General features: G+C 65.6%; 52 protein-coding genes and 1 pseudogene (1 of these 53 cut by a window edge). 36 read left to right on the top strand and 17 right to left on the bottom strand.

Annotated features, from left to right (window positions below):
• Together DDE75_RS16180 and DDE75_RS16175 are read right to left on the bottom strand one after the other, a co-directional pair.
• Positions 1-955, bottom strand: the 5' portion of a protein-coding gene (locus tag DDE75_RS16180) for a nitrite/sulfite reductase (protein WP_108503406.1). Its footprint begins 704 nt before the window's first position; only the first 955 of its 1659 coding nucleotides appear in the window; the start codon lies at positions 953-955; its stop codon lies off the left edge, out of view.
• A complete protein-coding gene (locus tag DDE75_RS16175) occupies positions 948-1280 on the bottom strand; it encodes a DUF2849 domain-containing protein (protein WP_108503405.1) in 333 nt (110 codons plus the stop codon). Before DDE75_RS16175 ends, DDE75_RS16180 begins: the two co-directional genes overlap by 8 nt.
• Positions 1281-1418: 138 nt before the next feature.
• Between DDE75_RS16175 and DDE75_RS16170 the strand changes: the two genes are divergently transcribed.
• On the top strand, positions 1419-1904 hold the full coding sequence (locus DDE75_RS16170) for an Lrp/AsnC family transcriptional regulator (protein WP_108503433.1): 486 nt from the start codon (positions 1419-1421) through the stop codon (positions 1902-1904).
• A gap of 2 nt (positions 1905-1906) precedes the next feature.
• Positions 1907-2257, top strand: coding sequence for an arsenate reductase (glutaredoxin) (gene arsC, locus DDE75_RS16165; protein WP_108503404.1), 351 nt, complete (start codon positions 1907-1909; stop codon positions 2255-2257).
• On the opposite strand, the gene DDE75_RS16160 is transcribed toward arsC, so the two are convergent.
• The 3 genes from DDE75_RS16160 to iscR all read right to left on the bottom strand — a co-directional run bounded on the left by DDE75_RS16160 (position 2254) and on the right by iscR (position 5273).
• Positions 2254-2748: a hypothetical protein gene (locus DDE75_RS16160; protein ID WP_108503403.1), complete on the bottom strand. Its 495-nt coding sequence runs from the start codon at positions 2746-2748 to the stop codon at positions 2254-2256. The two genes, arsC and DDE75_RS16160, sit on opposite strands and share 4 nt — an antisense overlap.
• The gene (locus DDE75_RS16155; RefSeq protein ID WP_162799073.1) at positions 2742-4667 is read right to left on the bottom strand and encodes a YadA-like family protein; all 1926 of its coding nucleotides are present in this window, start codon (positions 4665-4667) and stop codon (positions 2742-2744) included. Before DDE75_RS16155 ends, DDE75_RS16160 begins: the two co-directional genes overlap by 7 nt.
• 147 nt (positions 4668-4814) lie before the next feature.
• Complete coding sequence (gene iscR / locus DDE75_RS16150; protein WP_108503401.1) at positions 4815-5273, bottom strand: Fe-S cluster assembly transcriptional regulator IscR; 459 nt, start codon at positions 5271-5273, stop codon at positions 4815-4817.
• A gap of 179 nt (positions 5274-5452) precedes the next feature.
• On the opposite strand from iscR, the gene DDE75_RS16145 reads away from it, so the two are divergent.
• Together DDE75_RS16145 and DDE75_RS16140 are read left to right on the top strand one after the other, a co-directional pair.
• Positions 5453-6115 (top strand): alpha/beta hydrolase, encoded by a 663-nt coding sequence (locus DDE75_RS16145; protein WP_108503400.1) that lies wholly within the window; start codon positions 5453-5455, stop codon positions 6113-6115.
• A 9-nt stretch (positions 6116-6124) separates the two neighbouring features.
• On the top strand, positions 6125-7258 hold the full coding sequence (locus DDE75_RS16140) for an HD domain-containing protein (RefSeq protein WP_108503399.1): 1134 nt from the start codon (positions 6125-6127) through the stop codon (positions 7256-7258).
• Positions 7259-7298: 40 nt separating this feature from the next.
• On the opposite strand, the gene DDE75_RS16135 is transcribed toward DDE75_RS16140, so the two are convergent.
• On the bottom strand, positions 7299-8438 hold the full coding sequence (locus DDE75_RS16135) for a Hint domain-containing protein (protein ID WP_245894780.1): 1140 nt from the start codon (positions 8436-8438) through the stop codon (positions 7299-7301).
• 205 nt (positions 8439-8643) lie between these two features.
• On the opposite strand from DDE75_RS16135, the gene DDE75_RS16130 reads away from it, so the two are divergent.
• The 7 genes and pseudogenes from DDE75_RS16130 to DDE75_RS16100 all read left to right on the top strand — a co-directional run bounded on the left by DDE75_RS16130 (position 8644) and on the right by DDE75_RS16100 (position 18581).
• A complete protein-coding gene (locus tag DDE75_RS16130) occupies positions 8644-9855 on the top strand; it encodes an NADP-dependent isocitrate dehydrogenase (protein WP_108503398.1) in 1212 nt (403 codons plus the stop codon).
• A 125-nt stretch (positions 9856-9980) separates the two neighbouring features.
• A complete protein-coding gene (purQ, locus tag DDE75_RS16125) occupies positions 9981-10649 on the top strand; it encodes a phosphoribosylformylglycinamidine synthase subunit PurQ (protein ID WP_108503397.1) in 669 nt (222 codons plus the stop codon).
• Between the two features lie 140 nt (positions 10650-10789).
• Positions 10790-12505, top strand: coding sequence for a sensor histidine kinase (locus tag DDE75_RS16120; protein ID WP_170310967.1), 1716 nt, complete (start codon positions 10790-10792; stop codon positions 12503-12505).
• Positions 12506-12527: 22 nt separating this feature from the next.
• Positions 12528-13853, top strand: coding sequence for a sigma-54-dependent transcriptional regulator (locus tag DDE75_RS16115; RefSeq protein ID WP_108503396.1), 1326 nt, complete (start codon positions 12528-12530; stop codon positions 13851-13853).
• A 31-nt stretch (positions 13854-13884) separates the two neighbouring features.
• The gene (gene metZ, locus DDE75_RS16110) at positions 13885-15069 is read left to right on the top strand and encodes an O-succinylhomoserine sulfhydrylase (protein ID WP_108503395.1); all 1185 of its coding nucleotides are present in this window, start codon (positions 13885-13887) and stop codon (positions 15067-15069) included.
• 92 nt (positions 15070-15161) lie between these two features.
• Positions 15162-16148, top strand: a pseudogene (gene folE2, locus DDE75_RS16105) (GTP cyclohydrolase FolE2); the annotation flags it as partial.
• Positions 16149-16214: 66 nt separating this feature from the next.
• Positions 16215-18581: an ATP-dependent helicase gene (locus DDE75_RS16100; protein WP_108503394.1), complete on the top strand. Its 2367-nt coding sequence runs from the start codon at positions 16215-16217 to the stop codon at positions 18579-18581.
• Here the strand turns inward: DDE75_RS16100 and DDE75_RS16095 are convergent.
• Positions 18578-19390 carry an EcsC family protein gene (locus DDE75_RS16095; RefSeq protein ID WP_162799072.1) on the bottom strand — a complete coding sequence of 271 codons (813 nt, stop codon included), beginning with the start codon at positions 19388-19390 and terminating at the stop codon, positions 18578-18580. The two genes, DDE75_RS16100 and DDE75_RS16095, sit on opposite strands and share 4 nt — an antisense overlap.
• 146 nt (positions 19391-19536) lie before the next feature.
• Between DDE75_RS16095 and DDE75_RS16090 the strand changes: the two genes are divergently transcribed.
• From DDE75_RS16090 to DDE75_RS16075, 4 genes are read left to right on the top strand one after another with little or no spacing between them, the layout of a single operon-like run.
• Positions 19537-19815 carry a hypothetical protein gene (locus DDE75_RS16090; RefSeq protein ID WP_108503429.1) on the top strand — a complete coding sequence of 93 codons (279 nt, stop codon included), beginning with the start codon at positions 19537-19539 and terminating at the stop codon, positions 19813-19815.
• Positions 19816-19828: 13 nt separating this feature from the next.
• Complete coding sequence (locus DDE75_RS16085) at positions 19829-20410, top strand: DUF1523 family protein (protein WP_108503392.1); 582 nt, start codon at positions 19829-19831, stop codon at positions 20408-20410.
• A complete protein-coding gene (gene deoC / locus DDE75_RS16080; RefSeq protein ID WP_108503391.1) occupies positions 20407-21351 on the top strand; it encodes a deoxyribose-phosphate aldolase in 945 nt (314 codons plus the stop codon). Before DDE75_RS16085 ends, deoC begins: the two co-directional genes overlap by 4 nt.
• Positions 21352-21360: 9 nt before the next feature.
• Positions 21361-23697: an aldehyde dehydrogenase family protein gene (locus DDE75_RS16075; RefSeq protein ID WP_108503390.1), complete on the top strand. Its 2337-nt coding sequence runs from the start codon at positions 21361-21363 to the stop codon at positions 23695-23697.
• 33 nt (positions 23698-23730) lie between these two features.
• On the opposite strand, the gene DDE75_RS16070 is transcribed toward DDE75_RS16075, so the two are convergent.
• The 3 genes from DDE75_RS16070 to DDE75_RS16060 all read right to left on the bottom strand — a co-directional run bounded on the left by DDE75_RS16070 (position 23731) and on the right by DDE75_RS16060 (position 27482).
• Positions 23731-24693 carry an ABC transporter permease gene (locus DDE75_RS16070; RefSeq protein WP_108503389.1) on the bottom strand — a complete coding sequence of 321 codons (963 nt, stop codon included), beginning with the start codon at positions 24691-24693 and terminating at the stop codon, positions 23731-23733.
• Positions 24686-25693, bottom strand: coding sequence for an ABC transporter permease (locus DDE75_RS16065; protein ID WP_108503388.1), 1008 nt, complete (start codon positions 25691-25693; stop codon positions 24686-24688). The genes DDE75_RS16070 and DDE75_RS16065 overlap by 8 nt, the downstream gene beginning before the upstream one ends.
• An 85-nt stretch (positions 25694-25778) precedes the next feature.
• A complete protein-coding gene (locus DDE75_RS16060) occupies positions 25779-27482 on the bottom strand; it encodes a peptide ABC transporter substrate-binding protein (protein WP_108503387.1) in 1704 nt (567 codons plus the stop codon).
• Positions 27483-27737: 255 nt separating this feature from the next.
• Here DDE75_RS16060 and DDE75_RS16055 point away from each other — a divergent pair, with 255 nt between their 5' ends.
• The 3 genes from DDE75_RS16055 to purU all read left to right on the top strand — a co-directional run bounded on the left by DDE75_RS16055 (position 27738) and on the right by purU (position 31825).
• The gene (locus DDE75_RS16055; RefSeq protein ID WP_108503386.1) at positions 27738-29570 is read left to right on the top strand and encodes an ABC transporter ATP-binding protein; all 1833 of its coding nucleotides are present in this window, start codon (positions 27738-27740) and stop codon (positions 29568-29570) included.
• Positions 29571-29636: 66 nt separating this feature from the next.
• Positions 29637-30803 carry a M20 aminoacylase family protein gene (locus tag DDE75_RS16050; RefSeq protein WP_108503428.1) on the top strand — a complete coding sequence of 389 codons (1167 nt, stop codon included), beginning with the start codon at positions 29637-29639 and terminating at the stop codon, positions 30801-30803.
• A gap of 137 nt (positions 30804-30940) precedes the next feature.
• Positions 30941-31825, top strand: a complete 885-nt coding sequence (purU, locus tag DDE75_RS16045; RefSeq protein WP_108503427.1) for a formyltetrahydrofolate deformylase — start codon at positions 30941-30943, stop codon at positions 31823-31825.
• On the opposite strand, the gene DDE75_RS16040 is transcribed toward purU, so the two are convergent.
• The 5 genes from DDE75_RS16040 to DDE75_RS16020 form a co-directional block, all read right to left on the bottom strand.
• Positions 31801-32910, bottom strand: a complete 1110-nt coding sequence (locus tag DDE75_RS16040) for a glycosyltransferase family 8 protein (RefSeq protein WP_162799071.1) — start codon at positions 32908-32910, stop codon at positions 31801-31803. The genes purU and DDE75_RS16040 overlap by 25 nt on opposite strands.
• Before the next feature lie 191 nt (positions 32911-33101).
• Complete coding sequence (locus DDE75_RS16035) at positions 33102-34178, bottom strand: BMP family ABC transporter substrate-binding protein (RefSeq protein ID WP_108503384.1); 1077 nt, start codon at positions 34176-34178, stop codon at positions 33102-33104.
• Between the two features lie 37 nt (positions 34179-34215).
• Positions 34216-35103 carry an ABC transporter permease gene (locus DDE75_RS16030; protein ID WP_108503383.1) on the bottom strand — a complete coding sequence of 296 codons (888 nt, stop codon included), beginning with the start codon at positions 35101-35103 and terminating at the stop codon, positions 34216-34218.
• Positions 35100-36176 (bottom strand): ABC transporter permease, encoded by a 1077-nt coding sequence (locus tag DDE75_RS16025; RefSeq protein ID WP_108503382.1) that lies wholly within the window; start codon positions 36174-36176, stop codon positions 35100-35102. The genes DDE75_RS16030 and DDE75_RS16025 overlap by 4 nt, the downstream gene beginning before the upstream one ends.
• Complete coding sequence (locus DDE75_RS16020; RefSeq protein ID WP_245894779.1) at positions 36173-37693, bottom strand: ABC transporter ATP-binding protein; 1521 nt, start codon at positions 37691-37693, stop codon at positions 36173-36175. Before DDE75_RS16020 ends, DDE75_RS16025 begins: the two co-directional genes overlap by 4 nt.
• Before the next feature lie 95 nt (positions 37694-37788).
• On the opposite strand from DDE75_RS16020, the gene dnaE reads away from it, so the two are divergent.
• The 15 genes from dnaE (at position 37789) to ftsH (ending at position 54823) form a co-directional block, all read left to right on the top strand.
• The gene (dnaE, locus tag DDE75_RS16015; RefSeq protein WP_108503381.1) at positions 37789-41259 is read left to right on the top strand and encodes a DNA polymerase III subunit alpha; all 3471 of its coding nucleotides are present in this window, start codon (positions 37789-37791) and stop codon (positions 41257-41259) included.
• A gap of 53 nt (positions 41260-41312) precedes the next feature.
• The gene (ruvC, locus tag DDE75_RS16010) at positions 41313-41822 is read left to right on the top strand and encodes a crossover junction endodeoxyribonuclease RuvC (RefSeq protein ID WP_108503380.1); all 510 of its coding nucleotides are present in this window, start codon (positions 41313-41315) and stop codon (positions 41820-41822) included.
• Positions 41819-42538 (top strand): Holliday junction branch migration protein RuvA, encoded by a 720-nt coding sequence (gene ruvA / locus DDE75_RS16005; protein ID WP_108503379.1) that lies wholly within the window; start codon positions 41819-41821, stop codon positions 42536-42538. Before ruvC ends, ruvA begins: the two co-directional genes overlap by 4 nt.
• Positions 42539-42555: 17 nt before the next feature.
• Positions 42556-43461 carry a M48 family metalloprotease gene (locus DDE75_RS16000; RefSeq protein ID WP_108503378.1) on the top strand — a complete coding sequence of 302 codons (906 nt, stop codon included), beginning with the start codon at positions 42556-42558 and terminating at the stop codon, positions 43459-43461.
• On the top strand, positions 43461-44492 hold the full coding sequence (ruvB, locus tag DDE75_RS15995; RefSeq protein ID WP_108503377.1) for a Holliday junction branch migration DNA helicase RuvB: 1032 nt from the start codon (positions 43461-43463) through the stop codon (positions 44490-44492). The genes DDE75_RS16000 and ruvB overlap by 1 nt, the downstream gene beginning before the upstream one ends.
• 42 nt (positions 44493-44534) lie before the next feature.
• Positions 44535-44927, top strand: coding sequence for a tol-pal system-associated acyl-CoA thioesterase (gene ybgC, locus DDE75_RS15990; RefSeq protein ID WP_108503376.1), 393 nt, complete (start codon positions 44535-44537; stop codon positions 44925-44927).
• Complete coding sequence (locus DDE75_RS15985; protein WP_108503375.1) at positions 44924-45646, top strand: sulfotransferase-like domain-containing protein; 723 nt, start codon at positions 44924-44926, stop codon at positions 45644-45646. Before ybgC ends, DDE75_RS15985 begins: the two co-directional genes overlap by 4 nt.
• Positions 45647-45762: 116 nt before the next feature.
• Complete coding sequence (tolQ, locus tag DDE75_RS15980) at positions 45763-46455, top strand: protein TolQ (RefSeq protein ID WP_072298435.1); 693 nt, start codon at positions 45763-45765, stop codon at positions 46453-46455.
• 3 nt (positions 46456-46458) lie between these two features.
• Complete coding sequence (gene tolR / locus DDE75_RS15975; protein ID WP_108503374.1) at positions 46459-46908, top strand: protein TolR; 450 nt, start codon at positions 46459-46461, stop codon at positions 46906-46908.
• A gap of 3 nt (positions 46909-46911) precedes the next feature.
• Positions 46912-48804 (top strand): hypothetical protein, encoded by a 1893-nt coding sequence (locus DDE75_RS15970; RefSeq protein WP_108503373.1) that lies wholly within the window; start codon positions 46912-46914, stop codon positions 48802-48804.
• A gap of 60 nt (positions 48805-48864) precedes the next feature.
• A complete protein-coding gene (gene tolB / locus DDE75_RS15965) occupies positions 48865-50193 on the top strand; it encodes a Tol-Pal system beta propeller repeat protein TolB (RefSeq protein WP_108503372.1) in 1329 nt (442 codons plus the stop codon).
• Between the two features lie 10 nt (positions 50194-50203).
• Positions 50204-50740 (top strand): peptidoglycan-associated lipoprotein Pal, encoded by a 537-nt coding sequence (pal, locus tag DDE75_RS15960; protein ID WP_108503425.1) that lies wholly within the window; start codon positions 50204-50206, stop codon positions 50738-50740.
• Positions 50737-51642 carry a tol-pal system YbgF family protein gene (locus tag DDE75_RS15955; RefSeq protein ID WP_245894778.1) on the top strand — a complete coding sequence of 302 codons (906 nt, stop codon included), beginning with the start codon at positions 50737-50739 and terminating at the stop codon, positions 51640-51642. The genes pal and DDE75_RS15955 overlap by 4 nt, the downstream gene beginning before the upstream one ends.
• Before the next feature lie 7 nt (positions 51643-51649).
• The gene (tilS, locus tag DDE75_RS15950) at positions 51650-52876 is read left to right on the top strand and encodes a tRNA lysidine(34) synthetase TilS (protein WP_108503371.1); all 1227 of its coding nucleotides are present in this window, start codon (positions 51650-51652) and stop codon (positions 52874-52876) included.
• A gap of 57 nt (positions 52877-52933) precedes the next feature.
• The gene (ftsH, locus tag DDE75_RS15945; RefSeq protein WP_108503370.1) at positions 52934-54823 is read left to right on the top strand and encodes an ATP-dependent zinc metalloprotease FtsH; all 1890 of its coding nucleotides are present in this window, start codon (positions 52934-52936) and stop codon (positions 54821-54823) included.
• Positions 54824-54880: 57 nt separating this feature from the next.
• On the opposite strand, the gene DDE75_RS15940 is transcribed toward ftsH, so the two are convergent.
• Complete coding sequence (locus DDE75_RS15940; protein ID WP_245894777.1) at positions 54881-55294, bottom strand: organic hydroperoxide resistance protein; 414 nt, start codon at positions 55292-55294, stop codon at positions 54881-54883.
• Positions 55295-55406: 112 nt separating this feature from the next.
• Between DDE75_RS15940 and DDE75_RS15935 the strand changes: the two genes are divergently transcribed.
• From DDE75_RS15935 to folD, 3 genes are read left to right on the top strand one after another with little or no spacing between them, the layout of a single operon-like run.
• On the top strand, positions 55407-55853 hold the full coding sequence (locus DDE75_RS15935) for a MarR family winged helix-turn-helix transcriptional regulator (RefSeq protein WP_108503368.1): 447 nt from the start codon (positions 55407-55409) through the stop codon (positions 55851-55853).
• A gap of 49 nt (positions 55854-55902) precedes the next feature.
• Positions 55903-56205: a chorismate mutase gene (locus tag DDE75_RS15930; protein WP_108503423.1), complete on the top strand. Its 303-nt coding sequence runs from the start codon at positions 55903-55905 to the stop codon at positions 56203-56205.
• Positions 56202-57077, top strand: a complete 876-nt coding sequence (gene folD, locus DDE75_RS15925; RefSeq protein WP_108503367.1) for a bifunctional methylenetetrahydrofolate dehydrogenase/methenyltetrahydrofolate cyclohydrolase FolD — start codon at positions 56202-56204, stop codon at positions 57075-57077. The genes DDE75_RS15930 and folD overlap by 4 nt, the downstream gene beginning before the upstream one ends.
• Here folD and DDE75_RS15920 read toward each other — a convergent pair.
• Positions 57074-57670 carry a hypothetical protein gene (locus tag DDE75_RS15920; RefSeq protein WP_245894776.1) on the bottom strand — a complete coding sequence of 199 codons (597 nt, stop codon included), beginning with the start codon at positions 57668-57670 and terminating at the stop codon, positions 57074-57076. The genes folD and DDE75_RS15920 overlap by 4 nt on opposite strands.
• Between the last annotated feature and the right edge of the window lies 1 nt (position 57671).

The raw sequence follows: 57671 nt of genomic DNA, 5'->3' as shown, positions 1-57671 counted from the left end.
TCCAGCTGCGGAAACCGGGGTTGGCCTGACGCTCGGCCTCGAAGCCGTCGGTGGCGGCGTTGCGGAAGGCGGGCGCGCGGAAGCGGTCCTTGAAGATGGCCAGCGCCTCGCGGTCGGCGCCGTGGAAATCACGACGGCGGGCCAGGAATTCTTCCTCGATCTCGGCGCGCATGACGTCCATGCCGCGCTCCATCACGGTGATCTTGATGCGGGCCTTGTACTTGTTGTCGCGGCGACCGGCCAGGTTGTAGGTGGCAATGATCGCCTCGACGTAAGGAAGCAGGTCCTCCTCGGGCAGGAAGTCGCGGACCACCTGGCCCAGCACCGGCGTCCGGCCAAGACCGCCACCGATCCAGACCTCGAAGCCGGTCTTGCCGTCCTGTTCCTTCAGGCGCAGGCCGATGTCATGGGCGGCAATGACCGCACGGTCCTTGGCACCGCTGGAGATGGCGATCTTGAACTTGCGCGGCAGGAACTGGAATTCGGCGTGGTCGGTCGACCAGCTGCGCAGCAGTTCCGCATAGGGGCGCGGATCGGCGGTTTCGTCGAAGGCCGCGCCTGCGAAGGCATCGGTGGTGACATTGCGGATCGTGTTGCCGCTGGTCTGGATGGCATGCATCCCGACCTTGGCCAATTCGTCCAGCATGTCCGGGATGTCCACCAGCTTGGGCCAGTTGTACTGGATGTTCTGGCGGGTGGTCCAATGCCCGTAACCCTTGTCGTATTTTTCGGCCAGCAGCGCCAGCGTGCGCATCTGGTCGGGGTTGATCGTGCCGTAGGGCACGGCCACCCGCAGCATATAGGCATGCAGCTGCAGATAGACGCCGTTCATCAGGCGCAGGGGGCGGAACTCTTCCTCGGTCAGGCTGCCGTCAAGGCGACGGGCGACCTGTTCGCGGAACTGCTGGGCGCGGTGCTGGACATAGTCGATCTCGACGGGGCGGACATCAAACATTGCTGGCCTCGGCTTGCTGTTCGGCCTGTATGCCGTGGAAATAGTTGGAAGGCCCGCGCTGGCGGAACGCTTCGCGGAAATGGACGGGCTCGGGTCCGTTCGGGCCGCGCTTGGCCTCGACGATATAGGGGCCGACGACGCGGTCCGCCTGGCCGATGGCCTGCAGCAGCGCCAGTTCGGCGATGGCCTCGTCCTCATAGAGCGTCGCCTTGCGCGGATCGGGCGTCCAGCCGTCTTCGCACATCCAGACGTTGAAGCCTTCGCGCAGATCGTTGGCGGTGATGACACCGGGCTTGTTTGCCGTCGGGGTGAAGGCTTTGCTCATGACTCGGACCTTTCTGATACTGGTCTCTATATAGAATTTTGTTCTGGATTCTTGCGAGGGGGCACGCGAAATAAGGATGACCTGACCGGAGCGAAAAGAATGTCGGAACCTGTTTCCACAGAAAGCGGCGCAACGCAAATTTCCGTCCGTCTGGACGAGGTGGACCGCAAAATCCTGTTCCAGCTGCAGCAGGATGCCAGCCTGTCGCTGGACCAGATCGCCGAGCGTGTGGGCGCATCCAAGACCCCCGTCTGGAACCGCATCCGCAAGCTGCGCGAGGCGGGCGTGATCCGCAAGCAGGTCGCCATCCTCGACCCCGAGGCACTGGGCCTCGAGGCCTGCTTCTTCGTCCTGGTCCGCACCAGCGAACACGACAAGGAATGGGCGGGCCGTTTCCTGAAGGCCTTGCGCGACCGCCCCGAGGTGGTCGAGGCGCACAGATTGGCTGGTGACATCGACTATATCCTCAAGGTGCAGGTGCGTAACGCGCGCGCCTACGATCGGTTCTATCAGTCGCTGATTTCCGAGGTGAAGATCCACAACGTCACGGCGCTTTTGTCGATGGAGGAGATCAAGGCCTCCAGCGCGCTGCCCATCCCCGACCTGCCGCAGAAGGGGGCATGACGATGACCTATACCATCTGGCACAAGCCGACCTGCTCGACGTCACGCTTCGTGCTGAACGCGCTGCGCGAGGCGGGGGTCGAAGTGACCGTGCGCGATTACATCAAGGACGCGCCCTCGGTCGCGGAACTGGAACAGGCGCTGGCTTTGCTAGGCATCGGCCCCCGGGGACTGCTGCGCCGCAAGGGCACGCCCCATGACGAGTTGGGGCTGTCGGACCCGTCGCTGGACGATGCCACGCTGATCGCGGCCATGGCGGAACACCCGATCCTGATCGAGCGTCCGGTGATCTTAGGTAGTGAAGGGGCCGTGGTCTGCCGCCCCAAGGAGCGTATCTTCGATTTCCTGCCCTAGGGCTTTTCGATGGCGTCGAAAGCCCCGACCGAGATGCCCAGCAGCAGCCAGCGACGCCCCTCCAGCCCGAAGACCAGGTCGAAGCTGACGTGGCGCGGTTCCAGCGGGAAATAGCCGGTCAGGCGCAATTCGCGGGCGCTCTGGCTCAGCTGGGTATCGACCATTACCGGATCGGTGGTCATCACCGGCAGCAGGTCCAGACGCTCGGCCCGGACATCGGTGAAGAGCCCCGCCAAGCGCGTGGGATCATTGGCCTGTGCAAATTCCGGCGCGGCATAGTCCCGCAGCACGGTGTAATTGCCCGTCCAGTTGCCGTGGTTCACCGCCGCCAGCACATCGCGGATCAGGGCGGTGGCATAGCTTGGCTCGACCAGGTTGGTCTGGGCGGGGGCGTCCTGTGCAGAAGCGCCGGCACCCGAAAGTGCCAGCGCCAGGCTCAGGGACGCTGCACGCAGCAGCGCCCCCGGTTTCGATATGCGGCTGCTTACCACGCGTAGGTCACGCCGATACGACCGCCGACCTGGTTGCGGTCGAAGCCATAGGTGACGCCTGCGTCGAACTGGGTGTTGGCGTCAAAGCGATACCCCATCGAGGCTGCCATCGCCGTTGCCCCGTCGAAGGCACCAAGGCTGGTCGAGACCGCGAAGGTCTTGTCCTCGGGGACATAGGGCGTGCTGAGCGCCATGGCCATCGCGATACCTTCCTTGTTGTCCTCGATCGAGGATCCAAGCGAACGCACCCGGCTGTCAAGCTGCGACATCTGCGTGCCGATGGAACGATCCACCGCCAGATTGCCCTGTGCGTCCGAGGTCACGATGCCCACCGGACCCGATTGCGCCGCCGTGCTGGCCGTGGAAGCGATGCCTGCCGCGCGATAGGTGTTCTGCGCATTGCCCAGCACGAATTCATTCGCGCGGGTAGCCGATGCGCCAGCACCGATAGCGACCGAATTGTCGGCGGCGGCAGATGCCTGATCACCCATGGCGATCGAGCCTGCACCCAGGGCCATCGCAGCCTCGCCCACTGCGGTCGAACGAACGCCGGTGGCCTGCGCCAGGTGACCGAAGGCCTGCGCGCGTTCGGCACCTGCGACCGACTGCCAGCCGATGGCCGTCGCGCCGGGACCGGTCGCGACGGATTCGCCGCCGACAGCGGTGGTCGAATTGCCGTTGGCCGCAGCGGTATCACCAATGGCCAGCGCGTCGATGCCGTTGGCAATGGATTCGTTGCCGATAGCGGTGGACATATCGCTCTGCGCATCGGCGTTTTCGCCGATGGCCAGCGAACGGACGCCTTGCGCGGTCGCAAGGTGACCGAAAGCCTGGGCGCGTTCGGCGGTCGCCATGGACTGCCAGCCGATGGCCGATGCGCCAGGGCCGGTCGCGACGGATTCGCCGCCGACAGCGGTGGTCGAATTGCCGTTGGCCGCAGCGGTATCACCGATGGCCAGCGCGTCGATGCCGTTGGCGATGCTCTCATTGCCGATGGCGGTCGAGAGGTCGCTTTGCGCATCGGCGTTCTCACCGATGGCCAGCGAGCGGACGCCCTGCGCGGTGGCAAGGTGACCGAAGGCTTGGGCGCGTTCAGCGGTCGCCATGGACTGCCAGCCGATGGCCGAGGCGCCGGGGCCGGTCGCGACGCTTTCACCGCCGACTGCGGTCGTCGAGGGACCGTTGGCCGCAGCGGTGTCGCCGATGGCCAGCGCATCGGTGCCGTTTGCAACGGTTTCATTGCCGATGGCGGTCGAGAGGTCGCTTTGTGCATCGGCGTTTTCGCCGATTGCCAGAGAACGGACGCCTTGTGCGGTGGCAAGGTGACCGAAGGCCTGAGCGCGTTCAGCGGTTGCCATGGACTGCCAGCCGATGGCCGATGCGCCGGGGCCGGTCGCAACGGATTCGCCGCCGACTGCCGTGGTTGAGGGGCCGTTTGCCGCAGCGGTGTCGCCGATGGCTAGCGCGTCGGTGCCGTTGGCAACGGTTTCATTGCCGATGGCGGTCGAGAGGTCGCTTTGCGCATCGGCGTTTTCACCGATGGCCAGCGAACGGACGCCCTGCGCGGTGGCAAGATGGCCGAAGGCCTGAGCGCGTTCAGCGGTTGCCATGGACTGCCAGCCGATGGCCGATGCGCCGGGTCCGGTCGCGACGGTTTCGCCACCGACAGCCGTGGTCGAAGGGCCGGTCGCCATGGCGACGCCGCCGATGGCCACGCCGTCGACCGAAGTGGCATCGGTCATCGCGCCGTCGCCGATGGCGACCGAGAAATCGCCATCCGCGGTCGAGTTCACGCCGCATTCGACGGAATTGCTGCCTGCGCCGGTGTTGCAATCGGCGGTGGCATCCGCCCGGGCCAGGCCCGCTCCGCCCATCAGCGCGACAAAGGCGACGCTGCTGTAAAGTGATGCGATCTTCATGGAATGTCCTGTGATGGCTGGCATGACGCTCTCCTCAACCGTTGTGCGCAGGGGTCCGAATGCGACCTCTGGAACGGATGACTCGGCGTCGGGCCTGCCGGATGCAGGACGGATCAAAAAAACTTCATCGCCCCGTGATGGGACCGATCATTCGTCCACGACGTTTAGGATCTTGGGCAGCGCGGGGCAGGGCAGCAGCTGGTTCTTGGCGACATCCGCAAGGCTGTGGTTGTGCAGGAAGACATAGACATGCGCCGAGAGGCTTTCCCACAAGCGGTTCGACAGCGTCTGCGCCCGCGACCCCGAGATGCCGCCCGATGCGCCCGCGCCGATATGCATTGCGCTGACGGTTTCATCGACGGCCTCCAGGATCTCGGCGACGCGGATGGTTTCGGGGGCGCGCGCAAGGCGGTATCCGCCGCCCGGACCGCGCACCGAGGTCACCAGACCAGCACGGCGCAACCGCACGAACAACTGTTCCAGATAAGGCAGAGAGATATCCTGCCGGTTCGATATTTCGGCCAGCGAGGTCAGCTCGTCGTTCTTGGCGATGGCAAGATCCACCAGCGCGATGATGGCGTAACGCCCCTTGGTCGACAGTTTCATGGCACAGCCCCTTGGTAACCGGCACCGAAACATGTGCCTTGCATTGACGGGCGCCGTCATCGCGCGCTATGCCCAGCCCAGCATGTTTCTTGCCAAGTCCGCGCGGGCTTCCCAGATATCCCGTCTAGAAGCCGCGCGCGCAAGCGTCAAGAAACCCGAAAGCCCTGTGAAGGAAGACCATGCCCGAGCTGATTTTCCCCGGCCCCGAAGGCCGTCTCGAAGCGCGCTACCACCCCCAGCCCGGCAAGCCCGACGCGCCCATCGCCATCGTCCTGCATCCGCACCCCCAGTTCGGCGGCACGATGAACAACCGGGTGGTCTATAACCTGCATTACGCGTTCCACCGCATGGGGTTCACCGTGATGCGGTTCAACTTCCGCGGCGTGGGCCGCAGCCAAGGTGAATTCGATCAGGGCGTGGGCGAATTGTCCGATGCCGCCTCGGCGCTGGACCACCTGCAGTCGATGAACCCCAACAGCAAGCATTGCTGGGTCGCGGGCTTCAGCTTCGGTGCTTGGATCGGAATGCAGCTGCTGATGCGCCGCCCCGAGATCACGGGCTTCATCAGCGTCTCGCCGCCCGCGAACATGTATGACTTCAGCTTCTTGGCACCGTGCCCCTCGTCGGGGCTGATCGTGAACGGCACCGCCGACCGCGTCGCACCGCCCAAGGACACGCATACCCTGGTCGGCAAGCTGCGCGAGCAGAAGGGCATCACCATCACGCACGAAGAGATCGAGGGCGCGGATCACTTCTTCCGCGACGACGATGCCCACATGAAGCCGATGATCGACATGGTGCAGACCTACGTTCGCAAGCGGCTGACCGAAACCACCCGCTGAGGAAACGACATGACCCACCGGATCGGCCAGCATGTCGCCTTCCTGTGCGCGGCCGACCGGTTGAAATCGGTCACCCGTGCCAATGTCCTGATGGACCTGTCGCGGTCCGAGAACAGTGCCGAACACAGCTGGCACGTCGCGCTTTACGCGATGGTCTTCGGCGCCAGCGATCGCGCCATCGCCATGCTGCTGCTGCATGACCTGGTCGAGATCGACGTCGGCGACCAGCCGATCCATCTGGATCACGACGTCGCGGCCCTGAACCGTGCCGAACTGGCCGCCGCCCGCCGCATCTTCGGGTTGTCGCCCGATGCCGACCGGCTGTTGTCTCTGTGGTCCGAATTCGAAGCTTACGGATCCGATGATGCGGTGATGGCCAAGCGGATGGACCATGTGCATCCTCTGTTCCAGGTGATGCAGGCGCCGCAGCCCGTGCCCGACCATGTGGACGTGGTGCGCGACAACCTCGATCGGGGGCGTGCCGCGCGTCTGAACCACGAATGGCCCGAGGTCATGCAGGCGGCGCGCCTGCTGCTGGACGGTCAGCCCCTGCCGGATGACGATCTGACCCGCCGCCTGGCCTTTCTGGCCGAGGCGGACCAGCTGAAATCGGTCCTGCGCGCCACGACGCTGATCGATCGGTCGCGCCGGGAAAACAGCGCCGAGCACAGCTGGCATCTGGCGCTCTATGCGCTGGTGCTGGGCGATCTGGCGGGGCCGGACGTGAATATCGGCCGCGTCATCCGCATGCTGCTGATCCATGACCTGGTTGAGATCGACGTGGGCGACGTGCCGCTGCATTCCGCAGGGGGGCAGGCGCATGGGTCGGCGCAGATCCAGGCCGATGAAGCCGCCGCCGCCCGCCGCATCTTCGGCCTGCTGCCCGTGGGGCAGGGGGCCGAGTTCCTGGCCCTCTGGCATGAGTTCGAGGAACAGCAGACCCCCGACGCGATCTTTGCCAAGGGCTTGGATCGCGCCCAGCCCGCCATCCAGCATCTGCACGCAGGTGGGCTGGGCTGGATCGAATACGATGTCTCGTTGGCGCAAATGGAAACGCGCGTCGGACGATCTGTCGAACGCGCGTCACCTGAACTGTGGGCCTGGCTTCACGACCGCCTGGCCCGCCATTTTGCCGCAGCCTGATCGGCGGTCACCCGACACGATGGTCGGGTGACGCGCCGGTTCAGGATGCCAGCGGCTGGCTGTTGGCCATGTGGCGCGAGGCCATCTGGCGGACCTTGGCGCCTTGGGCGAAGGGGCGCGCGCTGGCAGGCGATGCCTGCATGATGCCGGGGAAGATCGCCTCGATCTCGGCCAGGGCGGCGGCGCCGAGCGCGCGCAGGGCCTGCGGGCCGGGATAGAGCGATTCGGTTTCGGCACCGTTGGACATCACGACCTCATGGGCGTCGAACATCAGGTGGTGATAGCTGATGGTGGTGACCGTCGTATCGACGTCGATGCCCGGCAGTTCGGTCAGATGTTTCGCGGCCACCAGAACCTCGGCGGCCCCGAACATGCGCTGCGCGATGGCCGAACGCACCAGCACCCGGTGCTGCGGCGACACGACCAGATCGACGGCCGGCATGTCGGCGCCAAGCGCGCCTGCCTTGATGCGGATCGGCAGCAGCTTGGGCTTGGCGGCCAGATCGATGGCATCCAGATGGCTGACACCGACCCAACGCAGCGGCTGGAAGCCGTTGTCACGGGTCCAGATCATGTCGCCTTCGCGCAGGTCCTGAACGGCCACGTCGCCCTTAGCGGTGCGGATCATGGTATCGGCGGCAAAGCAGACGATGACCAGATCGAAGATGCTGGGCTTGAATGACACTTGCGCCACATAAGTGTTGCGGGGCAGCGGATCGGCGTCCAGGATCTGGACCGAGTTCAGTTGGTCGATGTCCTTCCAGGCGTCGACCGTCTGCAGCGAGGGGCGGAAGAACATGTCGCCGTTATACATCTGCATCATCACGCCGGATTGATCCTGCGTCGTGCCATCGGGCATCGTCAGGCGATAGTCCACCTTGGCGAACCCCGTGATCACGCTTTTCACCGCTGCGCCCGAGGTGGGCGAGGTGTAGTTCATGGTGCTGTAGCCGTCGTTATGACCGTTGTAGCTGGTCGCCCAAGCCTTCGTCCACTTGTTGTCGACGACAACATATTTGTTCGCCGCCGAGACGGTCACAGCGCTGATCTGATTGGGGCCAACCGCCTTGTATCCGTTCAGGCTGTCGGCCTGAGCTTCGGTCATGGGGGTGAACGGATTCGCGTTGAACTGAGGCTTGTTGCCAAAGTACATCCATGTCGCGCTGCTGGCAGAGGTCATCGTGAAACCTTCGGGGCTGGTGAAAGCTGCTTCCTAGCAGCCCCGCGGTATTTGTTCTATTTGTCTGTATGTATATGTCTACACTAATTCGTGTCTAATTGTCTGCATTGCCATCCCGCTTCGCATACAATTGCATACCGTCTTCCCATGCGGGCCCATTCAGGCTATAGGCAGGGCATCCAATTCAAACGCCAAGGGGGACCCCATGTCGAAGATCAAGGTCGCAAATCCCGTCGTCGAGCTTGACGGCGATGAGATGACGCGGATCATCTGGGACTTCATCAAGCAGAAGCTGATCCTGCCCTATCTGGACATCGACCTGAAATACTATGACCTGGGCATCGAGGAGCGTGACCGCACCGACGACCAGATCACCATCGATGCGGCCGAGGCCATCAAGAAATACGGCGTCGGCGTCAAATGCGCGACGATCACCCCCGACGAAGGCCGGGTCGAGGAATTCGGCCTGAAGAAGATGTGGCGTTCGCCCAACGGCACCATCCGCAACATCCTTGGCGGCGTCATCTTCCGCGAGCCGATCATCTGCCAGAACGTGCCCCGCCTGGTGCCGGGCTGGACGCAGCCGATCATCGTCGGTCGTCACGCCTTTGGCGACCAGTATCGCGCCACCGATTTCCGCTTCCCCGGCAAGGGCAAGCTGACGATCAAGTTCGTCGGCGAAGACGGCGAGACGATCGAGCAGGAGGTCTTCCAGGCCCCGTCCTCGGGCGTGACCATGGCCATGTACAACCTGGACGATTCGATCCGCGACTTTGCGCGCGCTTCGATGAACTATGGTCTGTCGCGCGGCTATCCGGTCTATCTGTCGACCAAGAACACCATCCTCAAGGCCTATGACGGCCGCTTCAAGGACCTGTTCCAGGAAGTCTACGAGGCCGAGTTCGAGGACCAGTTCAAGAAGGCCGGCATCCATTACGAACACCGCCTGATCGACGACATGGTCGCATCGGCGATGAAATGGTCAGGCGGCTATGTCTGGGCTTGCAAGAACTATGACGGCGACGTTCAGTCCGACACCGTCGCGCAGGGCTTCGGTTCGCTTGGCCTGATGACCTCGGTCCTGATGACGCCCGATGGGCAGGTCGTGGAATCCGAAGCGGCCCATGGCACGGTGACGCGTCACTATCGCGAACACCAGAAGGGCAATGCGACCTCGACCAACTCGATCGCGTCAATCTTTGCATGGACGGGCGGCCTGAAGCACCGCGCCAAGCTGGACGACAACGCCGAGCTGCTGAACTTCGCGCAGACGCTGGAGCGGGTGACCGTCCAGGCCGTGGAAGACGGTCACATGACCAAGGACCTGGCGCTGCTGGTCGGTCCCGACCAGAAGTGGCTGACCACCATGGGCTACCTGGAAAAGGTGGACGAATACCTGAACAAGGCTCTGGCGTAAGCCGGAACCACGAAGGGGCCGGGCGGATCGCCCGGCCCCTTTTGCATTCAAGGGGCCGCGCCCTCTTTCTTCGTGCGGCAAGCTGCGCTATGTCCCGCCCATCCCCGCTGACAGGAGTCCCCGCGATGAAAGCCGCCGTCGTCACTTTCCCCGGATCGAACTGCGACCGCGACCTTGCCGTCGCGCTGGAACAGGCGGGGGCAGACGTCACCCGCGTCTGGCACAAGGACGACAGCCTGCCCGAAGGCATCGACCTGGTGGGCGTCCCCGGCGGTTTTTCCTTCGGCGACTACCTGCGCTGCGGAGCCATTGCGGCCCAATCGCCCATCGCGGCGGCGCTGCGCGCGCATGCGGCGCGTGGCGGTTATGTGCTGGGCATCTGCAACGGCTTTCAGGTGCTGACCGAGCTGGGCCTGCTGCCCGGCGCGCTGATGCGCAACACCGGCCTGACCTTCCTGTGCAAGCCCACGACCCTGAAGGTGGCCACCGCCGACAGCGCCTTCACCGCGGGCTATGACAAGGGCCAGCAGGTCAGCATTCCCGTCGCCCACCATGACGGCAACTATCAGATCACCGCTGACGGGCTGGCGCAGCTGCAGGATCAGGACCGCATCGCCTTCACCTATGCGCCCGCCGTCAACGGCTCGGTTCAGGACATCGCGGGCGTGCTGTCGGAAAACCGCCGCGTGCTGGGCATGATGCCCCACCCCGAACGGGCGGTCGATCCGGTCACCGGCGGCACGGATGGCACGGCCCTGTTCCGCGGGCTGGTCGACGCGCTTGCCCATGCCTGACTTGAGCCGCACGCCGCTTGGTCCTAGATTGCGTCAATCGCGCAAAACGGACGGGCCGGTGTGTGGAGGTTGAAGACGACATCGAGGACAGGGTCGAACGCAGGCGGGCCAGACGGTCGCGCCTGTCGAACCCGTGGTGGCTGCGTTCCACCGTCGTCCTGATTTTCCTGACGGCGCTGGCCACGATCTGGACGACCAACGCCTGGTTGACCGACCGCTTTTCCGAGAACACCCGCGTCAGGTCCGAACTGCGCATCGCGCTCTACAGCGGCAACCTGATGTCGGAACTGCAGCGCAATTCCGTGGTGCCGCTGCTGCTGGCACGCGACCCGGCGCTGATCGCGGCGCTGGTCGGCAACGACTTCTCGACCACATCCGCCCGCCTGATGACCGCGCAGGAGGAGATCGGCGCCGCCTCGATCCGGCTGCTGGATGCCTCGGGGCGGGTGGTCGGATCGACAGACCGCTACCAGATCGGCGTGAACAGCGTCGCCGCCCCCTATTTCGTCGAGGCCCTGCGCGCCCGCGACACGGTCTTCACCGTGTCCGAACTGGCCTCGGGGGCCTATGAATTCGCCTATTCCCGCGCGGTTGTGTCGGATGGCAAGACCCTTGGGGTCATCGTCGTGGGCGCCGACCTGACCCAGCTGGAACGGTCATGGGCGGGCATTTCCGATGCCGTTGCCGTCACCGACAGCGAAGGCAACATCATCCTGTCCACGGAACCGCGCTGGCGGGGGCTGACCATGCCGCAGGCGCTGGCGGTCAGGTCCGCGCCCTCGGCCATCCAGCGGGCGTTCCAGGTCACCGCCGATTGGACCGCGACCCCCGCCGATGCCTATGTCCAGGGCCGCGCCGTGATGCGCTCCGAGGCGCGCGTGCCCTTCCGCGGCTGGCGGATGATCAGCTTCACGGCCTACAGCTCGGTCCGCGAAAAGGTCAACGCGATCCTGGCGTTGGAAATCATGGGCTTCGCCATCCTTCTGGCGGGGACCTTCTGGCTGATGTCGCGCCGCGCGCGGCTGCAATCGGCCGCCTATCGCCGCGAATCCGCCGACCTGCGTGCCCTGAATGCCCGCCTGCGGCGCGAGATCGCGGAACGCGAACGGGTGCAGAAGGAATTGCGCGTCGCCGAACAGACCATGCAGCAATCCAGCAAGCTGGCCGCCCTTGGCGAAATGTCCGCGGGCGTCAGCCATGAATTGAACCAGCCGCTGGCGGCGATGAAGACCTATCTGGCAGGCGCGCGTCTGCTGCTGCAACGGTCCCGCCCCGAGGAGGCGCTGTCCAGCTTCCAGCGCATCGACGACCTGATCGACCGCATGGGGGCCATCACCCGGCAGCTGAAATCCTATGCCCGAAAGGGCGGCGAGGCGGTCGAACCCGTGGACCTGCGCGCCGCCGTCAGCAGCGCTCTGACCATGATGGAACCGCAGCTGCGCACGCGGCCCATCCGCATCATCCGCAACGTGCCGCGCGAAAGGGTCATGGTGCTGGCCGATCGCATCCGGCTGGAACAGGTGCTGATCAACCTGCTGCGCAACGCCGTCGACGCGGTCAAGGACAGCCGCGACGCCACGATCGAGATCACGGTCGAGGCCGGCGCTCACGCCTATGTGTCGATTCGCGACAACGGTCCGGGTGTTTCGGACCTGGAAAAGCTGTTTGAACCCTTTTGGACGACCAAGAAGCCCGGAGAGGGTACTGGACTGGGGCTGGCCATCTCCTCCACCATCGTGGCGGATTTCGGAGGTCGCCTGACCGCCCACAACGAAACCGAAGGCGGCGCCGTCTTCCGGGTCGAGCTGCCCTTGCACCGACCCGGCCAGCCCCGTCAGGCCCTTGCGGCCGAATGACGCCAAACGAGAGGATTGCAGAATGTCCCGGAAACTGAAGATCGCGATCGTGGACGACGAACCCGACATGCGGGAATCCATCAGCCAGTGGCTGGTCCTGTCCGGCTTCGAGACCGAGATCTTCGCCAGCGCCGAGGACGCGCTGAAGGTCATCGGGACCGATTGGCCCGGCGTCGTCGTGACCGACATCCGCATGCCCGGCATGGACGGCATGGCCTTCCTGAAGCGCCTGATGGGGCTGGACAGCAACTTGCCCGTGATCATGATCACCGGCCATGGCGACGTGCCCATGGCGGTCGAGGCGATGCGCCTTGGCGCGATGGACTTCATGGAAAAGCCCTTCAACCCCGACCGCATGACCGCCTTGGCCAAGAAGGCCACGCAGATGCGCCGGATGACGCTGGACAACCGCGCCCTGCGCCGCGACCTGTCCGAGGGTCAGCAGGTCATGTCCAAGCTGATCGGTGCCAGCCCGGTGATGGAACGCCTGCGCGAGGATATTCTGGATCTTGGCCAGGCCGACGGCCATGTGCTGATCGACGGCGAAACCGGCACCGGCAAGACGCTGGTCGCCCATGCGCTGCACGCGGTCGGTCCGCGCGCGTCTAAGAAATTCGTGCCGGTCAGCTGCGCGGCCTTCAATGACGAGGCCCTGGCCACGCGCCTGTTCGGCCCGCTTGAGGAAGGCCTGCCCGCGGTCGAGGAAGCCCGTGGCGGCACCCTGTGCCTGGAAGATATCGAGGCGCTGTCCGAACCCCTTCAGGCCCGCCTGCTGGCCTTTATCAGCGAACAGGGCACGCCCGCCGAAACCCGCATCATTGCCATCAGCAACGCCCGCGGCGAAGGCCGCAAGGCCGAAGACTCGCTGCGGCCCGACCTCTTCTATCGCCTTTCGGCGTTGAAGATCACCCTGCCGCCGCTGCGCGCGCGCGGCGAGGATATCCTGGCGCTCTTCACCCGCATGACCGAGCAGTTCAGCGAGGAATACGGTTGCGAACCCCCGCAGGTCAGCGCGCAGGAGGCTGCCCAGTTGTTGCAGGCGCCCTGGCCCGGCAACATCCGCCAGCTGATCAACGTGGCCGAACGCGCCGTGTTGCAGAACCGCCGCGGATCGGGGTCGATCGCTTCCTTGCTGATGGCGGATGGCGAGGATAACCAGCAGGCCACCACGACCGAGGGCAAGCCGCTGAAGGAATATGTCGAAAGCTTCGAAAAGATGCTGATCGACAACACGATGCGCCGCCACAAGGGCAGCATCGCCAGCGTGATGGACGAATTGTGCCTGCCACGCCGGACCCTGAACGAGAAAATGGCAAAATACGGATTGCAGCGCGGCGACTACCTGTAAGCCCCGCAGCCATCATCGAAAGGCAGACTATATGACCGGCACGTCCGACAAGGACCTCAGCCCGCGCACCCGGGCTGTTCACCATGGCACCCGTCGCAGCCAGTACGGAGAGATGGCCGAGGCGATCTTCCTGACGCAGGGCTTCGTCTATGACAGCGCCGCACAGGCCGAGGGGCGTTTCCAGGGCAGCGGCCCGGATGAATTCATCTACGCCCGCTATGGCAACCCCACCAGCCGCATGTTCGAGGATCGCATCGCATCCCTGGAAGGGACCGAGGACGCCTTCGCTACCGCCAGCGGCATGGCCGCCGTCAACGGTGCGTTGTTCGCGATGTGCAAGCCGGGCGATCATGTCGTGGCGGCCCGTGCACTCTTCGGGTCGTGCCTTTACGTGCTGGACCTACTGGCGAAATTCGGGGTCGATGTGACCTATGTCGACGGCACCGATCTGGACCAGTGGCGCGCGGCCATCCGCCCCGACACCCATGCGGTCTTCTTCGAAAGCGTGTCGAACCCCACGCTTGAGGTCATCGACCTGAAGGCGGTTGCGGATATGGCCCATGCCGTCGGCGCGACCGTCGTCGTGGACAATGTCTTTGCGACGCCGGTCTTTTCGCGCGCCGCCGAACTGGGTGCCGATGTCATCGTCTATTCCGCGACCAAGCATATCGACGGCGGGGGGCGCGCCCTGGCCGGCGTCATCTGCGGCACGCGCCAGTTCGTGCGCGAAGTGGCCGAGCCCTATCTTAAGCATACCGGCGGCGCGATCAGTCCCTTCCACGCCTGGATCATGCTGAACGGTCTGCAGACCATGGACCTGCGGGTGCGGGCGCAGGCCGATGCGGCGGCCACCATCGCAGCGGCCCTGCATGGCCATCCGTCGCTGTCACGCGTCATCTATCCGGGTCTGGCAGACCATCCCCAGCATGATCTGGCCATGCGCCAGATCGGATCGGGCGGGACGATGATCGCGCTTGAACTGGCGGGCGGCAAGGATGCGGCCTTTGCCCTGCTGGACAGGCTGCAGATCATCAAGATCTCGAACAACCTCGGCGATGCGAAATCCATCGCCGTCCATCCCGCGACGACGACCCACCAGCGCCTGTCGGATGCCGACAAGGCGCATCTGGGCATCACGCCCGGCCTGATCCGCCTGTCCATCGGGCTGGAAGACGCGGGCGATCTGACCCGCGATCTGCTGAACGCATTGGCATGAGGTCAGGGCGCATCCCGGCCATGATGCCGCCGGGATGCGCTTTGCACTGACATTTCCCCCAAGGTCGCTTATATGGGCCCCGACGCTGCCCCCCGGAGGCCATGATGACCCAAGCCCGCCCCCTGACGCCTGCCTATCCCGCCCTGAAGCGGACCTATGACGCCGACTTCAAGGTCGATGAGGCTTACAAGGCCGATCTGCCCGACCTGCAGAACGGTCCCGCCAGCCTGATCATCGGGGCCCGGGCACCCATTCAGCACGTGGGCATTTCGAACTTCCGCCTGCCGATCCGCTATCAGACCCGCGACGACGGGGTGAATGGCGGCGAGATCGTTCTGGAGACCAGCGTCACCGGCACCGTCAGCCTGGAGGCCGACCGCAAGGGCATTAACATGAGCCGCATCATGCGGTCCTTCTATGGCCATTCCGAACATCTGTTCAGCCTGTCGGTTCTGGAAGCAGCGCTGGAGGATTACAAATCCCACCTGGATGCCTTGGATGCCCGCATCCAGATGCGGTTCAGCTATCCCATGCGGGTGGATTCGCTGCGTTCGGGCCTATCGGGCTGGCAGTATTACGACATCGCGTTGGAGGTGATCGAACACAAGGGCCAGCGCCTGCGGGTGATGCATGTCGATTACGTCTATTCCTCGACCTGCCCCTGTTCGCTGGAACTGTCGGAACATGCGCGCGAAACCCGCGGCCGTCTGGCGACGCCCCATTCGCAACGGTCGGTCGCGCGGATTTCGCTGGTGATGGAGGGGGCCGAGAAGATCTGGTTCGAGGATGTCATCGACCTCTGCCGCCGCGCGGTGCCGACCGAAACGCAGGTCATGGTCAAGCGCGAGGATGAACAGGCCTTTGCCGAGCTGAACGCCGCCAACCCGATCTTCGTCGAGGATGCGGTGCGTGCCTTTGCCGCGCAATTGCTGGCCGATCCGCGCATCGGTGATTTCCGCGTCATCGCCAGCCATCAGGAATCGCTGCATTCCCATGATGCGGTCAGCCTGCTGACCAGCGGGGCGACATTTGCGCAGGAATCGCTGGACCCGACGACCTTCGCCGCGCTGAAGGCCTGAGGGCGGGGCGGAACGAAATAAGAACGCGGGCTTTTCATGCGACGGCTCTGCGCCTATGCTGAAAGTATGGATGTGATCGACGATTCCGAAGGAAAGACCCCCGTGCCGCTGTCGCAACGCGCGATGGCCGCGCGTCCGATGCCCTATCTGGAAGGGCTGAACGCCGCGCAGCGCGCCGCGGTCGAGGCGCTGGACGGGCCCGTGCTGATGCTGGCCGGGGCAGGGACCGGCAAGACCCGCGCCCTGACGACACGGATCGCGCATTTGCTGATGCAGGGCAAGGCGCGGCCCGGTCAGCTGCTGGCCGTGACCTTCACCAACAAGGCCGCGCGCGAGACGAAGGAACGCATCGCCAAGCTGCTGGGTGAGACGGTCGAGGGGATGCCCTGGCTGGGCACCTTCCACAGCATCAGCGTCAAGATCCTGCGCCGCCATGCCGAGCTGATCGGACGCGACGGGCTGCATCTGAAGCCCAGCTTCACCATTCTGGACACCGACGACCAGATTCGCCTGCTGAAGCAGCTGATCCGGGCCGAGAACATCGACGAAAAGCGCTGGCCCGCAAGGCAGCTGGCGCATCTGATTGACGGCTGGAAGAACCGCTGCCTGACCCCCGCCAATCTGCCCAAGGGCGAAGAGGCGGCCTTCGACGGCAAGGGCGGCAAGCTTTTCGCGCAATATCAGGACCGCCTGCTGACGCTGAACGCCGTCGATTTCGGCGACCTTTTGATGCATTGCGTGACGCTGTTCCAGGCCCATCCCGATGTGTTGCGGCAATGGCAAGACCGGTTCCGCTATGTGCTGGTGGACGAATATCAGGATACCAACGTCGCCCAGTACATGTGGCTGCGCCTGCTGGCGCAATCGCATCGCAACATCTGCTGCGTGGGCGATGACGACCAGTCGATCTATGGCTGGCGCGGCGCCGAGGTGGGCAACATCCTGCGCTTCGAAAAGGATTTCCCCGGCGCCGAGGTGATCCGGCTGGAACAGAACTATCGCTCGACCCCGCAGATCCTTGGGGCGGCCTCGGGGCTGATCGCGGCGAACAGCGGGCGTCTGGGCAAGACGCTTTGGACCGATGCCGAAGCCGGCGAACCGGTGCGCCTGATCGGCCATTGGGACAGCGAGGCCGAGGCCCGCTGGATTGGCGAGGAGATCGAGGCGTTTCAGGGCGGCCATCGCGCGGCGCTTGGGCGGGTGTCTCTGGACGATATCGCGATCCTCGTGCGGGCATCCCACCAGATGCGGGCGTTCGAAGACCGCTTCATGACCATCGGTCTGCCCTATCGCGTCATCGGCGGCCCGCGTTTCTATGAGCGGCAGGAAATTCGCGATGCCATGGCCTATTTCCGGCTGGTCACCAGCCCGGACGACGATCTGGCCTTCGAACGCGTGGTGAACACCCCCAAACGGGGCTTGGGCGACAAGGCGTTGCAGACCATCCAGATGGCCGCGCGGCAAAACGGCGTGAACCTGCTGGAGGGCGCGCGCATCGTCGTCGAGGAAAAGCATGTCGGCGGCAAGGGGCTGGCCAATCTGCGCGACTTCGTGGCGCTGATCGGACGGTCACACATGGAGGTGCTGAACGGCTCCAACCATATCGAACTGGCCGAACGCATCCTGGACGAATCCGGCTATACCGCCATGTGGCAGAACGACAAGTCGCCCGACGCGCCCGGTCGGTTGGAAAACCTCAAGGAACTGGTCAAGGCGCTGGAGGAGTTCGAAAATCTTCAGGGCTTTCTGGAACATGTGGCGCTGGTCATGGACCGCGATGACGGCCAGCAGACCGAACAGGTCAGCATCATGACACTGCATGGCGCCAAGGGGTTGGAGTTCCCGGTGGTCTTCCTGCCGGGGTGGGAGGATGGGCTGTTCCCCAACCAGCGTGCCATGGACGAACAGGGCACCAAGGGCTTGGAAGAAGAACGCCGTCTGGCCTATGTCGGCATCACCCGCGCCGAACGACTGGCCACGATCAGCTTTGCAGGCAATAGGCGGCTTTACGGTCAGTGGCAAAGCTCTCTGCCGTCGCGCTTTGTGGATGAACTGCCCGAGGAGCATGTCGAGGTGCTGACCCCTCCGGGTCTTTACGGCGGCGGCTATGGCGCGGCGATGGCCTCGGCGGGCAGTGCGCAGATGCATGACCGGGCGGCCAAGGCCGATGTCTACAACTCGCCGGGCTGGAAGCGGATGCAGGCCAAGGCCGCCGAACGTCGCGCGCCGGTCCATCGCACCCCTGTCACCATCGATGCGTCCCCCGCAAGCCGTTTTGCGGTGGGCGACAAGGTCAGTCACGCCAAGTTCGGCGAGGGCCAGGTGATGGGCGTGGCCGAGGATACGCTGACCATCCAGTTCGAGGCGGGCTTCAAGAACATCAAGGCCGCCTATGTCCAACCTGCGGGCGGGGTGGATGACGTTCCGTTCTAGGCCCGGCGACTGCGGCCAAGGCGGGGCTTGCGTCCGGCGCGCTCCAGCGCCTCGGCATAGGCGGCGTCGATGTCGCGGTCGGGGTTTTCGCGGGCAAGGCGCAGCAAGGTGAAATGGATCATCGCGACCTTTTCGTAGTAATCGACGAAAGCATAGTTGATCGCCGCCCCCGTGGCGGCCCCGATGACCGGCACCGTCTGCGCCCCCAGCTTGGCCGTCACCCGCGCCGCGAATTCTCCGGCAAAGCGGGTAATCAGCGCCGAGACCGTCTGACCGTTCGTCAGCACGCGGTTGGCAAGGAAGGATTGTGCGGCGGAATCGCCATCCTCGCCCGGTTCGCCGTATTGGAAGACGGCAAGGCATTCCAGCCGCACCTGCGGATCGCTGGTGTCAAAGCCCTGCTGGCGGGCGACCTTCTGGATCGAATTGAAGATCACCGTGGTCGAGGCGACCAGATCCGGCACCAGCCCTGCAAAGCCGAACCAGCCGCCCGTCGCGCCCGAGACGACCGCCGCCGCACGGTTCGCGATCAGCGGCGCATGGCGCACGACGCCGATCTGATCGGTCCGGCCCGACAGGTCGTAGAGCTGCTGGAAGGCGCTCTCCAGAACCTTTTCCAGCGCGATGGGCGACATTCCCAGAACCGTGGTCGCGGCACCTTCGGTCAGGCGGCCCACGGCCTCGACCCCGCGCATCAGCAGGCCGCGCCCGCGAAGATGGTCGGCCGCAAGGCGGTCCAGCTGCCGCGTCAGATCGTCGGCAGCGGGAACCGGAACCGAGGGGGCATTGTCGGGGGCTGGCTGGGGCATGTCGGACAGTCCTGTTCTGGTTGGAACCGTCAGGCCAACGCAGCCCCCCGCGCAAGGGTTGCCTGACGTGACGCGACATCTGGCCCCCGCTTGCGCCCCCATGTTACGCTGAGGTTCGCGATGACGCGGGGAAGGGCAGGGCAAAGGTGGCATTGATCCGGCTGTGGCTGTTCATGTTGGCGGTGCAACTGCTTTTCTATGTGCTGCTGCGGGTCTATGTGCGGTCCGAACGGGTCGAACGCCTGGAAGAACGATGGGACGCGCGCCATCCCGACAGGGCGGGCGACAATGCGGCCCGTCGCGCCTTCATCGCCAAGGCGATGGCGGGCTTCGAGAAAACCCTGAAGGCGCGGCTGACCCTGCTGGTCTTCGTGCTGCCGACGCTGGCCGTTCTGGGCATCGTCTATCTGGTCAACTGGCACTAGGAGCTGCCGTCACATGTATTACCTCCGCGTCGCCATCGGCGTCCTTTTCGGCATCCTGGCCTTTGCCCTGCTGGATTACACCCTGCCCTCGAAGAACACGGTCCGGATCAGCAACACCTACAACCGGCTGACGTCGATCCCGCCCTCGGCCACGATCTTCTGGGCCTCGGACAGCACGGGAACGGTGGAAAACGCGTCGGGCCAGCGCGACGTGCGCTTCATCGACACGGTGCGGCCCGGCGGCAGCGTCTTCGTCTATCGCAACGAGGATACGGGCTGGGTCTGGCCGCCCTATTTCAAATACGACAGTTCCAACCTGCATGCCGAGGCGACGAACCTGAAGTCCCCGGCCGGTGATCCGATCTGGGTCAGCGTGACGGGTTATGGCTGGCGCATCCCGTGGATGTCCACCTATCCCAATGCCATCTCGATCAATACCGTCGCCGGGCCCGACGAACGGCCCATGAACTGGCCCGCCATGGTGATCTGCGTCGTGCTGCTGATGCTGCTGGCGCTGATCTGGCGGATGTGGGCGCAATTCCAGGAACGCGGGCTGACGCCGCTGCGTGACCGGCTGAACCGAAAGGGCAAATGATGACCCAGAACCCCGGAACCGATCTGCGCACCGACTGGTTCGCCGATCTGCGCATCAACACCCCCGCGGTGGAACGACGTGCGGCGACGCTGCCCACGCGGCGTAGCCTGAAGCAGGATCACCAGGCGGCATGGCTGCTGAACGCAGTGCGCTGCATCGACCTGACGACCTTGGCGGGCGACGACACGCCCGACCGCGTGGCGCGTCTTTGTGCCAAGGCCCGCCAGCCCATCGCGGCCGAACTGCTGGAGGCCATGGGCGTCAGCGGTCTGACGACGGGTGCGGTCTGCGTCTATCCGACGATGGTCGGCCCGGCCAAGCGCGCGCTTGGCAATTCGGGCATTCCGGTGGCCAGCGTTGCCACGGGTTTCCCCGCTGGCCTGATGCCACTGGACCTGCGCCTGGCCGAGATCCGCTATGCCCTAGACCAGGGCGCGGATGAGATCGACATCGTCATCACCCGCGCCCATGTGCTGCAGGGCAACTGGGTGGCGCTTTACGACGAACTCCGCGCCATGCGCGAGGCCTGCGGCGCGGCACGCATGAAGGCGATTCTGGCCACCGGCGATCTGAAATCGCTGGAAAACGTCGCCCGCGCCAGCCATGTCGCCATGCAAGCCGGGGCCGACTGGATCAAGACATCCACGGGGAAAGAGGGCGTTAACGCCACCCTTCCGGTAAGCCTGGTCATGTGCCGCACCATCCGCGACTATGGCATGCGCACCGGCCACAAGGTCGGTTTCAAGCCCGCGGGTGGCCTGCGCACGGCCAAGGACGCGATCAGCTGGCAGGTCCTGATGGCCGAGGAACTGGGCCGCGAATGGCTGACGCCCGACCTGTTCCGGATCGGCGCCAGCAGCCTTCTGGGCGATATCGAACGACAGATCAGTCATCACGTGACGGGCCGCTATGCCGCCGCCCATCGCCTGGCACTTGCGTAAGGAAACGGGATGAGCCTTGTGAACGACATCATGCAATCCATGGAATACGGCCCCTCGTCCGAGGATGCCTCGGCCGCCCGCGACTGGCTGGCCCGGCGCGGGACCTTCGGCCATTTCATCAACGGCAGCTTCACGACCCCGGGGCAGGTCTTTGACACCCGCGATCCCTCGACCGGTGATATGCTGGCCCGTGTGACCCAAGGGGCCGCCGAGGACATTGCCGCCGCCGTCAAGGCGGCGCGCAAGGCGCAGAAGTCTTGGGCGAACCTTTCGGGGACGGAACGGGCGCGGTTCCTCTATGCCATCGCGCGCCATGTGCAGAAACGCGAACGCTTCCTCTCGGTGCTGGAGACGCTGGACAACGGCAAGCCCATCCGCGAGGCGCGTGACGGGGACATCCCGCTGGTCGCGCGGCATTTCTATCACCACGCAGGCTGGGCCGAGCTGTGCGACACGCAGTTCCCGGACCACGCCCCCTTGGGCGTCTGCGGTCAGATCATCCCGTGGAACTTCCCGCTGCTGATGCTGGCGTGGAAGGTCGCGCCCGCGCTGGCCGCCGGGAACACGGTGGTGCTGAAGCCCGCCGAATACACCCCGCTGACCGCGCTGGCCTTCGCCGAGATCTGCCAGGAGGTCGGCCTGCCCGCAGGCGTCGTCAACATCGTCACCGGCGACGGCGAAACCGGCGCGGCGCTGGTTGCGGCGGAGGTCGACAAGATCGCCTTCACCGGCTCGACCGAGGTCGGGCGCGGCATCGCGCGGGCCTTGGCGGGCACGGGGCGCAAGCTGACGCTGGAACTGGGCGGCAAATCGCCCTTCATCGTGATGGAAGATGCCGATCTGGACGCCGCCGTCGAAGGTGTCGTGGACAGCATCTGGTTCAATCAGGGCCAGGTTTGCTGCGCCGGTTCGCGCATTCTGGTCGCGGAATCCGTGGCCGAACGGTTCGAGGCCCTGCTGCGCGCCCGCATGGACCGCCTGCGCGTCGGGGCGCCCTTGGACAAATCCACCGATATCGGCGCCATCGTCGATCCGATCCAGAAGGACCGCATCCTGTCGATCTGCAAGGCCGCGACCGATGCCGGGGCCGATCTGGTCGGTGGCCAGCCGCAGGACAGCTGCTTCATTGCGCCGGGCTATCTGAAGAACATCGCCCCCGCCAATCCCGGCATGCAGCAGGAGATTTTCGGCCCCATCGCCACGCTCTCGACCTTCCGCACCGCCGATGAGGCGATCGAGCTGGCCAACAACACCCGCTATGGACTGGCAGGCAGCGTCTGGTCGGAAAGCGCGACGGTCGCCACCGACATGGCCGCGCGCATCAAGGCTGGCGTCATCTGGATCAACTGCGCCAATATGTTCGACGCGGCAGCGCCTTTCGGCGGCTATCGCGAAAGCGGATACGGGCGCGAAGGCGGGCACGCGGGGATGCTGGACTATCTGGCCGCCCCCGGCCCCAAGAACGGGGGCGAGGGCAAGCTGAAGCCCCTGGATGCCGTGACCGATGCCACCGCCGCCAAGCCGCAGGGCATCGACCGCACCGCCAAGATGTATATCGGTGGCGCGCAGAAACGTCCCGATGGCGGGGCCTCCTATGCCGTGCCGGGCGGGCTGGCCCCCCTTGGCAGCCGCAAGGACATCCGCAATGCGGTCGAGGCTGCCTCCAAGGCCGGGAAATGGGCTGCGATGGGTGGTCACGCCCGCGCGCAGGTTCTCTATTTCCTGGCCGAGAATCTGGCCGCCCGCGCCGATGAATTTGCCGCCCGCACCAACAAGCGCGAGGTCGAGGCCGCCATCGACCGCGCCTTCCACTATGCCGCCTGGGCCGACAAGTTCGACGGGCGCAACGTGCAGGCCAAGCCGGGCCATCTGGTGAATACCATCCCCGAGCCGATGGGCATCATCGGCATCGCCTGTCCGAACCGGAACCCGCTGGCGGGCTTCCTGTCGCTGGTCCTGCCCGCCATCGCGATGGGCAACAGCGTGGTGGCGATCCCCGCGCAGAATGATCCGCTGGCGGTGGCGGATCTGTATCAGGTGCTGGACACTTCGGATGTGCCGGCTGGGGTGGTGAACATCGTGACCGGCGCGCGTGATGCGCTGGCTGCGCATCTGGCCCTGCACGATGAGGTCGCGGCCATGTGGTATTGCGGGACGCCGGAAGGTCAGGCCTCGGTCGATCAGGCGGCCAGCGGCAACCTGAAGCCGGTCTGGTCGGTGGCGCATCGCGACTGGACCGGAAACGACGCGCAGGGGCAGGACTTCCTGAACCATGCCGTGCGTCAAAAGACGATCTGGCTGCCCTATGGCGCGCTGCCTTCGGGCAGCGGCAGCGCGGCCTATTGACGTAAAAGGGGGGCCAGGCGGCCCCCCTTTGCTTTACCGGCCCCGAATGCGCGGGTCCATGGCGTCGCGCAATCCATCGCCGATGTAGTTGACGCAAAGCACCGTCAGCGAGATCAGCACACCCGGAAAGACCACACGCGACGGATAAAGCACCATCTGGTCCACCGCATCATAGAGCAGCCGTCCCCATGTCGGGAAATCGGGCGGGAACCCCAGCCCCAGGAAGCTGAGCGCCGATTCCGTGATGATCGCCGTGGCGATGCCCAGGGTCGCGGCCACCATGATCGGCGACAGCACGTTCGGCAGGATGTGGCGCAGGATCATCCGGTGGCTGGGCGTGCCGATGGAACGGGCGGCCAGGATGAATTCACGCTCTTTCAAACCCAACACCTCGCCCCGGACGATGCGGGCGGCCTGCATCCAGCTGGTCGCCCCGATGGCCGAGACGATCAGCAGGAAGATCCCGAAGGCCGCGCCGAAGGTCTGGGACAGCGGCTCGCGGAACAGGGTCACCATCAGCAGCAGCAGCGGCAGCAGGGGCAGGGCCAGGAACAGCTCGGTCACGCGCATCAGCGGGCCGTCCAACCGGCGGAAATAGCCCGCCGAGACGCCGATCAGGCTGCCGATGAAGATGGCGATGGCCATGGCGGTCAGCCCGACCGCGATGGAGACCTGCCCCCCCGCCATCAGGCGGGCCAGCATGTCGCGGCCCAGCTGGTCGGTGCCAAGCGGATGGGCCAGCGTGAAGCCCTGGTTGCGCGCGCGGATGTCCACATAGGTCGGATCGATCCGCCAGATCAGCGGCCCCACCGACACGAAGAGGATGATGCCCACAAACAGCACCAGCGCCACCATCGCACCCCGGTGGCTGCGGAACTGCCGCCAGACATCGCCCCATTGGCTGCGGTTCGGGGCAGGGGCCACGGGCGGCGAGGCGGCGGCGGGGGTGGCCGCGTTGCCGGCGGTCAGGGTGGTTCGGTCGACAGGCTCAGTCATAACGGATCCTTGGGTCCAGCACCCCGTAGAGGATGTCTGCGATCAGGGTGAAGACGACGATCAGGATCGCGAAGATGAAGGTCAGGGTCAGCACCATCGGAATGTCGTTGCCGTGGATGGCGGTGATCAGCAACTGGCCCAGCCCGTTCACCTTGAAGACCTGCTCGGTGATGATGGCGCCGCCGAAGACGGTGGGCAGGCCAAGCGCGATCACGGTGACCACGGGGATCAGGCTGTTTCGCAGCACGTGCTTCAACACCACCACGCGTTCGGACAGCCCCTTGGCGCGGGCGGTGCGGACGTAATCCTGGCCCAGGTTGTCCAGCATGGACGACCGCATGAAGCGGCTGATCTGAGCGGCATTGTACAGCGCCAGCACCGTCACGGGCATCACCATCTGGCGGACCTGCGCCATGAAGCTGTCCCAATCCCGCACCTGCAGCGTGGTGTCATAGACCGAGGGGAACCACTGCAGGTTCACGCCGAAGATGATGATCAGCACCACGCCGGTAAAGAAGGTCGGCATCGAAAACCCGATCATCGACACGAAGGTGCCGATCTGGTCGAACCAGCTGTATTGCTTGTAGGCCGACAGGATCCCGATGGGGATCGCGATCAGGATGCCCACCACATAGGACATGCCGACCACCGTCAGCGTCTGCGGCACGCGCTGCGCGATGACGTCGAAGACGGCGCTGCGCGACTGGAAGCTGATGATGCGCTGCATGCCGTCGCTGAAGCCGGTGCCGAAGACCTGGTCGAACCAGTGCAGGGGCTCGACCCAGAAGAACTGCTTCAGCCACAGGACATAGCGGACGAACCAGGGCTCGCCCAGGCCAAGGGCGGCGCGCATGCGGTCGCGGACCTCGGGGGGGACGGTCAGGGGGACATCGCCAAGCGGATCGCCGGGGGATGCTTCCAGCAGCAAGAAGATCACCAGCGAGATGAACAGCAATGTCGGGATCGCCAGCAACAGCCGGCGTATGGTGAAATTGAGCATGGTGCCTCGGTCGAAGGGTTGCGGGCGGGGACCTGCCCCGCCCTGCGCCAGAGGGACCGCCCCCGTTCAGGGGCGGCCGCTGGTGTCACTCGGCCGCGCGCGACCAGTCCGCGACGTTCCAGATCTCGCTGTCCCATGCGTTCAGCTGAACGCCCTCCAGCGTGTTGGAATGGGCCGAGGCGGTGCCGCGATAGACCAGCGGGATGATGGCGTTGCTATCCTTGGTCAGCATCTCGTTCATCTTGCGGCCCATGGCGGCGCGTTCGTCGGCATCGACGATGCCTTCCAGTTCCGACACCATGCGGTCGTATTCGGGATCGCAGAAGCGGCTGGTGTTCTCACCCTGCCACTGGTTGGCGGGGCTGGGTGCCTTGTTGCAGGTGTGCTTGGACAGATAGGGCGCCGGGTTGTTGCCGTCGAAGTTGTCGGCATACATCTCGATATCGGCATAGAACTTCTGCAGCGTGTCGGGCGAGCCCGCATCCGACCCGAAGAAGACCGAGGCATCGATGGTCTTCAGCTCGGTCTCGACGCCGATTTCCGACCACCACTGCTTGATCAGCGCCTGGAAGTCCTGCCGGACCGCGTTGACCGAGGTCTGGTAAAGGATCGACAGTCGCACGCCGTCCTTTTCACGCACGCCGTCGCCACCCTTGACCCAGCCCGCCTCGTCCAGCAGGGCGTTGGCACCCTCGATGTCCTGGGTCAGGCAGTCGGTGTTCTCGGACGCCCATGCCTCGGGGGCGGGGACATAGTTGCAGGTAGGTTTGCCTGCGGGGCCATAGCCGATTTCCACCAGCAGCTCGCGGTCGATGGCCATGGACAGGGCCTTGCGCACCGCCGGGTCGGACAGGAACGGATGGGGATGTTCCATCGTCGAGCGCGTCTCGGCGGGCAGATTGGGCGAGGGGTCCGTCAGGTTCACGTGCAGGCGTTCGACAAGGCTGCCGAAGGCGGCCGTGACCTTGCCGCGGCCCGCAGCCTCCATGCCGGCGATGACGTCGGGGGCCAGCTGGGTGTTCCAGGCATAGTCGAATTCGCCGGTTTCAAGGACCGACCGCGCCGCACCCGCCGCATCGCCGCCGCCCTTGACCAGCACGGTCGCGAAGGCCGGCTTGTCGGGGTCGCGATATTCGGGGTTCGCCTCCAGCGAGATGGTGTCGTTCGTCAGGAATTCCGTCACGCGGAAGGGGCCGGTGCCGACGGGGTTGAAGTTCTGTTCCGTGCAGGTGGGCGCATTGGCGCCGGTGCAGTTTTCGAACTGCGCCTTCTGCAGGATCGGCGACTGCGCCCCCACGAAGGCCGAGAAGGGGTCCGGGCGCGGCGCGTTGAAGGTGATCTTGACGGTATGGGGATCGACCGCCTCGATCGACTTGATGCCTTCGAACTTGGCCAGCTGCGAACAGCCGCCCTCGGGGTCCATGCAGTAGTTGGCGGTGAAGACCACGTCATCGGCGGTGAAGGGCGTGCCGTCCGACCATTTGATGTCGTCGCGCAGCTTCCAGGTGACCGAGGTCATGTCCTCGGCGATGCCACCGTTTTCCAGGCTGGGCAGTTCGGCGGCCAGGCGCGGATAGATGGTGCCTTCGGCGTCATAGCCGGCCAGCGGTTCCAGCGTCAGGCTGCTGGCGATAACCTCCTTGGTGCCGCCCGACAGATAGGGGTGCATGGTGGTGGGGGCTTGCCACATGATCAGGCCAAGCTGACCGTCGCTGCCGCGTTCGGCGAATGCGGCGGGGGCCATCGTCAGCGACGCGACGGCGCCCATCAGAACGGTTCTCAGTTTCATCAGGCTCTCCTGTTGGGAATGAACCCGCGGGGCATCTGCGCATCGCCGGCCGTTCGTGGGCCGTTTCTTGGTTCGGGTGTCCCGGTCTTCTTGGGCATGTTCGTGATGTCGCCGTCCCTGCGGAATGGGCTCATCATCAGACGAAGCCCAATCCGAAAGCAAGTCCCATCACGCAGGCGCGGCCGTCGCCTTTGCGCTTTGACTTTCGCAGGGCAGCGACTAGCCTTCGGCCTTGGACATTTGCCGGGGGACAGCATGCTTGACGACAAACCGCTCGTTTCGATCGAGAAACTTCGTGTCGAGTTTGAGACGAACGACGGCGTGGTGGTGGGGGTCAAGGATGTCAGCTTCGACATCAAGCCGGGCGAATGTGTCTGCGTGGTGGGCGAATCCGGGTCGGGCAAATCGGTCAGCTCGCTGTCGCTGATGCGGTTGGTGGAATTCGGCGGCGGCACCATCGCGGGCGGACGGCTGATGTTCGACAAGGGCGACGGGCAGGTGGTGGACCTTGCCACGCAGGGCAGCCCGGCCATGCGCGACATCCGCGGCAACCGGATCGGCATGATCTTCCAGGAACCGATGACGGCGCTGAACCCGGTCTTCACCGTGGGCGACCAGCTGGCCGAGGGTCTGATGGCCCATCGCGGCATGACCAAGGCCGAGGCCCGCGCCCGCGCGTTGGAGATCCTGCGCCAGGTCCGCATGCCCGAACCCGAACGCCGTCTGGACCAGTACCCGCATGAGCTTTCGGGCGGGATGCGGCAGCGAATCGTCATCGCCATCGCCATGGCCTGCGAACCGCGCCTGCTGATCTGCGACGAACCCACAACCGCGCTGGACGTGACGATCCAGGCCGAAATCCTGGCGCTGATCGACCGTCTGAAGCGGGAAAAGCAGATTGCCGTTCTTTTCATCACCCATGACATGGCCGTGGTCGCGCAGATGGCAGATCGCGTCGTGGTCATGTATCGCGGCGACAAGGTCGAGGAAGGACCGGTCACCCAGATCTTCGAGAACCCGCGCGAGGATTACACCAAGATGCTGCTGGCCGCCGTGCCCCGCCTTGGCGAAATGACCGGCAAGCCCGCCCCCGAACGCCTGCGCCTGATGGGCGACGGCACCCATTCCGCCCCCGAGCCGATCATCGTCGCCGACCCCAAGCCGCTGCTGACGGTCCGGAACCTGACCACCCGCTTTGCCGTCAAGGGCGGCGTGCTGCGCCGCACGCTGGCCAATGTTCATGCGGTCGAGGATGTCAGCTTCACCATAAACGGCGGCGAAACGCTGTCGCTGGTGGGCGAATCGGGTTGCGGGAAATCCACCTGCGGGCGGTCGATCCTGCGGCTGGTGGAACCGCAATCGGGGCAGGTCGATCTGGGCGGAACCGATGTGCTGGCCCTGTCGCCACGAGCGCTGCGCAAGGCGCGGCGCGACATGCAGATGATCTTTCAGGACCCTTTCGCCAGCCTTGATCCGCATATGAAGCTGTACGACCAGGTGGCCGAGCCGATGCAGAACTATGGCATCGGCAGCCGCAGCGAGCGTGAGGACCGCATCGCGGCCCTCTTCGACCGGGTCGAGCTGCCGCGTCATTTCATGCGCCGCTATCCGCACGAGATGTCGGGCGGCCAGCGCCAGCGCATTGCCATCGCCCGCGCATTGGCGCTGAACCCCAAGCTGATCATCGCCGACGAGGCCGTGTCGGCGCTGGATGTCTCGGTCCAGGCGCAGGTGCTGAACCTGCTGATGGAATTGCAGCAGGACATGGGCATCTCGATGCTGTTCATCAGCCACGACATGGCTGTCGTCGAACGCGTCAGCCACCATGTGGGCGTGATGTATCTGGGCCGGATCGTCGAAATGGGCACCCGCGCGCAGGTCTTCGAGAACCCCCAGCACAGCTATACCCGCCAGCTGATGTCGGCGGTCCCCGTGGCGGATCCGCGCCAGAAGAAAATCTCCGAGGATCTGAACTTCCGCCCGATTCCCTCGCCGATCCATCCGGTCGATTACACGCCCCAGGCTTCGGTCTATCGCGAGGTCGCGCCGGGTCACCGCGTGCTGGTCGATCCCGTCACCCACAGCTGAAAGACGGCAGGCCGGGACTTGCAGATCATGCAGGAACGCGCCAACCTGCCGCCGAAGGAGAACATCATGCCCGTCAAGAACCGCTTTGCCGAACTGCTGCCCGAGATCACCGCATGGCGCCGCGATTTCCACGAAAACCCGGAACTGTTGTACGAAGTGCATCGCACCGCCGGCAAAGTTGCCGAACTGCTGCGCGAGTTCGGCTGCGACGAGGTGACCGAGGGCATCGGCCGCACCGGCGTCGTGGGCGTCATCAAGGGCCGCACCGACACCAAGGGCCGCACCGTGGGCTTGCGCGCCGACATGGACGCGCTGCCGATCAACGAACAGACGGGCGTGGAATATGCCAGCAAGACGCCGGGCAAGATGCATGCCTGCGGCCATGACGGCCATACCGCCATGCTGCTGGGGGCTGCGAAATACCTGGCCGAGACGCGCAACTTCGATGGCACCGCAGTGGTCATCTTCCAGCCCGCCGAGGAAGGCGGGGCAGGGGCCGATGCGATGATCAAGGACGGGCTGGTCGATCGTTGGGGCATCGACGAATTCTACGGCATGCATAACATGCCGGGGATGCCGGTCGGTCAGTTCTCGATCCGGCCCGGCGCGATGATGGCGGCGGCGGATCAGTTCGACATCACCGTGATGGGCAAGGGCGGGCATGCCGCCAAGCCCCATGAATGCATCGACACTACGCTGACCGCCGCCCAGATCATCGTGGCGCTGCAGTCCATCGTGTCGCGCAACGTGGACCCGCTGAAGAACGCCGTGATCTCGGTCTGCGTGGTGACGACGGATTCGACGGCGCATAACGTCATCCCGCAGGTCGTCAAGCTGAAGGGCACCGCCCGCAGCCTGGCCCCCGAGGTCCGCGACCAGCTGGAGGAAGGCATCAAGCGCGTCGCCACCAACATGGCCGCCGCCTTGGGGGCCACCGCGGATGTGAACTATGAACGCGGCTATCCGGTGACCATGAACAACGAACAGGCCACCGAATGGGCCGCCGACATCGCCCGCCAGATCAGCGGCGACGTGGACATGGACATGCGGCCGATGATGGGCGGCGAGGATTTCAGCTATATGCTGAACGAACGCCCCGGCGCCTATATCTGGGTCGGCAACGGCGATACGGCGATGGTCCACCACCCCGCCTACAACTTCAACGACGAGGCGATCCCCGCCGGATCCAGCTGGTATGCCGGCATGGTCGAGGCCCGTCTGCCCGCCGCGTGACGACCCGCCGGGTGGCGATGTCGCGACGCGCATGCCAGCGGTCGCAAACATGATTGTCATTCCCCGGCAATCGTCCGAAATGCAAGGGCGCGGGACGCAAGATCCCGCGCCACGGCAATCAAGGGGACGAACGTCGGATGAAAACCTATACCCTGCGCGTGACCTGCGCCTCGACCCGCGGAATCGTCGCGGCGATCTCGGGCTTTCTGGCCGATGCCCAATGCAACATCACCGACAGCGCGCAATTCGACGATGTTGAAACCGGCCGCTTCTTCATGCGCGTCAGCTTCCGGTCCGAAGGCGATGCCACGCTGGAAACCCTGCGCCGCGACATCGCCCCCATCGCCGAACGTCTGGGGATGGAGATCGGCCTGACCGATGACGCCGTCAAGAAGAAGGTGCTGATCATGGTCAGCCGCTTCGGTCATTGCCTGAACGATCTGCTGTATCGCTGGCGCATCGGGGCGCTGCCGATCGACATCGTGGGCGTCATCTCGAACCACCACGAATACCAGAAGGTCGTCGTCAACCACGACATCCCCTTCCACATGATCCGCGTCACCCCCGATAACAAGGCCGAGGCCGAGGCCCGCCAGATGGAGATCATCGACCAGACCGGAACCGAGCTGGTCGTTCTGGCACGATACATGCAGGTGCTGTCGGACCGGATGTGCCAGCAGATGTCGGGGCGGATCATCAACATCCACCACTCGTTCCTGCCCAGCTTTAAAGGGGCGAACCCCTACAAGCAGGCCTATGAACGGGGCGTGAAGCTGATCGGGGCGACCAGCCACTATGTCACCGCCGATCTGGACGAAGGCCCGATCATCGAACAGGACACCGTGCGCGTGACCCATGCGCAATCGGCCAGCGATTACGTGTCCCTTGGTCGCGACGTCGAGGCGCAGGTGCTGGCCCGCGCGGTCCATGCGCATATCCATGGCCGCGTCTTCCTGAACGCCGCCAAGACAGTGGTCTTCCCGGCCTCGCCCGGCAGCTATGCCAGCGAACGCATGGGCTGAGGCGGCTGGAACAGCGGCAACCGCGGTTGCGCCAGCACATGGGTAGCGTATTCCGCGGCGATGGGCGCGATGCGGTCATGGACCGGGGTCTGCGCGCAAACCTGCCACCAGCGGCGATAGAACGGCATATCGCCTGCCTTGATCGTCTGGTGGGGGTTCAGCCGCAGCGCCCGGTCGCCCGTCTGCGCCAGGTGATCTAGGATCTGCTGTTCCTGATCCTCTGACAGCTTCAGGTGGAAGGGCTTGGCGATGCGGCCCGCGTAATGGACGACCACGGGGTCGAAATCCCGCGGAAAGTCGTGGAAGCGATAGTTGTAGCGGTCATGCGCCCGCAGGTAATTGCTGCCATGGGTCAGCGAATAGAGGCCTTGGTCCCCGAACCCCAGCCCCCGTTCCTGCGCCAACCGCCCGGTCTGAAGATAGGCATCGATGCCGATTTTGTCGCGACGTCGACGGGCCAGATCAATGACCATGACGCCGCTGTTGAACACCCCCTTCGAGATCCGCAGCACCTTGGCATCGGGCAAGGCCCGGCCATCGGTCCGCAGCGCAGGCTTGCACAGGATCGGCGGGGTGGTGGGCGACTCGCGGCAGGCGGCGATGTAATGGCCCAGCAGGGGTTGGGTCGCGAAGGGCAGCAGGTCGCCGGACACCAGCGTGTCCAGCGGATCGATGTAGAGAATGCGCTGCATGGTCGCGGGCAGGTATTCATGCGCGATGTACCACAGGAAGCGCGCCCCGAAGGGCCGGTTGCCAAGCTGGCTGAGCGTCGCGAAATCCTTGCGCTCCTGCACGGTGATCACATGCAGGGTCAGGTTCGGCAGGCCGTCGCAGAAGGTGGCCAGACCGTCCAGCTTGTCCTGCGACAGGCTCAGGTGGAACAGCCAGAAGTCGATCTGATCGCCGGGGTGGGCTTGCGACAGCGACAGCAGCATCACCTGCAGCACATCGGCATCATTGCCGCCGAGCGATGTCATCACGTTCAGATGCGCCGGTTCACGGCGTTCGGAATGGCGACGGCGTTGCAGCGCATCCATGGCGATGGGCCCCAGGGCGGGCAGGCGGCGATAAGCGATTCTGGCCAATTGGCGCGGGGTCAGGGTCGGCATCGGAGGCTTTATCTGGGGCGCGGGCAACAAGATGGCCTGCGACGGTCACGGTTTCGTCACCATGCGCAGGGACCGTGCCATTCGCAAGGCGGCTTGAATGCAGATGATGAAAAAGCAAACGCCCCGCCCTGTCTGGCAGGGCGGGGCGTCGTGGCGTTGTGCGTTGCTTACTGCGGGATCTGCGCGGTGATGCCTTCGACGAAGAAGTTCATGCTTTGCAGGTCGCTGTCGGGGGCGGTTTCACCCTCGGCCAGCCATTCGCTGCCGTCGGCCTTGTTTAGCGGGCCGGTGAAGGGGTGGTATTTGCCAGCGCCGATCTTGTCGCGCAGGGCCTCGGCCTCGGCCTTGACCTCGGCGGGGACGGCGTCGGTGATCTCGCCGATCACGACCTCGCCTTCACCGATGCCGGCCCAGCTGGCGCCGCTTTCCCATGTGCCGTCCAGCATCTGGCCCACGCGCTTGATGTAATAGGGCGACCATTCGTCGATGATGGATGCCACGCGCGGGCTTGGCTTGAAGGCCGCCATGTCGCTGGCTTGGCCAAAGCCGATGGCGCCTGCCTCCTGCGCCTTGGCCAGGGGGGCGGTCGAATCGGTGTGCTGCAGGATCACGTCCACGCCTTCGGCCAGCAGGGCGGAGGCGGCGTCGGCCTCTTTCGCCGGATCGAACCAGCTGTAGGCCCAGACCACCTTCATCTCGACGTCCGGGTTCACCTTCTTGGCGTGGATGTAGCTGGAGTTGATGCCCTGGATCACCTCGGGGATGGGGAAGGACCCGATATAGCCGATCTTGTTCGACTTGGTCATGTGACCTGCGATGGTGCCCGTGACGGCGCGGCCCTCATAGAAGCGCGCATCATAGGTGGCGACGTTTTCGGCCTGCTTGTAGCCGGTGGCATGTTCGAACTTCACGTCCGGGAACTTGGCGGCGACGTTCATCACCGGGTCCATGAAGCCGAAGCTGGTCGCGAAGATCAGCTTGTTGCCGGCCAGCGCCAGCTGGGTCAGGGCGCGTTCTGCATCGGCCCCTTCCGGCACGCTCTCGATGAAGGTGGTCTCGACGCGGTCGCCGTATTCGGCCTCGACCGCCTGACGGGCCTGATCGTGCTGGAAGGTCCAGCCGCCGTCGCCCACGGGGCCGACATAGATGAAGCCGACCTTCAACGGTTCGTCCTGCGCCATCGCGGGGACGGCCAGTGCCATCAGAATTGCCGAGGCCGAGGCAAGAAGGGTTCTGCGTTGCATGGAATGTATCCTCTGTTGGAAGGGTATCCGGCCGCGTTCAGCGCAGCGCGTGAAAGTTGTTGCCCAGTGATCCGGGGGCCGCGCCGCCAGCCTTGCGGCTGTAGGTCTGCCGGGCCGAGATCAGCACGAGAACGATGATCGTGGCAAGATAGGGCGCCATCGACAGAAGCTGAACGGGCACGTCGACCTCGGCCGCCTGCAGGCGCAGCTGCAGGACGGTGACGCCGCCGAAAAGCCATGCCCCGGCCAGCACGCCGAAGGCCGTCCAGCTGGAAAAGACCACGATGGCCAGCGCGATCCAGCCCGCGCCCGCGGTCATGCCTTCGGTCCATTGCAGGACGGTGGCGATGCTGATGAAGGCGCCGCCGATGCCCGCCATCGCCCCGCCAAAGGCGATGGCCGCGGTGCGGGTCAGCCGGACGTCATAGCCAAGCGCATGGGCGGCCTCGTGGTTTTCGCCGACGGCGCGCAGGATCAATCCGCGGCGGGTGCGGTTCAGGAACCACCAGATGACCGGCACCATCAGCAGGCCCAGCCAGACGATCCAGTTGATGCCGAAGGGGCCGTCCGGCATGGGCGGTGCCTTCACGCCCTCGAAGGGCTTGCCGAACATGGCGGCAAGGCCCAGCCCGAACAGGGTCAGCGCCAGGCCCGATGCGACCTGATTGGCCAGAAACACCTGCGTCAGGACGGTATAGAGCAGCGATATCGCCGCCCCCGCCAATGCCGCGACCAGAAATCCGATGAAGGGGTTGCCGGTGGCATAGGCGGCGGCGAAACCGGCCAGCGCGCCGGTGATCATCATCCCCTCGACGCCCAGGTTCAGGATGCCCGCGCGTTCGGCGATCAACTCGCCCAAGGCCGCGAACAGGATCGGCGTGGATGCCGAGAGCAGCAGCAGGAAGACCGAGAGCGGATCGATCATGATTGACCCTTTCGCTGGATGCGGAACCGGGTCAGCACATCGAAGCCCAGCAGGAAGAACAGCAACATCCCCTGGAACACCTGCACGGTCGCGGCGGGCAGCTGCATGGTCAGCTGCGCCAGCTCGCCCCCGATATAGGTCAGCGCCAGCAGCAGCCCCGCCAGCAGGATGCCGACCGGATGCAGACGCCCGAGGAAGGCCACGATGATGGCGGTGAAGCCGTATCCTGTGCCCAGCTTGTCGGTGATCTGACCGGCGGGGCCCGCGACCTCGAACAGACCCGCCATGCCCGCCAGCGCGCCCGACAGGCCCAGGCAGAAGGCGACCAGCGTGGCTGGGTTCACACCCGCGAAACGCGCCGCACGGGGGGCCGAACCGGCCGCGCGGATGTGGAACCCACGGATATGGCGGCTGACCAGCACCCATGTGACCAGCACCGCAACGGCGGCGGCCACGACGCCCCAATGCGCGCCGGTGCCCGCGATCAGTTCGGGGTTCGAGGCTGCAGGATACTGCTGCAGGTTGCGCGAGCCGGGAAAGCCGAAGCCCTCGGGGTTCTTCATCGGCCCGAAGGCCATCCAAGCGGCCACGCGTTGCGCGACATAGACCAGCATCAGCGACACGAGGATCTCCGACGCGCCGAACCAGTTGCGCAGCAGGGCGGGGATCATGCCCCAGGCCCAGCCTCCGGCAGCACCCGCAATCACCATGGCCGGAAAGATCCACGCCCCTTCGGAGGGATAGGCCGCCAGCGCCACCGCGCCGCCGGTCAGCCCGCCGATGATGTATTGCCCCTCGGCCCCGATGTTCCAGATGCCGGCGCGGAAACCGATCGCCAGACCGCTGGCGATCAGGATCAGCGGCGCCGCCTTCACCAGCAACTGAGGGCGGGAATAGGCCGCAGCCGGTCCAAACAGCGGGTCCCAGAAGATGGTGCGGATGGCCGTGACGGGATCGTGCCCCATGATGGCGAACAGGACGCCGCCCGCGATCATCGTGGCCAGAACCGCCATGACCGGCGTCGCGACCTGCCAAAAGGTCGAGGCCGTGCTGCGTGGAACAAGCCGGATCATAGCGCGGCTTCCTGCATGCCATGCGCGCCGCCCAGCATCAGGCCGATCTGGTCCAGCGTCAGCCCCTCGGTCGGGCAGGGTTCGGAAAGGCGGCCTTCGTTCAGGGCGCAGAATTGGTCGGAAAGTTCCAAAAGCTCGTCCAAGTCCTGAGAGATGACAATGACACCCGCCCCCTGCCGCGCCAGATCCAGCAACGATTGCCGTACGAAGGCGGCAGCGCTGGCATCGACGCCCCAGGTGGGCTGGTTGACGACCAGCACGCGGGGGTCTTGCAGGACCTCGCGCCCGATCACGAATTTCTGCAGGTTGCCGCCCGACAGCGCACGCGCCGTGACATGGGGGCCGGGGGTGCGCACGTCGAAAGCGGCGATGACGCTTTCGGCAAAGCTGCGGGCGGCGCGGTGGTCGATCAGGCCGTTCCGGACCAGACCCTTGCGGGCCCCTGCCGTCAGCAGCGTGTTCTCCGTCAGGCTGAAGTCGGGGACGGCCGCATGGCCCAGGCGATCTTCGGGCGCGGTCAGAAGGCCGGCCTTGCGGCGCTGTTCGGGGGGCAGGGGGGACAGGTCGGCACCCTCCAGCGTGATGGTGCCGGAGGCGCTGCGGGTCTCGCCCGTCAGGGCGGCCAGCAGTTCCTCCTGCCCGTTGCCCGCCACGCCGCCGATCCCCAGGATCTGCCCGGCACGCAATTCGAGCGAGACGGATTTCAGCGCCGTGCCTTCGGCATTGGGGGCGGGCAGCGACAGGTCTTGGACCTTCAACAGAACCTCGCCTGCCTGCCGCCCCGAGCGGTCGATGTCGCGCATCTCGCCGCCCACCATCATCGCGGCCAGTTCGCGGGCCGAATGGGCGCGGGGATCGCAGCTGTCGACCACGCGGCCATGCCGCAGGATGGTGGCGCAATCGCAATGAGTGCGGATCTCGTCCAGCTTGTGGCTGATATAGAGGATGGCGGTGCCTTGGGCGGCCAGCTTGCGCAGGGTGGCGAACAGCAGCTCGGCCTCTTGCGGGGTCAGGACGCTGGTGGGTTCGTCCATGATCAGCAGGCGCGGGTTCTGCAGCAGGCAGCGGATGATCTCGACCCGCTGGCGTTCGCCTGCCGACAGGGTGACGATGCGCCGCGCGGGGTTCAGCGGCAGGCCGAAATCATGGCTGACCTTGGTGATACGGGCCGAGAGTTCACGCCGCGGGGGCGGGTTCTCCATGCCAAGGGCAATGTTCTCGGCCACGGTCAGGGCATCGAACAGGCTGAAATGCTGAAAGACCATCGCCACGCCCGCAGCACGTGCCGCACGCGGATCGGCGGGCTGATGGGGCGCGCCCATCAGCGACATCCGCCCCTGGTCCGGGCGCACAAGGCCATAGATCATCTTGACCAGCGTCGATTTGCCCGCACCGTTTTCGCCCAGCAACGCATGGATCTGCCCCGCATCGACCTGAAACGACACGTCGTCATTGGCGCGGACGCCGGGATAGGACTTGCCGATCCCCTCGGCGCGAAAGACGGCAGTGCTGTTCAAATTTCGTCCCCTTGGTCAAAACCTGACCTGCTTAGACCGCAAATCCCCGTAAGGGCAATTGCGCTGTTTGGTCAGGCTGAGATACTGTCCTGATCATGGCCGAAAAATCCCCTCGATTCATTCATCTTCGCACACATTCCGAGCATTCCTTGCTGGAAGGTGCCATTCCCGTGAGCAAGTTGCCCACTTTGGCGGCAGATGCGGGGATGCCCGCCGTCGCCTTGACGGATACCAACAACATGTTCGCCGCGCTGGAATTCAGCGTGAAGGCGAAAGACAAGGGCGTGCAGCCCATCATCGGCTGCCAAGTGACCCTGCAGGGGGATGCCACCGGCCCCGTGGTGCTGCTGGCGCAGAACCAGGCGGGCTGGCTGAACCTGATGTCGCTGTCGTCCTGCCTGTACCTGCGCGAGGGCGGCGCACTGCCGCATGTGACGGTCGAGGAGCTGTGCGAACGCTCCGAGGGGCTGATCTGTCTGACCGGCGGCGCGACGGGGCCCTTGGGGCTGCTGATCGCGCAGGGGCAGGCCGAGAAGGCCGCCGCGCTGGCCGATACTCTGGCGCGCGCCTTTCCGACCCGGCTTTACGTGGAACTGCAGCGGCATCCGGGCGACAACGGTCAGCTGATGCAGGCCGAGGCCGCCAGCGAATCCGGCCTGATCGAACTGGCCTATGCCAAAGGGCTGCCGCTGGTCGCCACCAATGACGTCTATTTCCCGAAACCCACCATGTACGAGGCGCATGACGCGCTGATTTGCATCGCGGAAAAAGCCTATGTCGATCAGTCCCAGCCCCGCCGCCGCCTGACGCCCCAGCATCACTTCAAGACCCCGCAGGAAATGGCGGTCCTCTTCGCCGACCTGCCCGAGGCCATCGACAACACGGTCGAGATCGCCCGCCGCTGCGCCTTTGCCGTGGCCAAGCACGCCCCCATCCTGCCGAAATTCGCCGATGACGAGGTGACCGAACTGCGCCGTCAGGCGCGTGAGGGCCTCGAGGCGCGGCTGAAGGTTATCCCCCATGCCGTCAGCGTCGAGGATTATCACGCAAGGCTGGATTTCGAGTTGGGCATCATCGAGCAGATGGGCTTCCCCGGATACTTCCTGATCGTGGCCGACTTCATCGGCTGGGCCAAGGATCAGGGCATCCCGGTGGGGCCGGGACGGGGTTCGGGGGCCGGGTCGCTGGTCGCCTATGCGCTGACCATCACCGACCTTGATCCGCTGCGGTATTCCCTGCTGTTCGAACGCTTCCTGAACCCCGAACGGGTCAGCATGCCCGACTTCGACATCGACTTCTGCATGGATCGCCGGGAAGAGGTGATCCGCTACGTTCAGGACAAATACGGCGCCGATAAGGTCGGCCAGATCATCACCTTCGGTGCGCTGCTGTCCAAGGCCGCCGTCCGCGACGTGGGCCGGGTGCTGCAACTGCCCTTCGGCCAGGTGGACCGCCTGTCCAAGATGATCCCTGTCGAGGGCGTGAAGCCCGTCAGCATCACCAAGGCCCGCGCCGACGAACCCCGCTTGCGCGAGGCCGCCCGCGAGGAGGTCGTCAAGCGCCTGCTGGATTACGCAGAGCAGCTGGAGGGGCTTTACCGCAACGCCTCGACCCACGCGGCGGGGGTGGTGATCGGCGACCGTCCGCTGGACCGGCTGGTGCCGCTCTATCGCGATCCGGCGTCTGACATGCCCGCGACGCAGTTCAACATGAAATGGGTGGAACAGGCCGGGCTGGTCAAATTCGACTTCCTGGGCCTGAAGACCCTGACCGTCATCCAGAACGCCGTCGACCTGATCAACGGGGGCGGGCGGCCGCTGCACATCGCCGCCGACGGGCGGCAGTTGTACGACCCCGCGCCGGGAACGGAAAATCAGATCAACCTGATCCCGCTGGACGACAAACCCAGCTATGACCTGTTCGCCAGCGCCCGCACGGTCGCGGTCTTTCAGGTGGAATCCAGCGGCATGATGGATGCGCTGCGCCGCATGAAGCCCACCTGCATCGAGGATATCGTGGCATTGGTGGCGCTTTATCGTCCCGGCCCGATGGAGAATATCCCGGTCTATTGCGACGTGAAGAACGGCGTTCGGGAATTGGAGTCGATCCATCCCAGCATCGACTTCATCCTGGCCGAGACGCAGGGCATCATCGTCTATCAGGAACAGGTGATGCAGATCGCCCAGGTCATGGCGGGATATTCCCTTGGCGGGGCCGACCTTCTGCGCCGCGCCATGGGCAAGAAGATCGCCGCCGAGATGGCCAAGGAACGCCCCAAGTTTATCAAGGGCAGCATCGAGAACGGCGTCCCCGAGAAGAAGGCCGGCGAGGTCTTCGACCTGCTGGAGAAATTCGCCAACTACGGCTTCAACAAATCGCATGCCGCCGCCTATGCGGTGGTCAGCTATCAGACGGCCTGGCTGAAGGCGAACCACCCGGTCGAATTCATGGCCGCGGTGATGAACTGCGATATCCATCTGACCGACAAGCTTGCGATCTATAAGCGCGAATGCGACCGCATGGGGATCGAGATCGTGCCGCCCTGCGTCAGCCGCTCGGCGCCGACTTTCACCGTCAGGGAAGGCCGCATCCACTATGCGCTTGGTGCACTGAAAGGCGTCGGCCTTGATGCCATGAAGCTGATCGAGACCGCGCGGCGCGATGAACCCTTCCGCGATCTGTTCGATTTCGCCCGCCGCGTGGACATGAAGCGCGTCGGCAAGCGCCCGCTGGAGATGCTGGCCCGTGCCGGTGCCTTCGACCTGTTGGACGACAACCGGGCGCGGGTCATGAAATCGCTGGACGGGCTGGTCGCATGGTCGGCTGCGGTGCAGGAACAGGCGAACTCGAACCAGACCTCGCTCTTCGGCGGGGGCGAGGATCTGCCGCCGCCCCGCGCGCCCATCGCCGGCATCTGGCTGCCTGCTGAAAAGCTGGGCGAGGAACATAAGGCCGTCGGCTTCTACCTGTCGGGGCATCCGCTGGACGATTACCTGCCCGCCCTGCGCCGCAAGAAGGTCCAGACCCTGGCCGAGATCAGCCAGGAGGCCCTTGGCGGCCCGATGGTCGCCCAGATCGCGGGCACCGTCGCGGCGCGGATGGAACGCAAGTCGGCCAAGGGCACGCAATATGCCTTCGTCAGCCTGTCCGACCCCACGGGCCTTTACGAGGTCACGGTGTTCTCGGACCTGCTGAACGCATCGCGCGACCGGTTGGAGCCGGGGCAGAACGTGGTCCTGCAGGTCAAGGTCGAACCCTCGGGCGATCAGGTCAAGATGCTGGCTAATTCCGTGACCGCGCTGGAGGATGCCGTCGCCGACGCGGGCGCGGGTTGCCTTGCCGTCGAGATGCAGGGCGCCGATACCATTCCGCGCCTGGCCGAGGTCTTGGGCCGCATCCGCAGCGACATCATGGTGCCCTCGCGGTCGCGCGGCCCCGTTCGCCTGCGCCTGCGCGAAGGCGATGAGGTGATCGAGATCGAGATCGCCGACGACGCCCCCCTGACCACCCCCGCCCGCCAGGCCCTGCGCGCCGTCCCCGGCGTGCTCGACGTGCTGGAGGAATAGCGCCTTGGCGGATGTTCGCGCTTCGTGCTAGTCATAAGAAAAAAGGGGGCAGTATGAAGGTCTTGGGCATCGATCCCGGTCTGCGCAACATGGGCTGGGGGATCATCCAGGTGGACGGGTCCCGCATCCGTCATGTCGCCAATGGCACGATCCATTCGGACGGCGATCAGGATCTGGGATCACGGCTCTCGGTGTTGTTCCGCGGGCTTTGCGCGATCATAGCCACCCATGAGCCCGACGAGGCGGCGGTCGAACAGACCTTCGTCAACAAGGACGCGACCGGCACACTGAAGCTGGGGCAGGCGCGCGGCGTCGCCCTGCTGGCCCCGGCCGAGGCGGGCATCACTGTAGGCGAATATGCCCCGAACGCGGTCAAGAAGACTGTCGTCGGCGTGGGTCATGCGGGCAAGGAACAGGTGCAGCACATGGTGCGCGTCCAGCTGGCCGGGGTGCAGTTCGAAAGCGCCGACGCCGCAGACGCGCTGGCCATTGCTATCTGCCATGCACGCCATCTTCAAAGCCGGACGCTGAAGGTCGCACAGCCCAAGCGGGGCGCGGCATGATCGGGCGCATCGCGGGCATCATCATCCATCGCGCACAGGACCATGTGCTGATCGACGTGCGGGGCGTGGGCTATATCGTGCATGTCAGCGAGCGGACGGGGGCGGGGCTGCCCCCCGTCGGGCAGGCGGCGGCGCTTTATACCGAGCTGGTCGTGCGCGAGGATCTGCTGCAGCTGTTCGGTTTCACCACCATGCTGGAGAAGGAATGGCACCGGCTGCTGACCAGCGTGCAGGGGGTGGGGGCCAAGGTGTCGCTGGCGATCCTTGGCACGCTCGGCCCCGAGGGCCTGGGCCGCGCGATCGCGCTTGGCGATTGGGCGTCGGTGCGCAAGGCGAACGGCGTCGGGCCGAAACTGGCGCAGAGGATCGTGCTGGAACTGAAGGACAAGGCGCCTTCGGTCATGGCTTTGGGCGGCAGCTTCACGGTCGATGCCGGCGCGCAGATGGCAGGCGGGGGTGCGGACGAGCCGGGCATCGAGCCCGGCACATCCGCCGCCTTGTCGCCGGGGTCGATCCCCGGCGACAAGGCGCGCCCGGCCACGGATGGGGCGCATTCGGGGCAGGCGATGGCGGATGCTCTGTCGGCGCTGACGAACCTGGGTTACGGTCCCTCGGAGGCGGCGGGCGCCGTGGCCGAAGCGCAGGCGCGGGAACCGGCCGCCACCATGCAGGCGTTGATCCGCGCGGCGCTGAAGGCATTGGCGCCTAAGGACTGATCCGAAGGAAATGCACGATGGCAGGTAACGCGAAGGTCTTCTTGCTGATGGCCGCCATGACCGCGCTGGTCATGGCCTTGGGCTGGATGATGGGCGGGCAGGGGGGCGTCATCATCGCCTTCCTGATCGCGGGCGGCATGAACTTCTTTGGCTATTGGAACAGCGACAAGATGGTCCTGCGCCAGCAGGGCGCGGTCGAGCTTTCGCCCCGGCAGGGGGCCGAGATCCACGCGATGACGGCGCGACTGGCCGAGCGTGCCGGCCTGCCGATGCCGAAACTGTATCTGCTGCCCACCGAACAGCCCAATGCCTTTGCCACGGGTCGCAATCCGGAAAATGCCGCCGTTGCCGTGACGCAGGGGCTGGTGAACACGCTGACGGCGGACGAATTGGCCGGGGTGATTGCGCATGAACTGGCCCATATCAAGCACCGCGACACGCTGACCATGACCATCACCGCGACGATGGCCGGTGCCATCGCGATGATGGGCAACATGATGATCTTTACCCGCCGCGACGACAGGGGCGGTATGCTGGGATCGATCGCCGCCATGATCCTGGCCCCTCTGGCCGCGACCATGGTGCAGATGGCCGTGTCCCGCGCCCGCGAATACGAAGCCGACAAGACCGGCGCCGAGATCTGCGGCCAGCCGCGTGCCTTGGCCTCTGCCCTGCAGCGCATTGCGACAGCCGCGGGCCGCACCGTGAACATGCCCGCCGAGCAGAACCCCGCAGCGGCATCCATGTTCATCATCAACCCCTTGGCCGGTCTGCGAATGGACAAGCTGTTCACCACCCACCCTCCGACCGAGGAACGCATCGCCCGCCTGATGGCGATGACCGCCGCACCCGCTGCCCCCACCACATCGACCCGCATTCCCCGCAGCGGCCGAAGCCGCAGCCAAGGGCCTTGGAGCCATTGATGACCCAGCCCGACCCCGATCTGCGCCCCGAAAAGCTGGATGGCGACGCCGAAGACCGCGCCTTGCGTCCGCAGAACCTGTCGGAATTCGTCGGTCAGGCCGAGGCGCGGGCGAACCTGCGGGTCTTCATCGAAAGCGCCAAGATGCGCGGCAAGGCCATGGATCACACGCTGTTCTTCGGCCCGCCGGGTCTGGGCAAGACCACGTTGGCGCAGATCATGGCGCGGGAACTGGGCGTGAACTTCCGCATGACCTCGGGGCCGGTGATCGCGCGGGCGGGGGATCTGGCCGCGATCCTGACCAATCTGGAAGCGCGCGACGTCCTGTTCATCGACGAGATCCACCGCATGAACCCGGCGGTCGAGGAAGTCCTCTATCCCGCGATGGAGGATTTCGAGCTGGACTTGGTCATCGGCGAAGGCCCCGCAGCCCGAACGGTCCGCATCGAATTGCAGCCTTTCACGCTGGTCGGCGCCACGACGCGGCTTGGCCTGCTGACGACGCCCCTGCGCGACCGTTTCGGCATCCCGACCCGCCTGCAATTCTATGAGATCGCCGAACTGGACCTGATCGTGCAGCGCGGGGCGCGGATGATGGGGATCAGCGCCGAACCCGAAGGCACGATGGAGATCGCCCGCCGCGCCCGAGGCACGCCCCGCATCGCGGGCCGTCTGCTGCGCCGTGTCGTCGATTTCGCGCTGGTCGAGGGCAACGGCCGCCTGACCCGCGAGATCGCCGACATGGCGCTGAATCGGCTTGGGGTCGACGACCTGGGGCTGGACGGCGCCGACCGCCGCTATCTGACCTTGATGGCGCAGCATTACGGCGGCGGCCCGGTGGGGGTCGAGACGCTCTCGGCCGCTCTCTCGGAAAGCCGCGACGCGATCGAGGAGGTGATCGAGCCCTATCTGCTGCAGCAGGGCCTGATCGCCCGCACGCCGCGGGGGCGTCAGTTGGCGTCCCGCGCGTGGGGGCATCTGGGTCTGGACATGCCGACGCCGCCCGGTCAGGCGACGCTGTTTCCCGACTGAGGCCGATTGCGCAAGCGCGGCCCGCGCCTTAGCCTGCCGGGCATGAGCCATGACATCACCCTCCGCGTCTATTACGAGGATACCGACCTTGCCGGTATCGTCTATTATGCCAACTATCTGAAATTCATCGAAAGGGGCCGCAGCGAATGGCTGCGGACCCTGGGCATCGATCAGCTGGCGATGCAGCAGACCACCGGCCATGTCTTTGCCGTGCGGCGGGTCGAGGCGGATTACCTGCGCCCCGCCCGTTTCGACGACCTGCTGACGGTCACTACAGACCTGGCGCTGGGCAGCCCCGCGCGGGTGGTGGTGGACCAGAAGGTCATGCGCGGCGAGGAAACGCTGTTCACCGCCCGTGTCACCATCGCCTGTCTGGACGCCAAGGGCCGGCCCGTGCGTCTGCCCGCCGATCTGGCGGCGGCCCTGCGCGGATGACGCGCCGCATCGCCATGTGGTCGGGGCCGCGCAACCTCTCGACGGCGATGATGCGCAGCTTCGGCGCGCGCGGCGATTGCGCTTGCGTGGACGAGCCGTTCTATGCGCACTACCTGGTTCAGACCGGCCTGCCGCATCCGATGCGCGAAGAGGTCATCACCAGCCAACAGGCCGATTGGCGCGATGTTCTGCCGCTGTTGACCGGGGGCGGGGCGGCTCCACTGCAATACCAGAAGCATATGGTCCAGCATATGCTGCCCGGAATGGATCTGGACTGGACCCGGAAGGTCACCAACGTCTTCCTGGTTCGCGAACCAGAACGGGTCGTTGCATCTTTCGCGCAGAAACGTGGCCTGCCCGATCCGGCGGAACTGGGCTTCGACCGCCAGTGGCAGATGTTCCGCCAGATGTCAGACCGCGGCCCCACCCCCGTGGTGATCGACAGCGCCGACATCCGCCGCGACCCTGATCGCGCATTGCGGGCGCTTTGCACGGCCATCGGCATCGAATTCACCCCCACCATGCTGTCATGGACCCCCGGCCCCCACCCCGAGGACGGTGTCTGGGGCGCGGTCTGGTACGATGCGGTCAACGCCTCGACCGGCTTCGGCGGGCCGGAAGGTCCGCTGCCCAAACTGAGCGGCGAACTGGCCGCGCTGGCGGATGCTCTGCGCCCCTCCTATCGCGACATTGCGGTATATCGGCTGCGCATTGCATAAAAGTGACGCCATTGTGTTGCGCCGGGGGCTGAAACACTTGCTAGGAACGCGGTAAAAGACGCGCAACAGCAGGCTGCGGCAAGCGGCCCTCGAACCTTGATGATAAGGCAGTGATTATGGAACCCATTCAGGCCGCTGAGGCCCTCGATTTCTCGGCTATGGCGTTGTTCTTCCGCGCGTCCCTGACGGTTCAGGTTGTCATGATCATCCTGATCGCGGCGTCCTTCTGGGCCTGGGCGATCATCGTGCAGAAGTTCATGGTCTTCGCCCGCGCCCGCACCGAGGCCGCGCGTTTCGACCGCGCCTTCTGGTCGGGCGAGCCGCTGGACGACCTCTATGACCGCCTTGGCGACCGCCCCAAGGGCGCATCCGAGCGCATCTTCGCCGCCGGCATGACCGAATGGCGCCGCAGCCACCGCGACGACGGCCGCCTGATCCCCGGCGGCATCAGCCGCATCGACCGCGCCATGAATGTCGCCATCCAGCGCGAGGAACAGCGCCTGTTCCGCGGCTTGTCCTTCTTGGCCACGGTCGGGTCCACCGCGCCCTTCATCGGTCTTTTCGGCACGGTCTGGGGCATCAAGACCGCCTTCGAGGGGATCGCCCTGAGCCAGGACACCAGCCTTGCCGTGGTGGCGCCGGGTATCGCCGAGGCGCTGCTGGCCACCGCATTGGGCCTGGTCGCGGCCATCCCTGCCGTCGTCTTCTACAACAAGCTGTCGGGCGACGCGGAACGCATCACCGGCGGATGGGAGGCGTTCTCGGACGAATTCTCGACGCTGCTGTCGCGCCAGATGGACGAGGCGTAAGTCATGGGGTCCTCGGTCGTCAAACGGGTCAGCCGCAAGGGGCGTCGGCGCAACCAGCCGATGTCCGAGATCAACGTCACGCCCTTCGTGGACGTGATGCTGGTGCTGCTGGTCATCTTCATGGTCGCCGCCCCCCTGATGACGGCGGGGGTGCCGCTGAACCTGCCGCAGACCGCCGCCAATGCCGTTCCGACCGAGCGGGAGGAACCGTTGGTCATCTCGATCCCCGCCGAGGGGCAGATGCTGGTCATGGATCAGCCGGTCGAGGACAGGCAGGTCGTCTCGGCCCTGCGGACCGCGCTGGCGGATCGCCAGTCGGGCCGGGTCTTCCTGCGCGCCGACGGGGCCATTCCCTATTCGCGCGTCGTCCAGATCATGGGTGCGCTGAATGCGGCGGGCATCACCGACATCGTGCTGGTCACCGAGGCCGGCGGCCCCCGGATGGACGGCTAGGCCATGGATGATCGTGAAGGCCGCACCGGCTATTGGGTTTCGGGGGTCGCGCATGGGGCGCTGATCCTCTGGGCCATCGTGGGCGGCGCGCTGTTCCGGCCCCAGCCCAGCACGCCGGTCCGCTCGACCCAAGTGTCGACGATCAGCGGCTCCGATTTCGAAAGGCTGGCGGCGGCATCGCGGGGGGCGGGGCCGGTGGGTGCCGATGCATCCGCGGTGGCCGATCAGTCCGAACAGCAGGTCGATGCGAATGGCACGGCCCGCCCCGTGGATGCGCAACCGCCGCAGCCTGCGGATGCCACGCCGCTGGCGGAGCCGGATGCCTCGGAGGGCGTTCCCGACCTCAGCGATTTCGAGGCCGCCGATCCGGTCGAGGTGGCGACCGATCTGCCCACTGCCACTGCCACTGCCGAACAGCAGGATGAGGCTGCGCCGCGCATCCCCGCCGCACCTTCGGCCCCGGCTCCGGCGGCGCAACCCAGCCAGCCGGTTGCTGCCGCCCCGGATGCCGTAGCGGCCCCCGTCGCACCGCGTTCGGCGCTGGCGCTGGATGCCTCGCCCCGTCCGCAGGATCGTCCGGCGGGACTGGTTCAGGACTTCAACCGCCGTCAGGCCGCCGCCGAAGCGGCGCGTGCCGCCGAACAGCGTGCCGCCACCGAGCGTGCCGAGGCCGAGGCTGCGCGCTTGGCCCAGCAGCAGGCGGCCCGGGAAGAAGCGGCCCGGGAAGAGGCAGCTCGTCAGGCGGAAGCCGCCGAGGCGCAGGCCGAAGCCCAACGCCGCGAGGCGGAAGCTGCGCGGCAGGCAGCCGAGGAACAGCGGGCCGCCGAAGCGCAACGCGCCGCCGAGGAACGTCAGGCGGCAGAAGCCGCGCGCCAGGCCGAGGAACGCCGGGCCGAAGAGGAGCGGATCGAGGAGCAGCGGGCCGCCGAAGCGGAGGCCGAGCGTGAAGCGGAACGCCGTGCCGCGGCCGAGCGTGAGGAAGCGGCCCGCCAAGCCGAAGCAGAGCGTCAAGCTGAGGCCGAGCGTCAGGTCGAGGCAGAGCGCCAAGCCGAAATCGAACGCCAAGCCGAGGCGGAACGTCAGGCCGAAGCCGAGCGTCGTGCCGAGGAAGAACGCGAAGCCGAAGCAGAGCGCCAAGCCGAAGCAGAACGCCAAGCCGAAGCAGAACGCCAAGCAGAGGCTGAGCGTCAGGCCGAAGCCGACCGACAGGCCGAAGCGGCCCGCCAAGCTGAGGCAGCCCGCCAAGCTGAGGCCGAGCGGCAGGCCGAGGCGGACCGGCAGGCCTTGGAGGATGCGCTGCGCGAGGCTCAGGCGGGCGACGCGGGCGATCAGGGGCAGGACAGCGCCTCGACCGGGGATGCCTTCGGCGGCGACCGCCAGTCGATCGAGGGCGGCAGCGGTGCCTCGGCGGGGCAGGACCCGCTGGCGGCGGCACTGGCCGGGGCCATGGCCGGGAATGGCGCGGCCGAGGGTGGAAACGATGCTGCGGGTCCCCCGCGCGACCTCATGCAGCTGGTGCCGGTCGTTCCGGATGCCCGCGACGGGCAGGACGGCGCCAATGCCGCCCCCCTGGGCGAGCCGATGTCCTTTGCCGAGCGTGAGGGCCTACGCTTTGCAATCCAGAACTGCTGGAACGTCGGTGCGCTCTCGGTCGAGGCGTCGCGGATGACGGTCTCGGTCGGGTTCAGCTTGACGCCGCAGGGGGTGCCGGACCAGAACAGCCTGCGCATCGTGGACTACAGGGGCGGATCGGAAGCGGGTGCCCAGCAGGCATTCGAGGTCGCGCGTCGTGCCATCCTGATGTGCGGGCGGGCAGGTTTCGACCTGCCGGCGTCCAAATACGGGCGCTGGCGTGATGTCGTGGTGGATTTCCGCCCCGACGGCGTTGAATTTTAACTATAACGGGGATCGAAGGCGATCTTTCGCTTTTGCCCGAGCCAAGGTAATGAGGACGTCATGTTCCGCAAGCTTATCCTCGCACCCGCCTTGCTGATGGCCCTGTCGGTCTCGACCGGCGTGATCGGCACCGCGGCCCAAGCGCAGGACACCCCCCTGCGCATCGAGATCACCGATGGCGTGATCGAGCCGATGGCCATCGCCATCCCGTCCTTTCATGGTTCCGCCGACATGGCCGCCAAGGTGCGCGGTGTCGTGGCCGACGATCTGACCGGCACCGGCCTCTTCCGAGAGATCCCTGCCGAAAGCCATGTCGCCACGCCCGCCAGCTTTGCCGAAGCCGTCAGCTATGAGGATTGGCGCGCGATCGACGCGCAGGCCATGGTCTCGGCCGAGGTGACGCAGAACGGCGACAACATCAGCGTGCGGTTCCGGCTTTACGATGTCGTCTCGGGGCAACCCCTGGGCGACGGGATGCAGTTCGACGCCCGTGCCGCCGATTGGCGTCGCGCGGCCCATAAGATCGCCGATCAGGTCTATGTGCGGCTGACGGGGGAAAAGCCCTACTTCGACAGCCGCGTGGCCTTCGTGCAGGAAACCGGCCCCAAGAACGCCCGCATCAAACGCATCGGCGTGATGGATTACGACGGCGCGAACATCCTGTGGATGACCGACAGCTCTTCGCTGGTGCTGGCACCCAAGTTTTCCGCCGACGGTCGCAAGCTGCTGTATACCAGCTATGACAGCGGTTTTCCCCAGATCCAGCTGATGGATGTGGCGACGGTGACCTCGCGGCCCCTGACCATCGACCAAGGGTCGATGGCCTTCGCGCCCTCGTTCAGCCCGGATGGCCGTTGGGTCGCCTATTCACATGAAAACGGCGGCAATACCGACATCTGGCTGATGGATGTGGCGACCGGCGCGCAGCGTCCGCTGACGACGGCGCCCTCGATCGAGACCTCGCCCAGCTTCAGCCCCGACGGCAAGCGCATCGTCTTCGAAAGTGACCGTTCGGGAACGCCGCAGCTTTACATCATGCCCATCGAGGGCGGCGAGCCCACCCGCATCAGCTTTGCCGATGGTCGCTATGGCGCGCCGGTCTGGTCCCCCAAAGGTGACATGATCGCCTTCACCAAACAGTTGGGCAGCACCTTCCATATTGGGGTGATGCGCACGGACGGGTCTTCGGAAAAGATGCTGACGCAATCCTTCCTGGACGAGGGGCCCACATGGGCCCCCAACGGGCGCGTCGTGATGTTCACGCGCGTCACCCCGGGGGGAAATGGTCAGCCGAGGTTGCATTCCGTGGACATCACGGGGCGGAACATGCGACCGATGAACCTGGATTTTGCCGCCTCGGACCCGTCCTGGGGCCCCTTGATGCCATGAGGATGACATGATGAACATTGCGACGAAGACCGCACTGACGGGGTGCCTGCTGGCCTTGGCCGCCTGTGCCCAGCCAGCGCCGCCTGTGGCGCCGCCCGTGGTCGACCCCTATTCCAACGTCGGAGGGGGCGCGGTGTTCCAAGGCAACCTGAACGGAGGCACGCTCGGGTCGCAGGCGACGGCGCAGTATTTCCAGGGCACGGTCGGCGATACCGTGCTGTTCCCCGTCGATCAGACCACGTTGACGCCCGATGCCCGCACCATCTTGGCACGGCAGGCCGAATGGCTGTCGCAGAACGGCAATTTCACCGCCGTCGTCCAAGGCCATGCCGAGGAAACAGGCACGCGGGAATACAACCTGGCCCTGGGCGCGCGCCGCGCCAGTGCCGTGCAGGAATATTTGGTGGCCCAAGGGGTCGCGCCGGGACGCATCCGGACGCTGTCCTTCGGCAAGGAGCGCCCGGCCGAGACATGCTCGGACGAAGGCTGCTATGCCAAGAACCGCCGTGCAGTGACCGTGGTCAACGACACCGGGGCCGGGGCATGATCCGACAGGCCGCGCTTTCGGTGATGCTGGCCATGACGGCGGCGGGGGCGGCTTCGGCAGCACCCGATGCTGCCACGCTGGCCGATCTGCGCGGTCAGCTGTCGGATCTGCGCGGCCAGCTGCAAACGCTGCGGTCCGAATTGCGGGCCTCGGGGGCGGCGGGTTATCAGGCGGCGGGCGGGGCATCCGCCATCGACCGGATGAACGCGATGGAAAGCCAGTTGATGCAGCTGACCAATCAGGCCGAGCGTTTGCAGAACCGCGTCAACGGCACATCGCGCGACATGGACCGTCAGCTTTCGGATCTTGAGTTTCGGCTGTGCGAGATCGACGAGACCTGCGATCTGTCCAGTCTGACGACGATGCCCCAGGCAAGCGGCAACCCTGAACTGGCCCCCGCCGCGCCTGCGACCCCCGATCAGGGTGCGCCGGCTGCGACCCGGACCGAACAGGAGGATTTCGATGCGGCCCGCGAGGCGCTGGAAAAGGGCGATCACGCCCGCGCGGCACAGATGTTCGCCGATGTCGCCCAGACCCATGCCGGTGGTCCGCTGACCGCCGAAGCCTTGTTCCTGCGCGGGCAGGCCCTGCAGATGGCGGGTCAGCCTCGTGATGCCGCCGCCGCATGGCTGGAAGGTTTCGCCGCCGATCCCGACGGGCCGCGCGCGGGTGAAAGCCTGCTGGGTATCGCCACGGTGATCGAAGGGCAGGGAGACGCCACCGCTGCCTGCCTCTATCTGGCCGAGATCCCCGCCCGCTTCCCCGGCACGCCCGAGGCCGCCACCGCCGAGCAGCGCGTGGCGGAACTGCGCTGCGGCGTGGATGACCTGGGCGCGCTGGACCCGCTGCTGGATCCGGCGCTGGACCCCGAGGCTGCTGCGGATATGGCCGAATACCAGTGACCCCCCGATGACTGATCCCGCCGCCACGATCCGCGCCGCCCTTGACCGGCTGGCGGGCGATCTGCCCGCGCTTGGGCTGGCGGTCTCGGGCGGGGGGGACTCGGTCGCGATGCTGCATGTCGCCGCCGATTGGGCCAAGGGGCGCAAGCTGATGGTCGCAACCGTCGATCATGGCCTGCGCGAGGGCAGCGCCGCCGAGGCGCAATCCGTCGCCCGCACCGCCCGTGCCCTGAACCTGCCGCATGCGACCTTGTTGTGGCAACGCGAGACGCGAACCGGCAACCTGATGGCGCAGGCCCGCGATGCGCGCCTGCGGCTGCTGTCGGGCTGGGCGCGCCGCAATGGGCTGCCTGCCGTGGCGCTTGGCCATACCGCCGACGATGTGGCCGAGACGCTGGTCATGCGGCTTGCGCGCGGGTCGGGCATCGACGGACTGGCGGGGATGGCCCCTTGGCGCGACGCCTTCGACATGCGCTGGCTGCGGCCGATGCTGGAGGTGGGGCGGGCCGATCTGCGCGATTGGCTGCGTCTGCATGGTCACGGCTGGATCGACGATCCCAGCAACGACAACCCCGATTTCGACCGGGTGCGCGTGCGGCAGGCCATCGGAACGCTTGGTCTGGACATCGCGGGGCTGGCGCGTTCGGCCCGCCATATTGCCGATGCCCGCGACGCGCTGTCGGAATTCGCGCTGATGATCGCCAGCGATGCGCAGTTCGACCGTGGCAGCCTGTCGCTGCCGCTGTCGGACCTGCGCGCGGCCCCCCCCGAGATCCGCCGCCGCATCCTTGTCGCAGGCTGTCGATGGGTGACTGGGGGCGATTATCCGCCACGCCGCGCGACGCTGATCCACGCGCTTGAGGCGATGATGGCGCAGGGTCGGGTGACGCTGGACGGGGTGATGCTGTCGCCCGCCGGCGGACGGCTTCGACTGACGCGCGAGGCTGCCTCGGCGGCGCGGGCCGATATCGCCCTTTTCGGGCAGACCTGGGATCGCAGGTGGCGGATCACGGGGCTGCAACCCGGTCAGCACGTCGCGATGCTGGGCACCGATCCGCTGCCCGGATTGGGCTGGCGTGATTCGGGCCTGCTGCGCGACGAGGCCGCCGCAAGCCCCGCGATCTGGCAGGGGGACCGCCTGATCGGCGCGCCGCTGTTGCGACAGGTGCCGGGGATCACGGTTTCCGCCCTCAGGGGCGCGGCAGATTTCCGCAGTCTGGTGAAGGCGCATTGAACCTGTCGCGATAATCCCTATTTTCAATTCAAACCGCATTCCGCCGGAGGACCCGTTTTGGGCAACGCACGAAATTTCGCCTTCTGGGTGGTTCTGTTCCTGATGGTTCTGGCCCTGTTCAATCTGTTCAGCGACGGCTCGACCGCCATGAATGGCCGCCAGATCAGCTATTCCGACTTCATCCAGCGTGTTCAGAACGAACAGGTGTCCAACGTCGTCATCGACGGCGAGGATGTCGCCATGACCGGCGCTGACGGTCAGGAATACACCACCGTGCGCCCGATGGGCGAGGAGATCGCCGACAAGCTGATCGCGCAGGGCATCGACGTCCGCGTGGTCAAGCAGCAAAGCTCGGGGTTGATGTCGCTGATCGGCGTCTGGCTGCCGTTCATCCTGCTGATCGGGGTGTGGATCTTCTTCATGAACCGCATGCAGGGCGGCGGCAAGGGCGGCGCGATGGGCTTTGGCAAGTCCAAGGCCAAGCTGCTGACGGAAAAGCACGGCCGCGTGACCTTCGACGACGTCGCGGGCATCGACGAAGCCAAGGAAGAGCTGGAAGAGATCGTCGAGTTTCTGCGCAACCCGCAGAAGTTCAGCCGCCTTGGTGGCAAGATCCCCAAAGGCGCGCTGCTGGTCGGTCCTCCGGGCACTGGTAAGACCCTGTTGGCGCGCGCCATTGCAGGCGAGGCCGGCGTTCCGTTCTTCACCATCTCGGGGTCGGACTTCGTCGAGATGTTCGTGGGTGTCGGTGCCAGCCGTGTGCGCGACATGTTCGAGCAGGCCAAGAAATCATCGCCCTGCATCCTGTTCATCGATGAGATCGACGCCGTGGGTCGCGCCCGTGGCGTGGGCATCGGCGGCGGCAACGACGAACGCGAACAGACGCTGAACCAGCTGCTGGTCGAGATGGACGGCTTCGAGGCTAACGAAGGCATCATCATCATCGCGGCCACCAACCGCAAGGACGTGCTGGACCCCGCGCTGTTGCGTCCGGGCCGTTTCGACCGCCAGATCCACGTGCCGAACCCGGACATCAAGGGCCGCGAGAAAATCCTTTCGGTTCACGCACGCAAGGTCCCCGTGGGTCCCGACGTCGACCTGCGCCTGATTGCCCGCGGCACGCCCGGTTTCTCGGGTGCGGACCTGATGAACCTGGTGAACGAGGCGGCCCTAACCGCTGCCCGCATCGGTCGCCGCTTCGTCAGCATGGCCGATTTCGAAAGCGCCAAGGACAAGGTGATGCTGGGTGTCGAACGCCGAAGCATGGTTCTGACGCCGGAACAGAAGGAAAAGACCGCCTATCACGAGGCCGGTCATGCCATTGTCGGTCTGTCGCTGCCCAAGTGCGATCCGGTCTACAAGGCCACGATCATTCCGCGCGGCGGGGCCTTGGGCATGGTCGTCAGCCTGCCCGAAATGGACCGCCTGAACTTCCACAAGGATGAAGCCAAGCAGAAGATCATCATGACGATGGCCGGCAAGGCCGCCGAGATCATCAAGTATGGTGAAGAGGGCGTCTCTAACGGTCCGGCTGGCGACATCCAGCAGGCCAGCGCCCTGGCCCGCGCCATGGTGATGCGGTGGGGCATGTCCGACAAGGTTGGCGCCGTCGACTATGCCGAGGCGCATGAGGGCTATAACGGCAGCACCGGCGGCTTCTCGGTTTCGGCAGCGACCAAGGAACTGATCGAGGAAGAGGTCCGCGAACTGATCGAGACTGGCTATCAGGAAGCGCGCCGCATCCTGATCGAGAAGGAGGTCGAGTTCGAGCGTCTGGCCAAAGGCCTGCTGGAATACGAAACCCTGACCGGCGAAGAGATCGGCAAGATTGTCCGTGGCGATTCGCTGGACGACAATGATGACGACACGCCCGCGACCAAGATCCCCTCGGTGACAGCAGTGCCGAAGACCGGCCCAACGCCGGGTGGCGATCCTGCGCCGGCATAAAATGGCCAAATGAAAAGGCCCCCGATCCTGTCCGGATCGGGGGCCTTTTTCATGCCGTCAGGCAAGAACCGGGGCGATGGCCAGGGTATTGCTGGTGGCGTGGGAATAGGGGCAGATGTGATGCGCGCCCTGGATCAGCGCGTCGGCTTGGGCGCGGTCCATTCCCGGTATGGCGACGATGATCTGCACATCCAGGCCGAAGCCGCCGTCTTCGCGCGGACCGATCCCGACCGAAACCTTGACCGAGGTCGACGCCGGAACCTTGACCTTCTGCGAGGCCGCATAGTGATGCAAGGCACCGATGAAGCACGAGGAGTATCCCATGGCGAACAGCTTTTCGGGGTTCATGCCCTGATCGGATGAACCGCCCAAGGCCTTGGGAACCGCCAGATCGAAGCCGGCACTGCCATCGTCGACCTCGGTATGGCCATTGCGACCCCCGCCTGTTGCTGTTGCCGAAGTGCGGTACATGACGTTTGTCAGCATGATTAACCTTTCGCAATAAACAATGGCACGACATATAATCGCAAGATAAATAACGCAAGCCTTGCGATCCCATCGCGCGCAAACTAAGTGAACCCACATGGTACAGAACGACGATACGCCGCTGGAAAGCATGCTCTGTTTCGACGTCTACGCGGTCAACTTGGCCTTTGGGCGTATCTACAAGCCGCTGCTTGACCCTTTGGGGCTGACCTATCCCCAGTATCTGGTGCTGATGTCCCTCTGGGGGCAGGATGGGCAATCCGTCGGGCAGCTGGGCGCGGGGCTGGGATTGGACAGCAGCACGCTGACCCCGCTGATCAAGCGGATCGAGGCTGCCGGTCTGGTCACCCGCAAACGCGATCCGCAGGATGAACGGCGGGTCATCGTGTCGCTGACCGACCAAGGTGCCGCCCTGCAGTCGCATGTGGACCATATCCGGTCCTGTGTGATCAAGGATACGGGCATGTCCATGGCGGAACTGCTGCAGTTGCAGTCAATGATCCGCAGATTGCGCAGTTCGATGGCATTGCAGGATCCCGAATAGGGCCCGAGGCCTTGCGGTTCCCTGCATCAGGGTGCAATGGATCGCCATCATGACACCGACCGACAACATCCCGGACATGCCCGCCCTGCGCCTCGAGATCGATGCGCTGGACGCCGAACTGATGGCCCTGCTGGCACGTCGCCATGCGCTGATCGACCGCGCGGCCCGCATCAAGTCCGGCAACGGCTGGCCCGCCCGCATCCCCGAGCGGGTCGAGCAGGTGGTGTCGAACGTCCGCGCCCATGCCATTCGGCACGGGCTTGACCCCGACCTGTACGACCGGCTGTGGCGCGACCTGATCGAGGCCGCCATCGCGCAGGAAGAACGTCACTTGCACAAGGATCGCCCATGACCGCCCAGATCATCGACGGAAAGGCCTTCGCGGCCAACCTTCGCACGCGCATCGCGACCGAGGTCGCCCGCATGAACGAACAGGGCATCACGCCGGGGCTGGCCGTGGTTCTGGTGGGTGAGGATCCGGCAAGCCAGGTCTATGTCCGCTCGAAGGGTCGGATGACGAAAGAGGTCGGCATGGCCTCGTTCGAACACAAGCTGCCCGCCGATACACCCCAAGCCGACCTGCTGGCGCTGGTCGAACGGTTGAATGCCGATCCGGCGGTCAACGGCATCCTGGTGCAGCTGCCGCTGCCCGACCACATGGATGAGGCCGCCGTCATCAACGCCATCACCCCTGATAAGGACGTGGATGGCTTTCACATCCTGAACGTCGGGCGCCTGGCGACGGGTCAGAAGGCAATGGTGCCCTGCACACCGCTTGGCTGCCTGATGCTGCTGCGCGACCGTCTGGGGTCGCTGGCGGGCAAGAATGCGGTGGTGATCGGGCGCAGCAACATCGTGGGCAAGCCCATGGCGCAACTGTTGCTGCGTGACAGCGCGACGGTCACCGTGGCTCACTCGCGCACCGCGGATCTGCCGGGGCTTTGCCGCCATGCGGATATCGTCGTGGCGGCCGTCGGTCGTGCGGGCTTCGTCAAGGGCGACTGGATCAAGCCGGGCGCGACGGTGATCGACGTGGGCATCAACCGGACTGAAGATGGCCTGGTCGGCGACGTCGATCAGGCGTCGGTGGAAAAAGTGGCGGGTGCCATGACGCCCGTTCCCGGAGGCGTGGGGCCCATGACCATTGCCTGCCTGCTGGCCAACACGCTGACCGCGACTGCGCGGGCCAACGGGCTGCCCGACCCCGAGGGGCTGACGCCCTAAGCCTGCGCGGTCATCCGCGCCGCCAGCCGCAGCGCATGGGTTGGCTGGTCCGAGGCGACCGGCAGCACCGGGTCATAGGCCGCGCGGATCAGCGCGGCCATTTGCGCATCGGCCACGAAGTCGGTTGCGAAGGTCAGCGCCGATTGCATCATCACGCGTTCCGCCAGCTTGGCGGGATGGGCCTCGGCCAAGGGCCCGGACATGTTCAGAAAGATCATGCAGGCACGGATCGAATCGTCGCCGTCATGCCTGAACAGCCGATACTGGCTTGCCTGGCTGCCCTTCAGGCGCTGCGGAAGATCGGGGATGCCAGTCAGATGCGCCAGATCGGGGATATCCGACAGCTCATCCCAGCTGCGCAGGAAGAAGACCATCAGGTTGGCGCCCATCTCGGGGTCGGTTTCGACGACGGGATGACCGGCGTGGGTGAAGCCGGCCTTGATCGCGCTGCGGAAGATGTCCAGCGTCTCATCGGCCAGGCCGAAGATCACCGGCGCAACGGGGCGGCCCCAACGCGCACAGTGGAAACCCTGATCGGTCTGGGTGAAAAGCGCCTCGATCCGTTCGGCGGTCATCGGGTTGTCGGGGGTCATG

Source organism: Paracoccus indicus (assembly GCF_003056335.1).
Classification (GTDB): domain Bacteria; phylum Pseudomonadota; class Alphaproteobacteria; order Rhodobacterales; family Rhodobacteraceae; genus Paracoccus; species Paracoccus indicus.
Note: the sequence above shows the minus strand (reverse complement) of the source record. Positions and strands in the feature narration are given on the sequence as shown.

Coding starts and splice junctions, on each gene's coding strand:
- DDE75_RS16175 (WP_108503405.1), bottom strand. CDS start 1,280: ATGAGCAAAGCCTTCACCCCGACGGCAAACAAGCCCGGTGTCATCACC.
- arsC (WP_108503404.1), top strand. CDS start 1,907: ATGACCTATACCATCTGGCACAAGCCGACCTGCTCGACGTCACGCTTC.
- DDE75_RS16155 (WP_162799073.1), bottom strand. CDS start 4,667: ATGAAGATCGCATCACTTTACAGCAGCGTCGCCTTTGTCGCGCTGATG.
- iscR (WP_108503401.1), bottom strand. CDS start 5,273: ATGAAACTGTCGACCAAGGGGCGTTACGCCATCATCGCGCTGGTGGAT.
- DDE75_RS16145 (WP_108503400.1), top strand. CDS start 5,453: ATGCCCGAGCTGATTTTCCCCGGCCCCGAAGGCCGTCTCGAAGCGCGC.
- DDE75_RS16140 (WP_108503399.1), top strand. CDS start 6,125: ATGACCCACCGGATCGGCCAGCATGTCGCCTTCCTGTGCGCGGCCGAC.
- DDE75_RS16135 (WP_245894780.1), bottom strand. CDS start 8,438: ATGACCTCTGCCAGCAGCGCGACATGGATGTACTTTGGCAACAAGCCT.
- DDE75_RS16130 (WP_108503398.1), top strand. CDS start 8,644: ATGTCGAAGATCAAGGTCGCAAATCCCGTCGTCGAGCTTGACGGCGAT.
- purQ (WP_108503397.1), top strand. CDS start 9,981: ATGAAAGCCGCCGTCGTCACTTTCCCCGGATCGAACTGCGACCGCGAC.
- DDE75_RS16115 (WP_108503396.1), top strand. CDS start 12,528: ATGTCCCGGAAACTGAAGATCGCGATCGTGGACGACGAACCCGACATG.
- metZ (WP_108503395.1), top strand. CDS start 13,885: ATGACCGGCACGTCCGACAAGGACCTCAGCCCGCGCACCCGGGCTGTT.
- DDE75_RS16100 (WP_108503394.1), top strand. CDS start 16,215: ATGGATGTGATCGACGATTCCGAAGGAAAGACCCCCGTGCCGCTGTCG.
- DDE75_RS16095 (WP_162799072.1), bottom strand. CDS start 19,390: ATGCCCCAGCCAGCCCCCGACAATGCCCCCTCGGTTCCGGTTCCCGCT.
- DDE75_RS16085 (WP_108503392.1), top strand. CDS start 19,829: ATGTATTACCTCCGCGTCGCCATCGGCGTCCTTTTCGGCATCCTGGCC.
- deoC (WP_108503391.1), top strand. CDS start 20,407: ATGATGACCCAGAACCCCGGAACCGATCTGCGCACCGACTGGTTCGCC.
- DDE75_RS16075 (WP_108503390.1), top strand. CDS start 21,361: ATGAGCCTTGTGAACGACATCATGCAATCCATGGAATACGGCCCCTCG.
- DDE75_RS16070 (WP_108503389.1), bottom strand. CDS start 24,693: ATGACTGAGCCTGTCGACCGAACCACCCTGACCGCCGGCAACGCGGCC.
- DDE75_RS16065 (WP_108503388.1), bottom strand. CDS start 25,693: ATGCTCAATTTCACCATACGCCGGCTGTTGCTGGCGATCCCGACATTG.
- DDE75_RS16060 (WP_108503387.1), bottom strand. CDS start 27,482: ATGAAACTGAGAACCGTTCTGATGGGCGCCGTCGCGTCGCTGACGATG.
- DDE75_RS16055 (WP_108503386.1), top strand. CDS start 27,738: ATGCTTGACGACAAACCGCTCGTTTCGATCGAGAAACTTCGTGTCGAG.
- DDE75_RS16050 (WP_108503428.1), top strand. CDS start 29,637: ATGCCCGTCAAGAACCGCTTTGCCGAACTGCTGCCCGAGATCACCGCA.
- purU (WP_108503427.1), top strand. CDS start 30,941: ATGAAAACCTATACCCTGCGCGTGACCTGCGCCTCGACCCGCGGAATC.
- DDE75_RS16035 (WP_108503384.1), bottom strand. CDS start 34,178: ATGCAACGCAGAACCCTTCTTGCCTCGGCCTCGGCAATTCTGATGGCA.
- DDE75_RS16030 (WP_108503383.1), bottom strand. CDS start 35,103: ATGATCGATCCGCTCTCGGTCTTCCTGCTGCTGCTCTCGGCATCCACG.
- DDE75_RS16025 (WP_108503382.1), bottom strand. CDS start 36,176: ATGATCCGGCTTGTTCCACGCAGCACGGCCTCGACCTTTTGGCAGGTC.
- dnaE (WP_108503381.1), top strand. CDS start 37,789: ATGGCCGAAAAATCCCCTCGATTCATTCATCTTCGCACACATTCCGAG.
- ruvC (WP_108503380.1), top strand. CDS start 41,313: ATGAAGGTCTTGGGCATCGATCCCGGTCTGCGCAACATGGGCTGGGGG.
- ruvA (WP_108503379.1), top strand. CDS start 41,819: ATGATCGGGCGCATCGCGGGCATCATCATCCATCGCGCACAGGACCAT.
- DDE75_RS16000 (WP_108503378.1), top strand. CDS start 42,556: ATGGCAGGTAACGCGAAGGTCTTCTTGCTGATGGCCGCCATGACCGCG.
- ruvB (WP_108503377.1), top strand. CDS start 43,461: ATGACCCAGCCCGACCCCGATCTGCGCCCCGAAAAGCTGGATGGCGAC.
- ybgC (WP_108503376.1), top strand. CDS start 44,535: ATGAGCCATGACATCACCCTCCGCGTCTATTACGAGGATACCGACCTT.
- DDE75_RS15985 (WP_108503375.1), top strand. CDS start 44,924: ATGACGCGCCGCATCGCCATGTGGTCGGGGCCGCGCAACCTCTCGACG.
- tolQ (WP_072298435.1), top strand. CDS start 45,763: ATGGAACCCATTCAGGCCGCTGAGGCCCTCGATTTCTCGGCTATGGCG.
- tolR (WP_108503374.1), top strand. CDS start 46,459: ATGGGGTCCTCGGTCGTCAAACGGGTCAGCCGCAAGGGGCGTCGGCGC.
- DDE75_RS15970 (WP_108503373.1), top strand. CDS start 46,912: ATGGATGATCGTGAAGGCCGCACCGGCTATTGGGTTTCGGGGGTCGCG.
- tolB (WP_108503372.1), top strand. CDS start 48,865: ATGTTCCGCAAGCTTATCCTCGCACCCGCCTTGCTGATGGCCCTGTCG.
- pal (WP_108503425.1), top strand. CDS start 50,204: ATGAACATTGCGACGAAGACCGCACTGACGGGGTGCCTGCTGGCCTTG.
- DDE75_RS15955 (WP_245894778.1), top strand. CDS start 50,737: ATGATCCGACAGGCCGCGCTTTCGGTGATGCTGGCCATGACGGCGGCG.
- tilS (WP_108503371.1), top strand. CDS start 51,650: ATGACTGATCCCGCCGCCACGATCCGCGCCGCCCTTGACCGGCTGGCG.
- DDE75_RS15940 (WP_245894777.1), bottom strand. CDS start 55,294: ATGTACCGCACTTCGGCAACAGCAACAGGCGGGGGTCGCAATGGCCAT.
- DDE75_RS15935 (WP_108503368.1), top strand. CDS start 55,407: ATGGTACAGAACGACGATACGCCGCTGGAAAGCATGCTCTGTTTCGAC.
- DDE75_RS15930 (WP_108503423.1), top strand. CDS start 55,903: ATGACACCGACCGACAACATCCCGGACATGCCCGCCCTGCGCCTCGAG.
- folD (WP_108503367.1), top strand. CDS start 56,202: ATGACCGCCCAGATCATCGACGGAAAGGCCTTCGCGGCCAACCTTCGC.
- DDE75_RS15920 (WP_245894776.1), bottom strand. CDS start 57,670: ATGACCCCCGACAACCCGATGACCGCCGAACGGATCGAGGCGCTTTTC.